Here is a 57,671-nt window from a genome sequence, read left to right on the forward strand (position 1 = left end):
TTGAGGTCGTTGACCACATTGATCAGGTCGTCGTTGTAGGCGCTTTCGCCCATCACGTCGGCCATGGTCAGTTTGACGTTCAGCAGCTCGTAGATTTTCTGGCAGTGGGACAGCGAGATGTCCTTGAACTTGGTCCACAGCGCCAGGCAATCGGCATCGCCAGCCTGCAGCTTGACCACCAGGCCACGGGCGCGGTCGGCGAACTCTTCGGATTCGTCAAAGCGCCCTTTGGCGGCGCGGTAGAAGTTTTCCAGGTCCGACAGCTCGTCGCTGGTGATCGGGTTTTCCTGCAGGTAAGCCATCAACATGCCGAACTGGGTGCCCCAGTCGCCCACGTGGTTCTGCCGGATCACTTCGTCGCCGAGGAATTCCAGCACGCGAGCTACGCCGTCGCCAATGATGGTCGAGCGCAAGTGGCCGACGTGCATCTCTTTGGCCAGGTTCGGTGCCGACAAGTCGACCACGGTGCGCTGTACCGGGCCGGCCTTGCGCACGCCGATGTTGGTGTCGGCCAGCGCGGCGTCCAGGCGGGTCGCCAGCGCATCGGTGTTCTGGAAGAAGTTCAGGAAGCCAGGACCGGCGATTTCGGTCTTGGAGACGTTTTCGTCAGCCGGCAGTGCGGCGATGATTTTTTCCGCCAGGTCGCGCGGCTTCATGCCCGCAGGCTTGGCCAGCATCATGGCGATGTTGCTGGCGAAGTCGCCGTTCTTCTTGTCGCGTGAGTTTTCCACCTGGATCGCCGGCGACAGGCCTTCAGGCAACACACCTTCGTTGACGAGTTGGGTGATGGCTTGTTGGATCAGCTGGCGAATGGTGTCTTTCATGGTCTTCTCTTTCGACCGCAGGCGCGGCGGCGCATCATGCGCTGGTGGAAAAACTGGGCATTATCCGTTGCCGAGGCGGGCTTGCCAACTATAGCGGGCAGGTTATGGATATGCGGTGACAATTAGGGCCCATTCGCGAGCAGGCTCGCTCCCACAGTAGATCCAGTGTGTGCATAAATTCGGCATTCACCATTACCCCCATGTGGGAGCGAGCCTGCTCGCGAAGGCGTCCTTCAGATCAATACAAATCGACGGGATCAACATCCAACGACCAACGTACCGCCCGCCCGCTCGGCATCTGCTCCAGCACTAACAACCAACTGGCAAGCAACCGATGCAACGGCGCACGGGCCGTAGCCTGTAACAATAGCTGCGCACGATAACGCCCGGCTCGACGCTCCATCGGCGCCGGCACCGGACCCAATAGTTCGATGCCGGTCAGGTTTTGTTCAGTCAACAAGCGCTCGGCCTCGCTGCACGCCTCATCAAGAAACGCTTCGGCCTGACCCGGCTTGTGCGCCTCGGCCCGCAGCAATGCCAAATGCGCAAACGGCGGCAGGCCTGCTGCGCGACGTTCGCTCAGGGCCTGCTCGGCAAAGGCGAAGTAACCCTGCTCGGTCAACTGCACCAGCAGTGGATGGTCGGCCAGGTGCGTCTGGATGATCACCTTGCCCGGCTCTTCCGCCCGCCCGGCTCGACCGGCGACCTGGACAATCAGTTGCGCCATGCGCTCACTGGCGCGGAAGTCGCCGGAGAACAGGCCGCCGTCCGCATCCAGGATCGAGACCAGGGTTACCCGTGGAAAGTGGTGGCCCTTGGCGAGCATCTGCGTGCCAACCAGGATGCATGGCTGGCCTTTCTGGATGGTCGCGAACAGCTGGTTCATCGCGTCCTTGCGCGAGGTGCTGTCGCGGTCGACTCGCAGCACCGGAAAGTCCGGGAACAGGATCCCCAGGCGTTCCTCGGCCCGTTCGGTACCGGCCCCCACGGGGCGCAAGTCGACCTTGTTGCACTTGGGGCACTGGCGCGGTACGCGTTCGACATAGCCGCAATGATGGCAGCGCAGCTCGCCGTAGCGCTGGTGCACGGTCATGCGCGCATCGCAGCGTTGGCACTCGGACATCCAGCCGCAGTCGTGACACAGCAGGGTCGGGGCAAAGCCGCGGCGGTTGAGGAAAACCAGCACCTGCTGGCCGGCAGCGAGGGTCTGACCGATGGCTTGTTGCATGGGCCCGGATATACCGCTGTCCAGTGGACGGCTTTTCACATCCAGACGCAGAAATCGTGGTTGCTTGGCGCCGCCGGCGCGCTCGTTCAGCCGTAGCAGGCCATAGCGGCCGGTGTAGGCATTGTGCAGGCTTTCCAGTGAGGGCGTGGCGGAGCCTAGGACGATTGGGATGTTTTCCTGGCGCGCCCTTACCAGTGCCAGATCGCGCGCGTGATAGCGCAAGCCTTCCTGCTGTTTGTAGGAACCGTCGTGTTCTTCGTCGATGATGATCAGCCCCGGGTTTTTCATCGGCGTGAACAGTGCCGAGCGGGTGCCGATAATGATGTCGGCTTCGCCGTCGCGGGCAGCGAGCCAGGCCTCGAGACGTTCGCGATCATTGACCGCCGAGTGAATCAGCGCGATGCGCGCGTTGAAGCGTTGCTCGAAGCGCGCCAGGGTCTGCGGGCCGAGGTTGATTTCCGGGATCAGCACCAGCGCTTGCTTGCCGGCCTGCAGGGTTTCGCGAATCAATTGCAAATAGACTTCGGTCTTGCCGCTGCCGGTAACGCCGGCGAGGAGGAACGCGTGGTAACTGTCGAATCCGGCGCGAATGGCCTCATACGCTGCCCGCTGTTCCGGGTTGAGTGGCAGTTCGGGTTGGGCCAGCCAGTGTTCGTGTCGGACGCCGGGGGCGTGCCTGCGTATTTCGACCTGGACCAGTTCCTTGGCCAGCAATAGATCGAGGCTGTCCTTGCTCAGCATCAGCTTGCTCAGCAACTGATGGGCGACGCCGTGGGGGTGCTGGGCCAGCGTTGCCAGGGCTTCGCGCTGGCGCGGGGCACGGGCGATACGCGGGTCGTCGAGGCTGGCGCCCGGCGCAGCGGACCAGAAGCGCTCCTGGCGCGCCTCGGCCAGTTCGCCCTGGCGCAGCAACACCGGCAGTGCCCAGCTCAAGGTGTCGCCGAGGCTGTGCTGGTAGTACTGCGAGGTCCACAGGCACAGCTTGAACAGTGCCGGCGGCAACGGCGGCGTAGCGTCGAGCAGGGCGAGGGCGGGCTTGAGTTTTTCCGCCGGCACTTCGCTGGTATCGGTGACTTCCACCAGGATTCCGATCATCTCTCGCCGGCCGAACGGCACCCGCAAGCGCATGCCGGGGTGCAACTGCGCACGCAGCACGCCGGCCGGCGCCCGGTAGTCGAACAGTCGGCGCAGGGGCGAAGGCAGGGCGAGGCGCAGAATGGCGTCGGGCACGCGGGGGATTCTCGATAAGCAGGCAATAAAGGGCTTGGCACATAATCTGTGGGAGCGAGCTTGCTCGCGATGACAGCGTGTCAGTCAGCTTTTACATCGTCTGACACACCGCTATCGCGAGAAAGCTCGCTCCCACAGGGATCGCGTATTGGGGCGCGAGCCTAGCAGACGACCGGTTTGAGGGACAGCTTGCGTGATTGGCATTGTCTGGTAGAATCCGCGGCCTAATTACGTGCGGTATTCAACAATAGTGTTGGGTGGCGGCACGCTAGCCCGAGGAAGACACCATGAAAGCTGATATCCATCCAGAATACCCAGCAGTTGCTGTTACCTGCAGCTGCGGCAACAAGTTCGAAACCCGTTCGACTTTCGGCAAAGCCCTGGCGATCGACGTTTGCAACGAATGCCACCCGTTCTACACCGGTAAGCAGAAGACTCTGGACACTGGCGGCCGCGTTCAGCGCTTCGCAGACCGTTTCGGTGCTTTCGGTGCGAAAAAGGCCTAAGGCCGATCAACCTGGGAAAGTGCTACAGCTTTTCCATGCTGATAAAAAAGGCGTCCCCTGCGGACGCCTTTTTTTGTGTCTCTGATTTGGGTCCAACGATCATTTGAAAATAATTGTAGACATTTTTTAGAAAGATTGTGAACAGTCTATCCCTTGTGTTCCGCGGCTCTTGGCCCAAAGTCGTAGGGCCGGGCGCTTGACAGGGGTGACCGGTCAGTCTTGTGGGGATTTTGCCAGGCGCGTATCCTCGCTGACCAGTCTGTCCAACAGTAAAAGCGGAATGCCAAAATGTCTGATCTGAAAACTGCCGCTCTCGAATATCACGCCAATCCTCGTCCAGGAAAGCTGAGTGTCGAGCTCACCAAGGCCACTGCTACCGCCCGCGACCTGTCGCTGGCCTACAGCCCCGGCGTAGCTGAACCAGTACGCGAGATCGCCCGCGATCCTGAGCTGGCCTACAAATACACCGGCAAAGGCAACCTGGTTGCAGTCATTTCCGATGGCACCGCGATTCTGGGCCTGGGTAACCTCGGCCCATTGGCCTCCAAGCCAGTGATGGAAGGTAAAGGCGTGCTGTTCAAGCGCTTCGCCGGCATCGACGTTTTTGACATTGAAGTCGACTCCGAAAGCCCGCAAGCCTTCATCGACACCGTCAAGCGCATCTCCATTACCTTCGGTGGCATCAACCTGGAAGACATCAAGGCACCTGAGTGCTTTGAGATCGAACGTGCCCTGATCGAGCAGTGCGACATTCCGGTGTTCCACGATGACCAGCACGGCACCGCGATCGTGACCGCGGCCGGCATGATCAACGCCCTGGAAATCGCAGGCAAAACCCTCGCCGACGCCAAGATCGTCTGCCTGGGTGCCGGTGCTGCCGCCATCTCCTGCATGAAACTGCTGGTGAGCATGGGCGCCAACATCGAAAACATCTACATGGTTGACCGCACCGGTGTGATCCACTCCGGCCGTGACGACCTGAACCAGTACAAGGCTGTCTTCGCTCACGCGACCGACAAGCGCACCCTGGCAGACGCCCTGCAAGGCGCAGACGTGTTCGTCGGCCTGTCCGGCCCGAACCTGCTGAGCCCGGAAGGCCTGAAGTCCATGGCGGCCAATCCGATCGTGTTCGCTTGCTCGAACCCGGATCCGGAAATCTCCCCGGAGCTGGCACACGCCACCCGTGACGACGTGATCATGGCCACCGGCCGTTCGGACTACCCGAACCAGGTCAACAACGTTCTGGGCTTCCCGTTCATCTTCCGTGGTGCCTTGGACGTTCGCGCCAAGCGCATCAACGAAGAAATGAAAGTGGCTGCGGCCAACGCCCTGCGCGAACTGGCCAAGCTGCCAGTCCCTCAGGAAGTGTGCGACGCCTATGGCGGCATCAAGCTGGAATTCGGTCGTGAGTACATCATTCCGAAACCAATGGACGCCCGCCTGATCACCCTGATCTCCGATGCCGTGGCCAAGGCTGCGATCGAGACCGGCGTGGCTACCCTGCCGTATCCGAAGAACTACCCGCTGAAAAGCGTGGATGATGTGTTCAACGGCTAAGTCGTTGTAGCGCTTCAATACAAAGCCCCGGCTTGTAAGAGTCGGGGCTTTTTTGTGCCTGAAGGTTTTGTGTTGTCTGTCAGGTCATCGCGAGCAGGCTCGCTCCCACAGGGGTACGCATTCCAATGTGGGAGTGAGTCTGCTCGCGATGGCGGTCTGACAGGAAACGCGGATACAAAAAAAGCCCCGCTTTCTGAAGAAGAGCGGGGCTTTTTGTGGGTTCTGCGATCAGAACAAATCGATCGGCGCTCCTTCATCCGCCGGTAGCGGACTGCCGGGCGCATTGCCGTTGCCCAGCTCATTGCCCGTCGGCGGCGTGTCTTCGACCTTGAACAGTTCGAAGTAGGCCCCTGGCGTGCCTGGAGTGGCTGCGCGACCGCTGATCGGATCTACCCGCAGGCTCAGGATGCCTTCCGGCTCTGGCTGGGTGTGTGGCGGCATGTCTTTGAGCGCAGCACCCATGTAGTTCATCCAGATCGGCAGGGCGACGGTGCCGCCAAACTCCTTGCGACCCAGGCTTTCGGGTTGGTCGAAGCCCGTCCAGACGGTGGTGACGTAATCGGCGTTGTAACCGGAGAACCAGGCATCCTTGGACTCGTTGGTGGTACCGGTCTTGCCGGCAATGTCGCCGCGGCCCAGGGCCAGAGCGCGACGGCCGGTACCGAGCTTGATCACGTCCTCCAGCATGCTGTTGAGGATGTAAGTAGTACGTCCATCGACAATGCGTTCAGCCACGGCAGGTGTTTGTGCTGCGGGTTGCTCGCTCAGTGCCTGGCCTGGTGTTGCATTGACCGTGAAGGCTTCGGCGGCGGGTGCGGCGATACCGTCGGTCGCGACAGGGCCTTTTGGAACGCTAGGCGGGTTGGCAACGAACAGCGTGTCGCCGTTGCGGCTGTCGATCTTGTCGATGATGTACGGGGTGATCTTGTAGCCGCCGTTGGCGAAGGTGCTCCAGCCCGTGGCGATTTCCATTGGTGTCAGAGTTGCGGTACCCAGCGCCAGGGACAGGTTGGGTGGCAAATCCTGCTTGTTGAAGCCAAAGCGGGAGATGTAGTCGATGGTTTTGCCAACGCCCATTGCTTGCAGCAGGCGGATCGAGACCAGGTTGCGCGACTTGTAGAGCGCTTCACGCAGGCGGATCGGGCCGAGGAAGGTGTTGGTATCGTTTTTCGGGCGCCAGACCTTGTCCAGGTACTCGTCGACAAACACGATCGGTGCGTCGTTGACCAGGCTGGAGGCGGTGTAGCCATTATCCAGCGCGGCGCTGTAGACGAAAGGCTTGAAGCTCGAACCCGGCTGGCGCTTGGCCTGAAGGGCACGGTTGTAGTTACTCTGCTCAAAGGCAAAACCGCCGACCAGCGAGCGGATGGCGCCGTTTTGCGGATCAAGGGACACCAGCGCGCCCTGAGCTTGCGGGATCTGGCTGAACTTCAGTGAGTTGTCCGCCTGGCGCTGCACGCGAATCAGGTCGCCGACCTGGGCTACGTCCGATGGTTGTTTCGGATTTGGCCCCATGCTGTTGGTGTTCAGGAATGGACGAGCCCATTTCATGCTCTCCCAGCCAACGTGTTCGCTGCCCGTGCGGGTCAGCACCTGCAGGCCACTCTTGTCGACCTGAGTGACGATGGCCGGTTCAAGGCTGCTGATGGTGCGTTGCTTGGTCAGTTCGGTCGCCCACGCCTCGCGCGTCTTGCCCGGCAGGCGAGACTCGGGGCCCCGATAGCCGTGACGCTGGTCATAGGTCATCAAGCCTTCGTGGACGGCGGTGTTGGCCATTTCCTGCAGGTTGCTCGGTACCGTGGTAGTGACACGGAAACCTTCGGTGTACGCATCGCTGCCATAGCGGCCAACCATTTCGGCGCGGGCCATCTCGGCGATGTAGGGCGCGTTCACTTCCGGAGTCGGGACGTGGTAGCTGGCGTTCAGTGGCTCGTTGATGGCGGTGGTGTAGTCGGCTTCGCTGATTTTGCCCAGCTTGTACATGCGCCCCAGGATCCAGTCACGACGCTCCTTGCTACGGGCCGGGTTGGCCAGCGGGTTGAATCGCGAAGGCGCTTTAGGCAGGCCGGCGATCATCGCCATCTGCGCCAGGCTGATGTCGCGAATCGACTTGCCGTAATACACCTGCGCCGCTGCTTCGATGCCGTAGGCGCGGTTGCCCAGATAGATCTTGTTGACGTACAGCTCAAGGATTTCGTCCTTGGTCAGTTGCCGTTCGATCTGCAGGGCCAGGAGGATTTCGGTGGTTTTGCGCGAGAAGCTGCGTTCGCTGGTCAGGAAGAAGTTCTTCGCCACCTGCATGGTGATGGTGCTGCCGCCGGACTGGATATGGCCGCTTTTTACCAGTTGAGTGGCGGCGCGCATCAGGCTGCTGGGATCGACGCCGTAATGATTGGCGAAGTTATCGTCTTCAGCACTTAGTAACGCATTAATGAAATTGGGGGGAATGTCGGCGAAACGGATCGGTGTACGGCGCATTTCGCCGAATTCTGCGATCAACTTGTTGTCGCTGCTATAGACCCGCAAAGGAATCTGCAACTGGATGCTTCTCAGTGCCTCTACGGACGGCAATCCGGGACTAAGGTAAAGAAACGCCCCACTCAGACCAAGAAGCAGTCCGCAGAATACGGCGACGATGGACCAACCGAAAAATTTCAGCAGACGAATCAAGGCTTTTGGACATCCAGGGCAAAGAATGAATTTGGCATCAGGGTTCAGGCTAAGGAGAACGACCCGCGCTTGAGAAAAAAGCGGAAAAAACGCTGGGCATTATAAGCATTTTTCCGTCCAAGGCGTTATTTGCGCTAGCTGTCAAGACGGGTGGATTGAACGCAACACCCGTTATGGAGTCCGTAACTCACGGAAAGTCATAGGGAATTGGTAGTGCTAGGACTCTTCAATAAAAAAGCCAGGTCGCTTCTGGGGATCGATATCAGCTCTACATCGGTGAAGCTGCTGGAGCTGAGCCGCCAGGGCACTGGCTATCGGGTCGAAGCGTACGCGGTCGAGCCGTTGCCCCCCAGTGCGGTCATCGAGAAAAATATCGCCGAGCTCGATGGCGTGGGCCAGGCGCTGACGCGTGTACTGGTCAAGGCTCGGACCAACCTCAAGAGCGTGGCTGTGGCCGTGGCCGGTTCGGCGGTGATCACCAAGACCATCGAAATGGATGCCGGTCTTTCCGACGACGAGATGGAAGACCAGCTGAAGATCGAGGCTGACCAGTACATCCCTTATCCGTTGGACGAGGTCGCCATCGATTTCGAAGTCCAGGGCGCGTCAGCGCGCAATCCTGAGCGGGTCAATGTGTTGCTCGCCGCCTGTCGCAAGGAAAACGTCGAGGTCCGTGAGGCCGCCCTGGCCCTGGCGGGCTTGACTGCGCGTGTTATCGACGTCGAAGCCTATGCCCTGGAGCGATCTTTCAGTTTGCTCAAGATCCAGCAGGGCGGCGCTCAAGGGCGTCTGGTAGCGGTGGTTGATGTCGGAGCAACCATGACCACTCTGAGCGTGCTGCATGACGGGCGGATCATCTACACCCGCGAGCAATTGTTTGGTGGCCGTCAGCTCACGGAGGAAATTCAGCGTCGTTATGGCCTGACCATTGAGCAGGCGGGCCTGGCGAAGAAGCAGGGCGGTTTGCCGGACGATTATGTCAGCGAAGTGTTGCAGCCGTTTCGTGAGGCGCTGGTGCAGCAAGTGTCGCGTTCATTGCAGTTCTTCTTCGCTTCGGGCCAGTACAGCGCGGTGGACCACATCCTGCTGGCCGGCGGCACCGCGTCAGTCCCCGGTCTGGACCGGTTGATCGAGCAGCAGCTGGGCACGCCGACGCAGGTGGCCAATCCGTTTTGCGACATGACCTTGGGCAGCAAGGTCAACGCCGCGGCCCTGGCCAGCGATGCACCGGCGCTTATGATTGCCTGCGGGCTGGCCCTCAGGAGTTTCGACTGATGGCGCGGATCAATCTATTGCCCTGGCGTGAAGAGCGCCGTGAAGAGCGTCGCAGGCGCTTTTTGCTGGTGCTGACGGGTGTGCTGGTGGGGTCGGTAGGCGCATTGTTCATCGCCAACCAGGCCATCAACAGCGCTATCGAGCGGCAGATTGCGCGTAACGACTACATCGGCAAACAGATCGCCGTGGTCGACGAACGGATCAAGCAGATCAGCGATCTCAAGGCTCGTCGTCAACAATTGGTCGAGCGCATGCGCATCATCCAGGATTTGCAGGGCAATCGCCCGATCAGCGGGCGCATTTTTGATCAGCTGGCGCGGACATTGCCCGATGGAGTGTATTTCACCGAAGTCAAAATGGCGGGCAAGACCTTGTCCATCAGTGGTGCGGCGCAATCGAACAGCCGTGTTTCAGACCTGATGCGTAACCTGGATGCATCCGACTGGTTCGACGCGCCCAGCCTGACCGAAGTCAAGGCGGCCACCGCAGGTCAGCTGGACCAGGCCAACGTTTTTCAGTTGACCGTTCGTCAGGCCCAGACTGCGGCCGTGGAGGATGGCCAATGAGTCCGTCCGAATGGTTCGAAGGGCTGCGCAGGATCGACATCAACGATCTGGACACTAATAACATGGGGGCCTGGCCACCCGCGGTCAAAGTCCTGATGGGCATTGTGGTCGCGATCCTGGTGCTGTCGATCGGCTACAACTTTTCCACGAGCAAGCTTGAGAATCAGCTCGATCTCAAGCGCGAGGAGGAGTCGACCCTCAAGGAGCAATTTGCCAGCAAATCCCATATGGCGGCGAATCTGGAGCTCTACACCCAGCAGATGAAGGAGATGGAGAATTCCTTCGGCGTGCTGCTACGACAACTGCCCAGCGACACCGAAGTCCCCGGCTTGCTCGAGGACATCACGCGAACGGGGCTGGTCAGTGGCCTGGAGTTCGAAGAAATCAAGCTGTTGCCGGAGGTCACTCAGCCTTTCTACATCGAGCTGCCGATCCAGATCACGGTCACCGGCGCCTATCACGACCTGGCCGCTTTCGTCAGTGGCGTGGCCGGGTTGCCACGTATCGTCACCCTGCATGATTTCGATTTGGCTCCGGTCAATCCCGACGATGGACCGAAATTACGCATGAGCATCCTGGCCAAGACCTACCGCTACAACGACAAGGGGCTGCATTGATGCGCCCGCTACGTGGTTTTTCGATGGTGGTACTGATGGCCGTATTGGCCGGCTGTGGCGGCGGCGATGATTTCAGCGACCTGGACGCCTACATGAACGAAATGCGCCTGCGGACGCCGGGCAAGATTGAACCAGCGCCGACATTCCGGTCTTACCCGACATTCACCTATAACGCCGCCAACTTGCGCAGCCCGTTTTCCCGGCAGGTCAAAGTCGATCTGGCACACAGTCAGGGGGCGCGCAACGTCAAGCCTGATACCAACCGGGCCAAGCAGTATCTCGAGGGTTTCAATATCGAGCAGTTTGAAATGGTCGGCACCATCTCCAATGCGGCCGGTTCCTTTGCGTTGCTGCGCGGCGCCGGTGGGGTGCACCGGCTGAAGGTCGGTGATTACCTGGGGCGTAACGACGGCAGGATAGTTGCCATCAGTGGCTCGCAAGTCGATGTGGTCGAAATCGTTCCCGACGGCGAAGGTGCCTGGCTGGAGCGGCCGCGGACCCTTCCTTTGAAAGAGCATTCATAGTGGAACTCGAACAATGAACAGGATTTTCTCCACCCTCGGAGTATCGCTATGGATAGCGTTGCTGTCGCCGATGGTACAAGCGGCCAACCTCAAGACGCTGGATGTCGCCGCGTTGCCGGGAGACCGCGTCGAGTTGAAGCTGGTGTTCGACGAGCCACCGCCGACGCCCCGTGGCTACACGACGGAATCTCCGGCCAGGATTGCACTGGACCTGCCCGGTGTCGTCAGTCACCTGGCGAGCAAGACTCGCGAGCTGGGCAGTGGCAATGCCCGCAGCGCGACCGTGGTGGAGGCCAAGGATCGTGCGCGGCTGATCATCAATCTGACCCAGTTGAGCCCTTACGACACTCGGGTCGAAGGCAATAACCTGTTCGTGGTTGTCGGGCAGGGTGGCAAAAGCCCGGCGCCGCGAGCGGCCGCTGCCGCCGTTTCGGTCCCGGCCCCGGCGCGCGCGGCTGCACCAGCAGGCAAGGCCATTCGTGCGGTGGATTTTCAGCGTGGCACGCAGGGGGAAGGCAATGTCGTGATCGACTTGTCGGATCCGTCCATTGCGCCAGATATTCAGGAGCGCGAAGGCAAAATCATTCTCGGTTTCACCAAGACCCGATTACCCGAACCATTGCGCGTGCGCCTGGACGTCAAGGATTTCGCCACGCCGGTGCAGTTCGTCAATGCCAGTGCCACGGACGACAGGGCGACCATCACCATCGAACCCAGCGGTGCCTTCGACTATTCGACCTACCAGACCGACAACAAGCTGACCGTCAGCATCCGCCCGATGACTGTCGACGACCTGCAAAAGCGTAACGCGGACCGCTATGCCTACAGCGGTGAAAAGCTCTCACTGAATTTCCAGGACATCGACGTGCGCTCGGTGCTGCAACTGATCGCCGATTTCACCAACCTGAATCTGGTCGCCAGTGACACGGTGCAGGGGGGCATTACCCTGCGCCTGCAAAATGTACCCTGGGACCAGGCGCTGGACCTGGTGCTGAAAACCAAGGGCCTGGACAAACGCAAGGTGGGTAATGTGCTGCTCGTCGCCCCGGCCGACGAAATTGCCGCCCGTGAACGCCAGGAGCTGGAGTCGCAGAAGCAGATTGCCGACCTGGCGCCATTGCGGCGGGAACTGTTGCAGGTCAATTACGCCAAGGCGGCCGATATCGCCAAACTGTTCCAGTCGGTGACCAGTGCCGAGGCGAAAGCCGACGAACGGGGGTCAATCACCGTCGATGATCGCACCAACAACATCATTGCCTACCAGACCCAGGACCGGCTCGACGAACTGCGGCGAATCGTTGCGCAACTGGATATTCCGGTGCGTCAGGTGATGATCGAGGCACGCATCGTCGAAGCCAATGTCGACTACGACAAGAGCCTCGGCGTGCGCTGGGGTGGCTCGATTCAGAATAAAGGCAACTGGAATGCCTCGGGAGTCGGTAACGGCACCAGCGACGGCGGCAGCTCGCCGTTCGTCGACCTGGGGGCGGTCAACAACACGTCGGGCATTGGCATTGCCTTCATCACGGACAACGTCTTGCTGGACCTTGAATTGACGGCCATGGAAAAGACCGGCAATGGCGAAATCGTCTCGCAACCCAAGGTGGTCACCTCCGACAAGGAAACCGCAAAGATCCTCAAGGGCACCGAGATTCCCTACCAGGAAGCCAGCTCCAGCGGCGCTACTTCGGTCTCGTTCAAGGAGGCTTCGCTGTCGCTGGAGGTGACGCCGCAGATCACGCCGGACAACCGGATCATCATGGAGGTCAAGGTCACCAAGGACGAGCCGGATTACCTGAACAAGGTCCAGGATGTGCCGCCGATCAAGAAAAACGAAGTCAATGCCAAGGTCCTGGTCAACGATGGCGAGACCATCGTCATTGGTGGTGTTTTCTCAAATACTCAGAGCAAGGTTGTAGATAAGGTGCCATTTCTTGGCGATGTGCCGTATCTTGGCCGCCTTTTCCGGCGTGACGTGGTTTCGGAGAAAAAATCCGAGCTGTTGGTGTTTCTCACACCGCGTATCATGAATAACCAGGCGATTGCTGTGAGTCGTTGATTCTGTGCGAAATTTGATACTTGTAGGACCGATGGGGGCTGGAAAAAGCACCATCGGCCGGTTGCTGGCCAAAGAGCTGCGCTTGCCATTCAAAGATTCCGATAAGGAAATTGAATTACGCACGGGCGCCAATATCCCATGGATCTTCGACAAGGAAGGCGAACCGGGCTTTCGTGAGCGTGAGCAGGCAATGATTGCCGAGCTGTGCGATTACGACGGCGTGGTGCTGGCGACCGGCGGTGGTGCAGTCATGCGCGAAGCCAATCGTCGGGCCCTGCGCGCTGGCGGACGGGTGGTCTATCTGCATGCCTCCGTCGAGCAACAGGTCGGCCGCACGTCCCGCGACCGCAATCGGCCATTGTTGCGCACAGCCGATCCGGCCAAGACCCTCAGGGACCTGTTGGCGATCCGCGACCCCCTTTATCGGGAAATCGCCGATCTGGTGGTGGAAACGGATGAACGACCGCCGCGCATGGTCGTGCTCGATATCCTGGAGCGTCTGCAGCAATTGCCGCCCCGTTAAAGCGCCGCGCGAAATGCGCTATCCTCGGCGTCCTGCCATGACCGCTCCAGGTTGTGGCGAACGGCCGACGAACGGCGTCACACCAGCAGTGGCCGTAGACATTCGTTAACTCAAGGCAGGTTGCCTGATTCCATCTTCACTGTGGGGACACATGCAGACACTCAAGGTCGATCTAGGCGAGCGCAGCTACCCGATTCATATTGGCGAAGGTTTGTTGGACCAGCCTGAGCTGCTGGCCCCGCATATTCGCGGACGGCAAGTGGCAATCATTTCCAATGAGACCGTCGCGCCGCTCTATCTCGAACGTCTGACCCGCAGCCTTGCGCAGTTCTCGGTGATTTCCGTGGTGCTGCCCGACGGTGAGGCCTTCAAGACCTGGGAAACCCTGCAGCTGATTTTCGACGGTCTGCTGACCGCGCGGCATGATCGGCGCACCACGGTGATCGCCCTCGGGGGCGGCGTGATTGGCGACATGGCCGGTTTCGCGGCTGCCTGCTACCAGCGCGGTGTCGATTTCATCCAGGTTCCGACCACGCTGCTGTCGCAGGTTGACTCTTCGGTGGGTGGCAAGACCGGGATCAACCATCCGCTGGGCAAGAATATGGTCGGCGCTTTCTATCAGCCGAACGTCGTGCTGATTGACACCGCTTCCCTCAATACTCTGCCGGCCCGTGAGCTGTCTGCCGGCCTGGCCGAAGTCATCAAGTACGGGCTGATCTGCGATGAGCCGTTCCTGACCTGGCTCGAAGACAACGTTGACCGCCTGCGCAATCTGGATCAGCAAGCCCTGACCTATGCCATCGAGCGCTCGTGTGCGGCCAAGGCGGCCGTGGTCGGCGCCGACGAGAAGGAGACCGGTGTACGGGCAACGCTCAACCTGGGTCACACCTTCGGTCACGCCATCGAGACCCACATGGGCTATGGTGTCTGGTTGCATGGTGAAGCGGTCGCTGCTGGCACCGTGATGGCTTTGGAAATGTCCGCGCGCCTGGGCTGGATCAGCGAACAGGAGCGTGACCGCGGCATTCGACTGTTCCAGCGCGCCGGCCTGCCGGTCATCCCGCCTGAGGAAATGACTGAAGCCGATTTTCTCGAACACATGGCAATTGACAAGAAAGTGATCGACGGTCGTTTGCGCCTGGTGCTGCTGCGCCACATGGGCGAAGCGGTGGTGACCGACGATTATCCGAAAGAGGTTCTACAGGCCACGCTGGGAGCGGATTACCGCGCCCTGGCTCAGCTTAAAGGTTAATAAGAACGCGATGACTAGTTTGCATGCCGACGAGGCTTTCCTCGGCCACTACCAGTTGAGTCATGACCCTTTTGCTCCACGGGTCCCTGGCTTCAAGTTTTTCCCTGCCCAGCGCAAGCCGGTGCTGGGGCAGTTGCACCATCTAGCGCGGTACAGCCAGTTGCTATTGGTGGTCACAGGTCCGCATGGCAGTGGCAAGACCCTGCTGCGTCAGGCCCTGGTGGCCAGTACCAACAAGCAGACCGTGCAGAGCGTGGTGGTTTCCGCCCGTGGTGCGGGTGATTCGGCTGGCGTATTGCGCCAGGTCGCCCAGGCACTGGACGTTGCCCAGGCCGAGATCGGTGCAATCCTGAAACAGGTGGTGCAGCTTGCTCTCACGGGGCAGGAAGTCTATCTGCTGGTCGATGACGCCGAGCAGCTCGACGAGTCCGCGCTTGAAGCCTTGATGGCCTTGGGCGCTGGTGCGCCGGAAGGCCGTCCGCATGTGTTTCTGTTCGGCGAATCGTCGATGATCGCTCAGCTTGAGGCTTTGCAACTCGAGGAAGAACGCTTCCACGTCATCGAGCTGCAGCCTTACACCGAAGAGGAAACCCGCGAATACCTGGAGCAGCGGCTCGAAGGCGCCGGCCGGGGTATCGAACTTTTCACTGCAAATCAGATCTCTGATATTCACGAAAGCTCCGAGGGTTGGCCTGGCAACATCAACCAGGTTGCCCGCGATGCAATGATCGAAGCCATGATTGCCAGCCGCTCAGCGGTGAAGCGTCCAAGTATGGGGTTCAATATGCCGAAGAAACACGTATTGGCGATTTCCGCCGTCGTTGTGGTCGCGGTAGCTGCCGCCTGGTTGATGCCGGGTCGCAGCAAGGCACCGACCACGGGTGCGCCTGCCAACGAACAGGCGCAACTGCCGCTCGGCCAGGGCTCAGGTGGTGCTCCGGCCGTCGAATTCGCCGGCAACACGCAGCCTACGCCATTGCCGTTGGTCGGCAATTCACAACCGGTCATGCGGGCTCCATTGGCCGAAGCGGCGGGAGGCATTACCGAGGGCGATGACGGCGTGCCGGTCGAGGGTTCCAGCGCGACGCCGCCGACCGTGACCACCATTGCACCGCCAACGGGCGTTCCAGCCGGTCCTGCGCCAACGCCGACAGCCAAGCCGACGCCTGCGCCGACCCAGGTCGCTACCGCCAAGCCAGCGCCTGCTCCGGTCGCCAAGCCTGCTCCGGCCGCGGTGCCAGCCAAACCAGCCGCCGCGGCCGCCAAGCCGGCCGAGAAACCAGCGACCGTCGCCAAGGCTGCCGGTGGCACCTGGTACGCAGGTCAGGCGCCGGGTAACTACGTGGTGCAGATCCTCGGCACCAGCTCCGAAACGGCCGCGCAAAACTTCGTCAAGGAGCAGGGCGGCGAGTACCGTTATTTCAAGAAAGTCCTCAACGGCAAGCCGCTCTACGTGATCACCTACGGCAACTTTGCCAATCGTGATGCAGCCGTTTCCGCCATCAAGGCCTTGCCAGCGAAGGTTCAGGCTGGTAAACCTTGGCCTCGCACTGTCGCCAGCGTCCAACAGGAACTGGCAACAACTCGCTGAAGATTCGGCGGCCTTACCCAGGCCGCCTCTCCAAGCACCTCAAAATTTCTTCAAGTGCGCGCTGCCTTCCAGGCCGCGTGCCCTGTGGTGTCTGCGTCACAGTAGTCTTTGAGTCGTAGCGGTCAAAATTAAAAAAATTTTGACTAGCACAGCAGATCGCTTTAAACCTTTCACAAATGCGACATAGATTTGCGACATTTCGTCGCCAAATTTGTGAGGCCAAGTGTCGGTGTGTACAATGACCTCCCTTTTGCCCCCGCAAAGCTGGCGTACGTTCGGCGCGGATGGTAAGTGGTTGAATTGAAAAGAAATTTGCCTCGACAAGAGGCAGCCTGGTGAGAAAGTGTCTATGAAAGCAGGTCTGTACCAACCAGATGAATTCAAGGATAACTGCGGTTTCGGCCTGATTGCTCATATGCAGGGCGAGCCCAGTCATACCCTTTTGCAAACGGCCATCGAGGCCCTGACCTGCATGACCCACCGCGGTGGGATTAATGCTGACGGCAAGACCGGTGACGGTTGCGGTCTGCTGATTCAAAAGCCGGACGCGTTCCTGCGAGCCATCGCCCAGGAAACCTTCGGCGTCGAACTGCCGAAGCAATATGCCGTGGGCATGGTTTTTTTCAACCAGGACCCGGTCAAAGCCCAAGCCGCTCGCGAAAACATGAACCGCGAGATCCTGGCTGCCGGCCTGCAGTTGGTCGGCTGGCGCAAAGTGCCGATCGACACCAGCGTCCTCGGCCGCCTGGCCCTTGAGCGCCTGCCACAGATCGAGCAGGTATTCATCGGCGGTGAAGGCCTGAGCGACCAGGACATGGCCGTCAAGCTGTTCACCTCCCGTCGTCGCTCATCGGTGGCCAACGCCGCCGATACCGACCACTACGTCTGCAGCTTTTCGCACAAGACCATTATTTATAAAGGCCTGATGATGCCGGCGGATCTCACCGCCTTCTATCCGGACCTGAGCGATGAGCGCCTGCAAACCTCGATTTGCGTGTTCCACCAGCGCTTCTCCACCAATACCCTGCCTAAATGGCCGCTGGCTCAACCGTTCCGCTTCCTGGCGCACAACGGCGAGATCAACACCATCACCGGCAACCGTAACTGGGCCGTGGCCCGTCGCACCAAGTTCAGCAACGATCTGATGGACCTGGAAGAACTCGGCCCGCTGGTCAACCGCGTCGGTTCCGACTCCTCGAGCATGGACAACATGCTCGAACTGATGGTCACCGGCGGCATCGACCTGTTCCGTGGCGTGCGGATGATCATTCCGCCTGCGTGGCAGAACGTCGAGACCATGGACCCGGACCTGCGCGCGTTCTACGAATACAACTCGATGCACATGGAACCGTGGGACGGCCCGGCCGGCGTGGTCATGACCGATGGTCGCTACGCGGTGTGCCTGCTCGACCGTAACGGTTTGCGTCCGGCGCGTTGGGTTACTACCAAGAACGGTTTCATCACTCTGGCTTCGGAAATCGGTGTCTGGAACTACCAGCCTGAAGACGTGATCGCCAAGGGCCGCGTTGGCCCGGGCCAGATCTTTGCCGTGGACACCGAGACCGGTCAGATCCTCGACACCGACGCTATCGACAACCGCTTGAAGTCCCGTCATCCGTACAAGCAATGGCTGCGCAAGAATGCCCTGCGCATCCAGGCGACCATGGAAGACAACGACCACGGTTCGGCGTTCTACGACGTCGATCAGCTCAAGCAATACATGAAGATGTACCAGGTCACGTTCGAAGAGCGCGATCAGGTGCTGCGTCCGCTCGGCGAGCAGGGCTACGAAGCCGTGGGCTCGATGGGCGACGATACGCCGATGGCCGTGCTGTCCCAGCGCGTGCGTACGCCGTACGACTATTTCCGCCAGCAGTTCGCGCAGGTCACCAACCCGCCGATCGACCCGCTGCGCGAAGCCATCGTCATGTCGCTGGAGATCTGCCTCGGTGCCGAGCGCAACATCTTCCAGGAGTCGCCGGAACACGCTTCGCGCGTGATCCTCAGCTCGCCGGTCATTTCCCCGGCCAAGTGGCGCTCGCTGATGAACCTCGATCGTCCGGGCTTCGAACGCCAGAAAATCGACCTCAACTACGACGAAAGCATCGGTCTGGAAGCGGCGATTCGTAACGTTGCCGATCAGGCTGAAGAAGCCGTTCGCGCCGGTCGTACGCAGATCGTACTGAGTGACCGTCACATTGCCCCGGGCAAGTTGCCGATCCACGCCTCCCTGGCCACCGGCGCGGTACACCATCGCTTGACCGAGAAGGGCCTGCGTTGCGACTCCAACATCCTGGTGGAAACCGCGACCGCGCGCGATCCGCATCACTTCGCCGTGTTGATCGGTTTCGGTGCCTCTGCCGTTTATCCGTTCCTGGCCTATGAAGTGCTGGGCGACCTGATCCGCACCGGTGAGGTGCTGGGCGACCTCTACGAGGTGTTCAAGAACTACCGTAAAGGCATCACCAAAGGCCTGCTGAAGATCCTGTCGAAGATGGGTATCTCGACCATTACTTCGTACCGCGGTGCGCAGTTGTTCGAGGCCATCGGCCTGTCCGAGGAAGTCTGCAACCTGAGCTTCAAGGGCGTACCAAGTCGCATCAAGGGCGCGCGTTTCGTCGACATCGAAGCCGAGCAGAAAGCCCTGGCCACCGAAGCCTGGAGCCCGCGCAAGCCGATCCAGCAAGGTGGCTTGCTGAAGTTCGTCCACGGCGGCGAATATCACGCCTACAACCCGGACGTGGTCAACACCCTGCAAGCCGCGGTCCAGCAGGGCGACTACAGCAAATTCAAGGAATACACGTCGCTGGTGGACAACCGCCCGGTGTCGATGATCCGTGACCTGCTGAAGGTCAAAACCCTCGACACGCCGCTGGACATCAGCGAAATCGAACCACTGGAATCGGTGCTCAAGCGCTTCGACTCCGCCGGTATCTCGCTGGGCGCCCTGTCGCCTGAGGCTCACGAAGCCCTGGCTGAAGCCATGAACCGTCTCGGTGCGCGTTCCAACTCCGGCGAAGGCGGCGAAGACCCGGCGCGCTACGGCACCATCAAGAGCTCGAAAATCAAGCAGGTGGCAACCGGCCGTTTCGGTGTGACCCCGGAATACCTGGTCAACGCCGAAGTGCTGCAGATCAAGGTCGCTCAAGGCGCCAAGCCGGGCGAAGGTGGTCAACTGCCAGGGGGCAAGGTCAATGGTCTGATCGCCAAGCTGCGTTACGCAGTGCCGGGCGTGACCCTGATTTCGCCACCGCCGCACCACGACATCTATTCGATCGAAGACTTGTCGCAGCTGATTTTTGACTTGAAACAGGTCAACCCGAAGGCATTGGTTTCGGTGAAGCTGGTAGCAGAAGCGGGCGTCGGCACTATCGCCGCCGGTGTGGCCAAGGCCTACGCGGACTTGATCACCATCTCCGGCTACGACGGCGGCACCGGTGCATCGCCGCTGACCTCGATCAAATACGCGGGCGCTCCGTGGGAACTCGGCCTGGCCGAAACCCACCAGACCCTGCGCGGCAACGACCTGCGCGGCAAGGTCCGGGTACAGACCGACGGCGGCCTGAAGACCGGCCTCGACGTGATCAAGGCGGCCATCCTCGGCGCTGAAAGCTTCGGCTTCGGCACCGCGCCGATGATCGCCCTGGGCTGCAAATACCTGCGCATCTGCCACCTGAACAACTGCGCCACCGGCGTCGCGACCCAGAACGAGAAGCTGCGCAAGGATCACTACATCGGTACCGTCGACATGGTGGTGAACTTCTTCACCTATGTCGCCGAAGAAACCCGGGAGTGGCTGGCCAAGCTGGGCGTGCGTTCCCTCGAAGAGCTGATCGGTCGTACCGATCTGCTGGAAGTCCTCGAAGGCCAGACCGCCAAGCAGCATCATCTCGACCTGACTCCATTGCTGGGCAGCGACCACGTGCCGGCGGACAAGCCACAGTTTTGCGGCGTGGAGCGTAACCCGCCGTTCGACAAGGGCCTGCTGGCCGAGAAAATGGTCGACATGGCCACCTCGGCGATCAACGACAAGAGCGGCGCCGAATTCGCCATGGATATCTGCAACTGCGACCGTTCCATCGGCGCGCGGATCTCCGGTGACATCGCCCGTAAGCACGGCAACCAGGGCATGGCCAACGCGCCGATCACGTTCCGCTTCAAAGGCACGGCCGGCCAGAGTTTCGGTGTGTGGAACGCCGGTGGCTTGAACATGTACCTGGAAGGCGACGCCAACGACTACGTCGGCAAGGGCATGACCGGCGGCAAGCTGGTGATCGTTCCGCCCAAGGGCAGCATCTACAAGACCCAGGACAGTGCCATCATCGGCAACACCTGCCTGTACGGCGCCACCGGCGGCAAGCTGTTCGCCGCCGGTACCGCGGGTGAGCGTTTCGCCGTGCGTAACTCCGGTGCCCACACCGTCGTGGAAGGCACTGGCGATCACTGCTGTGAGTACATGACCGGTGGTTTCGTCTGCGTCCTGGGCAAGACCGGTTATAACTTCGGCTCTGGCATGACCGGCGGTTTCGCCTACGTGCTCGACCAGGACAACACCTTCGTTGACCGGGTCAACCACGAACTGGTGGAAATCCAGCGGATCAGCGGCGAGGCGATGGAAGCCTACCGTAGCCATTTGCAGCGCGTGCTGAACGAGTACGTCGAGGAAACCGACAGCGAGTGGGGTCGTGAACTCGCCGAGAACCTCGACGATTACGTGCGTCGTTTCTGGCTGGTCAAGCCCAAGGCTGCCAACCTGAAATCGTTGCTTTCCAGCACCCGTGCCAACCCGCAGTGATATGCGCCTGAAGAGTTTGATGAGGTTTTAAAATGGCTGAACGTCTGAATAATGACTTCCAGTTCATCGAGGTCGGGCGCAAGGATCCGAAGAAGAAACTGTTGCGTCAACGCAAGAAAGAGTTCGTGGAAATCTACGAACCGTTCAAACCCCAGCAGTCGGCCGACCAGGCCCACCGCTGCCTGGGTTGCGGTAACCCGTATTGCGAATGGAAGTGCCCGGTGCACAACTTCATTCCCAACTGGCTGAAGCTGGTGGCCGAGGGCAACATCCTCGCCGCCGCCGAGCTGTCGCACCAGACCAACACCCTGCCGGAAGTTTGCGGCCGGGTGTGCCCGCAGGACCGTCTGTGCGAGGGTGCCTGCACCCTTAACGACGGCTTCGGCGCGGTGACCATCGGTTCGGTGGAGAAGTACATCACTGACACCGCGTTCGCCATGGGCTGGCGCCCGGACATGTCCAAGGTCAAGCCGACCGGCAAGCGTGTCGCGATCATCGGTGCGGGCCCGGCGGGCCTGGGCTGTGCCGACGTGCTGGTACGCGGTGGCGTGACTCCGGTGGTGTTCGACAAGAACCCGGAAATCGGCGGCCTGCTGACCTTCGGCATCCCCGAGTTCAAGCTGGAAAAGACCGTGCTGAGCAATCGCCGCGAAGTCTTCAGCGGCATGGGCATCCAGTTCCGCCTCAACACCGAGGTGGGCAAGGACGTGACCATGGAACAACTGCTCGAAGAATATGATGCGGTATTCATGGGCATGGGCACCTACACCTACATGAAGGGCGGCTTCGCCGGTGAAGACCTGCCGGGCGTGTACGACGCGCTGGACTTCCTGATCGCCAACGTCAACCGCAACCTGGGCTTTGAAAAGTCGCCGGAAGATTTCGTCGACATGAAAGGCAAGAAGGTCGTGGTACTCGGCGGCGGCGACACGGCGATGGACTGCAACCGTACCTCGATCCGCCAGGGTGCCAAATCGGTGACCTGTGCCTATCGTCGTGACGAAGCGAACATGCCGGGCTCGCGCAAAGAGGTGAAGAACGCCAAGGAAGAAGGCGTGAAATTCCTCTACAACCGCCAGCCGATTGCCATCGTTGGCGAAGACAAGGTTGAAGGCGTGAAAGTGGTCGAAACCCGTCTCGGCGAACCGGACGCCCGTGGCCGTCGCAGCCCCGAGCCGATCCCGGGCTCCGAAGAGATCATCCCGGCCGACGCCGTGGTCATCGCCTTCGGTTTCCGTCCGAGTCCGGCACCGTGGTTCGAGCAGTTTGAAATCCAGACCGACAGCCAGGGCCGCGTCGTGGCACCGGAACAAGGCCAGTACAAGCACCAGACCAGCAACCCGAAAATCTTCGCCGGTGGCGACATGGTTCGCGGCTCTGACCTGGTGGTGACGGCGATCTTCGAAGGCCGTAATGCGGCTGAAGGGATCCTGGATTACCTGGGCGTCTAAACGCGATCCCGAGCTGAAATGCAGTAAACCTGTGGGAGCGAGCCTGCTCGCGAAAGCGGACTGTCAGCCAACATCTTTGTTGGATTTGCCGGCCTCTTCGCGAGCAGGCTCGCTCCCACAGTTGTTTCTGTGTGCTGCTGAAATCAGTGTATTCATTGCGACAAATTGACCCGATAGACAAAAGGCTGACCTGCAACCGTGCCTTTTGCGCCGCGCTCTGAGAAAATGCCCGCACTTTTTTTCCGGATGCCGACATGACTGCCCTGAAGAACGACCGTTTCCTGCGCGCCCTGCTCAAGCAACCCGTAGACGTCACCCCTGTGTGGATGATGCGTCAGGCCGGTCGCTACCTGCCTGAATACCGCGCCAGCCGTGCCAAGGCCGGTGATTTCATGAGCCTGTGCATGAACCCGGCGTTCGCTTGTGAAGTCACGATGCAGCCGTTGGACCGCTATCCACAGCTGGACGCGGCGATCCTCTTCTCCGACATCCTGACCATCCCCGACGCCATGGGCCAAGGCCTGTACTTCGAAACCGGCGAAGGCCCGCGGTTCAGGAAAGTCGTCAGCACCCTGGCCGACATCGAAGCCCTGCCGATTCCTGATCCGCAGAAAGACCTGGGTTACGTGATGGACGCGGTCAGCACCATTCGCCGTGAATTGAACGGCCGCGTACCACTGATCGGCTTCGCCGGCAGCCCATGGACACTGGCCACCTACATGGTCGAAGGCGGCTCGTCGAAAGACTACCGCAAGACCAAAACCATGCTCTACGACAACCCGCAAGCCTTGCACCTGCTGCTCGACAAACTCGCGCAGACGGTCACCAGCTACCTCAACGGCCAGATCATGGCCGGTGCGCAAGCGGTACAGATCTTCGACAGCTGGGGCGGCAGCCTCTCGGCGGCGGCGTACCAGGAATTCTCCCTGGCCTACATGCGCAAAATCGTCAGCGGCCTGATCCGCGAGCACGAAGGCCGCAAGGTTCCGGTCATCCTGTTTACCAAGAATGGTGGCCTGTGGCTGGAAAGCATTGCCGACGCTGGCGCTGATGCCCTCGGCCTGGACTGGACTTGCGACATCGGCAGCGCCCGCGCCCGTGTTGGCGACAAGGTTGCCTTGCAAGGCAACATGGACCCGACCGTGCTCTACGCCAAACCGGAAGCCATTCGCGCTGAAGTCGGGCGTATTCTGACCAGCTACGGCAAAGGCAGCGGCCACGTGTTCAACCTCGGCCATGGCATCACCCCGGAAGTCGATCCGGAGCACGCCGGCGCCTTCCTGCGCGCGGTGCATGAGTTGTCGGCGCAGTATCACGAATAACTGCTTTTAAGTTGTTTAAAGCCCGTCCGGCCTGGCGCCTGACGGGTTTTTTTATACTTTTAGTTTCCTTATCCAGTTCAAGTGTTGGCTCTTGTAAGATTTTTGTCATTCTGCGTCAGATAAAGGGCTAGACGGAATAATCCTGCAGTAAGTAGAGATTTTCCCTACATATAAAGTTCTTTCATCCAAGTAAATTTACCGGCCCGTGCTCCCATCCCCGTGGTGAGCAAAATTGCAATTAATGGCGTCTGCAATACACGCCTTTATTTTCGATAAGCAGTCTGGAATTTATTGGATGAAAAATACTTACTACAAGGGAAGTGCGTTGGGCGCCTGCACTTCTTCAATGATCCTGTTATCAGCAATGGTGGTGTCACAAAGTGTTTCCGCGCATGGCTATCTGGAAGTGCCGCCTTCGCGCGCACTGCTTTGTCAGAAAGGGGTGAACACCAACTGTGGCGCTGCGCAATACGAACCGCAAAGTGTGGGCGAAACCTTCAAGGGATTCCCCGCAGGCAGCGGCGGAGCTCCATTGCAGGGACCGATCGACGGCAAGATCCCCAGTGGTGCTCATCCGAGCTTTTCTGCCATGGACGCCCAGTCGGCAACCCGATGGAGCCTGACTGAAATCCGGGATCGCAATATCGATTTCCAATGGCGCTACACTCAGGCCCATCCAGCCACCAAGCATGAGTACTTCATCACTCGCAACGGTTGGAATCCTAACGAACCTCTCAAGCGCGCCTCGTTCGAAAGCACTCCGTTCTGTTCCGTCGACGGGGGGCATCAACTGCCGGTCTCCGGCGCCAAGCACAACTGCACCATCCCTGAAGACAAATCCGGGCAGCACGTAATCCTGGGTATCTGGACCGTTGGTGACACTGATGCTGCGTTCTATAACGCGGCCGATGTAAACATTCTTGCCGAGCCGGCGTTGCCGGGTGGCTGGTCTTCGGTAGGCAGCATTTCCGCGGCGACCCAGTTGCTGGTCGGCGACAAGGTCAAGGCTCGCGCATTCTCGGCCAATGGTGAGAGCCCGGAATACAGCGTGGAAGTTTCCATCGATAACGCTGAGGAAGGCTCGCCGAACAACTGGTCGTTCAAGCTGGCAGAGAAAATCAACAACACTCACACGGTCATCCGCGCGGGTATTCGTGACGAAAATGGCAACATCGAACCGATCCGTGGCACCAACACCTTGTACGCGCAAAAAGAAAGCGGCGTAACCCGTTACGAAGTGCAACTGAACATGCAGGAAGATGCAGCGGCTCGCCTGTCGGTCGCCTCGATGCACGAGCAGTATGTTCTGGAAAAAGGCCAGGCCAAGGTCGATTTCAGCATTCTCTCCAATCGCAAAATGAACGTTGAAGCCACTCTGTTCGACCAGAACAACAAGCCGGTCGGTTCCACCTCGGCGCAGGTGGACAGTGGCTCCGCTGGACTGGCCATCGATGTGCGCAGCAATCCTGGTGCGCATACCCTGACATTGGTCGGCACCACTCTGGATGGCCGGACCACTCGCCAAGACACCCAATCGGTCAACGTGACCGGTGAAGGTGCCGGCGCCGACTACGACTTCGTGTTCCCGCAAGGCCTCAGCGAGTACACCGCTGGTACCAAGGTACTGCAGCCGAAGACCAATGAAGTCTTTGAGTGCAAGCCATTCCCGGAGTCTGGTTATTGCAAACAGTACAGCCCGACTGCCAATGGTTTTGAACCTGGCATCGGTGCGCATTGGCACATGGCCTGGAACAAACTCTAAGTTCCTCGCAGTACTTCAGGTGACCTGTGAAGGTTGCCTGAAGGTTCTCTTTTTTATCGAGTTGCATATCTCGTGAAGCATTCGTGGAAGGTGATGAGCCGTTTTGGCCTGCTGGTCATGCCGGTGGGTTATGCAGTGCTGCTGATCTGGCAGGAGTGGCACTTCCGCGAACGCCTCGCCTCGCCGCTGCCGGTGGTGGTGCCAACCTCTGTTCCCGTCCATGTACCGCTGGATGCTACTGCGGTGGCGTCAGTGCTGGGCCTGACCCAAGGAACCTCGTTGCTTGCCAGTGCCGAGCCGCTGACCTTGCAGGCCAGTTTTGTCCTGAGCAGTGGTTTGTCCAAAGCGTTGCTCGCCGATGCTCAAGGCCCGCGTATGTACCAGGTGGGCGAACGTTTGCCTGGTGGTAGCGTGCTGCGTCGCGTCGAGGCCAATCAAGTGGTGCTATGGAACAAGGGGCGGGAAGAGCGATTAACGCTGCAACCGTCTGCTGTGCGTTTCCTGCGCAGACTTGAATCGCCAGGCGACACACAGGCTCCCGCTGTTTCTACGCGTTATCTACGCCCGGTTTCCGGGCCGTCAGAGTGATCAACTTCATGAACAGTTTCATTGGCGCGCAGGCCTTGCGCTCCATGCTTTTCCTTATCGGGTTGGCGAGTCTGGCATTGCCGGGCGCGTTGCAGGCTGCGCAAGAAAAGTGGCAGTTGGCGATGAACAACGCTGAGCTGCGCGACATCGTTGAAGAAATCTCCGGCATTCTGGGGACCACCGTGGTGCTTGATCCCAGGGTCTCCGGACGCATCACGGTGATGTCTCAGCAAGCCCTTGATCGCGAAGGCGTCCGCCGCTTGTTCTACGCGGTGCTAGACGCCCACAACTTCACGGTGATCGATGAGGGTGACCGGATCCTGATCACGCCAGTGACCGAAGCCAAAACTCGCGCCGGCACCAGCCCTGCAAAAAACGCGACGCCCTCGCAATTTGTCACCCGGGTGATCGAGCTGAACAATAGCAGTGCCGCCGACATCGCCGGGCTGGTCCGGCCATTGGTCTCGGCCAACGGCTATGTCGGGCCGTCCATGTCGGCCAATGCGGTGGTGGTCACGGAGACGGCAGCCAATGCGCAACGCATCGTCCAGGTCATCCGCCAGCTGGACTCCGGACAAAGCAATAAGCACGCCGTGGTGCAGTTGCGCCACGCCCGGGCCAGTGACGTGGCCCCTGTCATGGAAGCTTCCCTGGGCAAGCGCACTGCCGAGAGCGCGATCCAGGTATTGGCCGACAGCAGAACCAATCGCCTGATCCTGATTGGCCCGTCAGCCGTTCGCCAACGCTTGGCCGAGCTGGCGCGCGGTCTCGATATTCCTGCCACGGCGACTCCGGACAACGCCCGGGTGATCCGTTTGCGTCACAGCGACGCCAAGCAGTTGGCCGAGATTCTGGAAAGCATGGGCCAAGGCCGAAAAGCGGCTCCAGCCCTTGGCAACAGCAAAGACGCAGCGCCAGGCACTGCCTTCATGATCAAGGCCGACGAAAGCCAGAACGCGCTGGTGCTGATCGCCGAGCCGGAACAGGTCAGGACCATCGAAAGCATTGTGCGTCAGTTGGACCAGCCGCGCGCCCAGGTGCTGATCCATGCCGCCATTGTCGAGATTTCCGGGGACATCGCTGAAGCGGTCGGCGTGCAATGGGGCATTAGCACGGGAGATGCGAAAGGCTTCATCAACTTCCCCGGCACCGATATCCCGATTGTCGGCGGCCTGGATTTCGACGAGAAAAAGTCCGCACCCGAAGGCGCGCTGTTGCGCCTGGGCAGTGATCGCTTTGGCGCATTGATTTCCGCCTTGGCCAGCAACACCCACAGCAACCTGCTCTCTACGCCAAGCCTGTTGACGCTGGACAATCAGGAAGCGCACATCATCGTCGGCCAGAACGTCCCGTTCAAGACCGGCTCCTACGCCACGAACAGCAACGGTGCGGACAATCCGTTCACCACAGTCGAGCGCAAGGACGTGGGCATCAGCCTGAAGATCAAGCCTTACATCAACGAAGGCTCGACGCTGCGGCTGGAGGTCGAACAGGAAGTGTCGGACATCGCGCCCTCGGTATCGGGCATCGACTCTTCGGACCTGATCACCAACAAGCGCGCCCTCAAGAGCACCATCCTGGCCGATGATGGTGAAATCATCGTCATTGGCGGGTTGATCAGAGACAGCGTCAGAACCCAGAAAAGCGGGGTGCCATTACTGCGGGATATTCCTTATCTGGGCGCATTGTTTCGCTGGAACCGGGACACCCAGAGCAAAAGCAATCTCATGGTGTTCTTGCGGCCCACGATCGTGCGCAGTAAGGAAGACCTGAGCGGCATCAGCCAGCAGCGTTACAACGCGCTGCGTGATTTGAGCCAGTCGGGGGCGCGGGATAACAACTCGTTGCTGCTGCCGGCTGATTCGCGTCAGCTGTTCGAACCGGTTTCCGATGCACCCGTGTTCGACCTGCGCAAGCCGGCGCCGCATACGCCATGACCCGTTCGATCGATGGTTGCCAACCACTGCCCTTCGGTTTTGCCCGTCGTTTCGGCGTGCTGCTGGAGTGCGAAGGCGGCGAGTCGAGTCTTGCAGTGCGTGCCGATACGCCGCTCACCGCCCTGGCGGAAGCTCGCCGGGCATGCGCTCGCGAGCTGCCCCTGCGGGTGCTGGAACCCGAGATTTTTGCGACACGCCTGGCAGCCGCCTATCGCGAAGGCCAGAGCGCTGCGGAGCAGGTTGCCCAAGGGCTGGACGAAGAGCTGGATCTGCTCAGCCTGGTGGACAAGGTGCCGCAAACCGCCGATTTGCTGGAGCAGCAGGGCGATGCGCCGATCATCCGTTTGATCAATGCATTACTCAGCGAGGCCATGCGCGAGCACGCCTCGGATGTGCATCTGGAAACCTTCGAACAGTACCTGTCGGTGCGCATGCGGGTCGACGGGCAATTGCGTGAAATGCTCCGGCCCCGACGTGAATTGGCGACGCTGCTGGTGTCGCGCATCAAGGTCATGGCGCGCCTGGATATCGCTGAAAAACGCGTGCCCCAGGATGGTCGGATGGCCTTGCGCCTGGCCGGGCATGAAGTCGATGTGCGGGTCTCGACCCTGCCCTCGGCACACGGCGAACGGGTGGTACTGCGCTTGCTCGACAAGCAGGCCGGGCGTCTGGAGTTGTCGCGCCTGGGCATGCCGGAGGACATCCTCCGGGACCTGCGCCACCTGCTGGGCAAACCGCACGGCATTCTGCTGGTGACCGGGCCCACCGGCTCAGGCAAGACCACCAGCCTGTACGCCGCGCTCAATAGTCTGAACGACCAGACCCGCAATATCCTCACGGTCGAAGATCCCATCGAATACCACCTGCCGGGCGTGGGGCAGATGCCGGTCAACCCGAAAGTGGACATGACCTTTGCCCGGGGGTTGCGAGCGATCCTGCGCCAGGATCCGGACGTGGTGATGGTCGGCGAAATCCGTGACCGCGAGACCGCTGAAATTGCTGTCCAGGCTTCCCTGACCGGCCACCTGGTGCTCTCGACGCTGCACACCAACAGTGCGGTCGGTGCGGTGACGCGCCTGGTGGACATGGGTGTCGATGCCTACCTGTTGGCATCGTCGCTGGTGGGTGTTCTGGCCCAGAGACTACTGCGCACGTTATGCCCTCATTGCAAGGCGCCCTATAGCGCGGATGCGACTGCTTGCCAGCGTCTGGGGCTTGGCGCCGCACCGTTGCAGCTGTTCCGGGCCGTGGGGTGTGATCAGTGTCAGCACGGTTATCGCGGGCGTGTCGGCATCTATGAACTGATCAGCGTAACACCGGCAGTGGCAGCGCTGATTCACCAGGGGGCCAGTGAACAGGCCTTGGCCAACGAGGCACGCCAGACGTCGCGCAGTCTGTTCCAGGACGGCCGCCAACGGGTTCTGGACGGGCTGACCAGTCTCGACGAGTTGCTGCGTGTGACTCGGGAGGACTAGGTTATGCCGACATTCGATTACCGGGCCGATAACGTTCAGGGCCGTCGTTGCAAGGGGCGGTTGGAGGCCGACAACCCCCGTCACGCGCGGCAACTGTTGCGTGAGCGCGGGTTGTGGCCGCGCGACGTGAAGGAAATCCGAGTCGGTGGTGGCGCAAACAAGCCCGGCAGCGCAGGGCGATTGAGTGCCGCCGACCTGGCACTGATGACGCTGCAGTTGTCCACGCTGGTTCAGGCCGGTTTGCCCTTGGAGGAGGCCCTTGAGGCAGTGGCGAAACAGAGTGCCAAGCGCCGGGTTGCCAGTTTGCTGTCAGCGGTCAGGAGCCGGGTCATGGAAGGTCATGCCTTGGCCGCTGCGTTGGCGCAGTTTCCCAAGGCGTTCCCGGAACTGTTCCGCGCCACCGTGGCCGCCGGCGAACGTTCCGGCCATCTGGGCCATGTGCTGGAGCAATTGGCCGCGTATACCCAGGCTCGCCAGGCCTCACGGCAAAAAATCCAGATGGCGCTGGTGTACCCCTTGATCCTGATGTTGGTCAGCGTGGTCATCGTCGGCTTTCTGCTCGGTTACGTGGTGCCGGACGTGGTGAAGATTTTCGTCGACAGCGGCCAACCGTTGCCGTGGTTGACTCGGGCGTTGATCGCTACCAGTGACGGGTTGCGCAACCATGGCCTGCTGTTGATCGTCGCGCTGGCACTGCTGATCGCCCTTTGGCGCTGGAGCTTGAGTCAACGGGACTGGCGCCTGCGCTGGCATCGCCTGGCGTTGAAGTTGCCGGTTTTTGGCGACGTGCTTCGAGCGATGGAAGCCGCACGATTTGCCAGCACCCTGGCCATCCTCGGCAAAAGCGCCGTGCCCCTGGTCGACGCACTGGAAATTGCCGCTGCCGTGATCGGCAACCTGACCATCCGTGCGCGGATGACCGATGTCGCCCGCTCGGTGCGCGAAGGTGGAACCCTGACCCATGGCCTGGAACTGAGCGGCGACATCCCGCCGATGATGCTGCACATGATCGCCAGTGGCGAGCGTGCGGGCGAACTCGATCGCATGCTGGCCCGCGCCGCCGAACAACAGGAAAGCAGCCTGGCGGCGCGTATTGCCCTGGTGGTGAGCCTGTTCGAGCCGGCCATGCTCGTGTTGATGGGCGGCGTCGTGCTGCTGATCGTCCTGGCCATTCTGCTTCCGATTCTCAGCCTCAACCAATTGGTGAATTGACCCATGAACGCTTTACGTCACAGAACTTCCCAGCACGGTTTTACCCTGATCGAGATCATGGTGGTGGTGGTCATCATCGGCATCCTGGGGGCAATCGTGGTGCCGCAGTTCATGAGCCGTCCCGACCAGGCCAAAGTCACCGCCGCCAAAGTCGACCTTCAGGCCATCGCCACCGCCCTGGAAATGTATCGCCTCGACAACTTCCACTATCCCTCCACGCAACAAGGGCTGGAGGCCTTGAGCAATCGGCCTTCCGGGATGCCGGCAGCGCGGAGCTGGAACCCTCAGGGTTACCTGAAAAGCTTGCCCGTTGATCCGTGGGGCACGCCCTATCAGTACCTCAATCCCGGCGTTAAATCGGTCGATGGCGGCTTCGACTTGTATTCCCTCGGGTCCGATGGCGTAGCGGGTGGCGAAGGACACGCGGCGGAAATCGGCAATTGGGGTGGTTGAAGCATGCCGCGCCGTTGTCGGGGATTTACCTTGCTGGAAATGATGATTGTGATCGTCTTGATCGGCGTGCTGGTGGGCATGGTGAGCCTTGCCAGTGGCGTTAACCCGGCACAGCAAGCCAGGCAGGAAGCGGGCGCCCTGGCTGGCGTCATTCGCCAGCTGCGGGAACAGGCAGTGCTCGAGGGGCGGGAGTACGGTCTGCGGCTGAGCGTCGAAGGGTACCGGGCAATGCGCCTCGATGAGTCTGGCTGGGAGCCGTTGGCAGCCTTCTATCAATGGACCGAGAGCTTGCGACTGAGCCTTGAGCAGGAGGGGTATTCCATGAGACTGGGCGCTGACGCCGGCCCTCCGCAGATTCTGCTGTACAGCAGCGATGAAACCAGCAGCTTCACACTGACGTTCGCTGGCAAAGACAGGATCTGGGCGACCCTGACCAGCGATGGCATCGGTGCGGTCATGCTCGATGACTGAGCCGTCGTTCATGCCTCGCATGGGTGGATTCACCTTGCTTGAAGTCATGGTGGCCCTGGCGATTTTCGCGACCCTGGCGACGGCGGTGCTGTCCGCCAGCCAATACGTGGTCAGGCAGTCAGGCGCCGCCGAAGAGCGCCTTCTTGCGGCCTGGGTGGCGGACAACCAGCTGAGCGAGTTGCGCTTGCAATCGTCCCCCCTAATTGCACAGCCACAACGGGTGGTGAGCATGGGGGATCGCGACTGGTTTGTGCGTCAATCCGTCGGTGTGGCGAGCAATCCGCATGGGGTGCCGGTCGAAGTCGAGGTCGGCCTTGCCGGTCGGGACCAGACACTGTTCCGCGCCTCCGGCTGGATGGCCAAACGTCATGAATGAGCAAAGCGGATTCACCCTGCTGGAACTGGTCATTGCCATTGCGATTTTCGCCTTGCTGGGGCTGGCCAGCTGGACGCTGTTCGACGGTGTGGTGCGCGTGCAGCAGGGCACCCTGAGCCACGAACGAGAACTCAGGAATCTGCAACGCGCCGTGGCAGTGATTGAGCGCGACCTGCTGCACATTGCGCAACAGCCTGTCGTGCCTGACCCGTCGCAGTTGCAGCTGTTGCGCAGCAATTGGCGTAATCCGCTGGACTTGCCGCGCAGTGAACGACAGCTGCTGACTTATCGACTCGACAACGGCGTGCTATGGCGCGACAGCCGGGCAGAAGGGGCTCAAAGCGTGCAGCGGCAAAAACTGCTCGACGATGTTCGAGACGTGCGATGGCGTCTGTACGACAGTCAGGTCGGTTGGCGTGGTGATTGGCCGTCCGGGCAGAACCTGAAGGCGCCCCTGGCGGTGGAAATGCAACTGTCGGCAGGGCGTTTCGAGGCGATCCGCCGGGTGCTGTTATTGCCGGGGGCACTGCCATGAGGGCAGGTCAACGTGGCGTTGCATTGATCAGTGTGTTGCTGGTCATGAGCCTGACGCTGTTAATCATCGGCGGCATGCTGCGCAGCCATCGCGCGTTATTGCAAAGCACTGGGCAACAGTTACAGCAGCTGCACCTGCGGCAACTCGGTGTAGCCGGGGAAGCCTGGGGCCTGGGAGTGCTCAAGGCCCAGGAAAAAGACAGCGAGCCGATTGCTGATCCGTCCAGCGCTTTCGCCATTGAAGACGCGCAGATACGCGTCGATATTGAAGACCTGGCCGGGCGTTTCAACCTCAACGCCCTGTTGATTCAGGGCCAGATCGATCAAGTCACGCTCAATCGCTGGACGCGTTTGCTGACGCTGCTCGAACTGCTGCCGTTGCAACTGGAGCAAGTGGGGGCGCTGCGCGAGCTCAGCCAGCTACGACTGCTTCCCGGTGTCGACGCTGAGCTGTTGCGTCGCCTGGCGCCCTGGGTCGCACTGTTACCGGTAGAGGCTGCGACGAACATCAACACGGCGCCGGCGCTGGTATTGCGCACGCTCGACGGTGTCGAGCGCACAACGGCCGAAGCCTTGGTACGCCAGCGTTCCGCAGCAGGCTGGCCAAGCGTTCAAGCCTTTACTCAGGACCCGCTGTTATCCGGCTTGGGCTTGAGCAGCCATGGCCTGGGCGTTGACAGCCGCTGGTACCGGATCACCGTTCAAGTGACCCAGGGGCAGGGTCATCTGCGGCTGGCCACCGATGTCGAACGCGACCCAAAGACGCGTCAGTTGAACATCCTGCAACGGCGTGTTCTACCCTCGAACGCAAGCGAGATACAGCAATGAAAACCTGGCTTTACCTGACAGCCGAAGGCTTGGCCCTGCCCACGCTCGCCTGGCCTTGTTGCCTATGGACTTCGACCGGCAAACGGCAGCGCTTGCCCTTGGATCAAGCGGCACAGGCACTTGCTGGGCAAGCGGTCGATGTGCTGTTGCCTATGGAACTGTGCAGTTGGTTGCTCAGCGATCCATGGCCGTCCAGGCGCCAGCCTGATGCCCAGGCCATCGCCTTCGCCGTCGAAGAGCAGCTGAGCGAAGCTCTGGAAAGGCTGCACCTAAGCACGGGTGCGCGCGATTCACGAGGTCGCTTTCCGGTGATGGTGATCGACCGCGAACGATTTGCCGCGGTGCTCGCGCTGATGGCCGAAGCGGGTATTGAAGTGCGATCTGTGTTTGTCGATGCCGATGTGTTGCCTCGTGACCATACGCTCGGTATCTGGTGGTTTGGCCGCTGGTTGCTCGGTGGCGGCTTGCCTGCTCGCCTGACCTTGTCGGATGACGGTTTGGTGGCGCTCAAGCCAGGCTTGCCCATGGACATTCAGTGGCGCGACGAGCGTCAGGACTTCACTGATATCGATCAGTGGCTGACCTCGGTGCATGGACAGGCAATCAATCTGTTGCACGGTGATTTCGCTGCGCCGCGAAAGCGTCTGCCCTGGCGTCTCGGCGGGCTGGTCGTGCTGGCGCTGTTACTGCTCGACTGGGGCGCCAGCGCCGCACGGATCGGCTTTCTCGAAAGCCAGACCCGTCAGCTCTACAGCCGCAACGAACAGCAATTCAAGGCGCTTTACCCGGACCAGACCCGCATCGTTGATCTGGCGTTACAACTCAAGGCGTTGCAAAGCCAAAATGCGGCCCCCCAGGACGGCCATATCGCCGGGCTGGTCAAACTCGTCGAGCAAGTCATCGGCGCCAGCAATGTCGATGTCCAGCGCATGGAGTTTCGCGAAAGCGATGGTTGGAAAGTCCGGCTGACCGCCAATAGTTTTACCGAACTGGAGTTACTGCGTGAACGTGGCCGTCAGCAAGGTTTGCCTGTGCGACTCGACAGCGCGAGCAAGGAAGGCGATCGGGTGCAGGCGACCCTGAGCCTGGAGCAAGGCGCATGAAGCAGAGCAGGTTGATGACTTGGCCGGCGCTGCTGCAGCGCTGGCAACGTCTGTCGCCGCGCGAACGACGGTTGTTGCTGATGATGGGCGCGTTTGTCTTTGGCGTCGCGGCATTCAGCCTGGTCTGGCAACCGACGCAGCAGCGTCTTGCGACGGCCGAGCGTCAGTATCATCAGCAACTGGCACTGGCGGCGCAACTGCAACTGGCGCGTCCACGCAGCGCGCGCGAGCCCATCATTCAGCCGCTGTCGCTACACGTCAGCGAAAGCGCCACCAAGGCGGGACTCGAACTGCATCAGGTCAACACCGACGGCGATCAGTTGCGCCTGAGTCTGCGCGGTGACGCCAAGGCATTGCTGGCATGGCTGGACCGCATCGAACGCAATGGCACTGTGCTGCAATCCTTGACCCTGGAAAAACGCAACGCGGTGCTGGAGGCGCGGATGGTACTCAGATAGTCGCGCCGGCTCCCGGCAGTGGCGGCAATTTCGCCAGCTTCAAGGCGACCAGTAATGCCACGACCAGCAATGCGCCGATGAACACGCCGATCCCGTTCCAGCCACCCAAGTGCCAGAACACGCCGCCCGCCGTACCGGCAATGCTCCCCCCGGCGTAATAGCTGAACAGGTACAAGGACGATGCCTGACCCTTGGCCTTGGTGGCACGGCGGCCGATCCAGCTGCTGGCGACTGAGTGGGCACCGAAGAAGCCGAACGTGAACACCAGCATGCCGATGATGACCAGCGGCAATGGCGTAAACATCGTCAGGGCGAGACCGCCGATCATCAGCGCGATGGTGCTCCAGAGCACTTTGCGGCGGCCGATTTTGTCGGCCAGCGAGCCGATTTTCGCCGAGCTGTAGATACCCGAGAGGTACACCACCGAGAGTAGTCCGACAAAGGCCTGTTCCATGTGATACGGCTCGGCCAGCAGGCGGTAGCCGATGTAGTTGAACAAGGTGACGAATGCACCCATCAGCACGAAGGCTTCGAGGAACAGCAGCGGCAGGCCGGCGTCGCGAAAGTGCATGGTGAAACCGTCGACCAGGCTGCGCGGGTGCAGCGAGCGGGGGCGGAAGTTGCGCGATTCGGGGAGGATTTTCCAGAACACCGCTGCCGCAATCAGCGCCAGACCGCCGATTACCAGCATTGCTGTGTGCCAGCTGACGAAGTCGATCAGCACCCCGGTGATCAAGCGTCCGCTCATCCCGCCGATGGCGTTGCCGCCGATGTACAAACCCATGGCGAGGCCGATGTGCTGCGGGTGAATCTCTTCGCTCAAATAGGTCATCGCCACCGCCGCCAGGCCGCTCAACGACAATCCAATCAGCGCGCGCATCGCCAGGACACCGTGCCAGCTCGGCATCATCGCGCTGGCCATGGTGCACAGCGCGGCGGCGAACAGCGCCGCCACCATCACCGGTTTACGTCCGACACGGTCGGAGATCGGGCCGGTGATCAGCAGGCCGATGGCAAGCATGCCCGTGGCCACTGACAGGATCAGACTGCTCTGTGCCGCGTTGATGGAATATTCGTGGGACAACAGCGGCATCATCGGTTGCACGCAGTAAAGTAGGGCGAAGGTGGCGAAGCCGCCGCAGAACAGCGCCAGCACTGTGCGCATGAAGGCTGGCGTGCCTTTTTCGATGTAGATCTCTTTCAGCTCGACAGCCACATCGTCCAGTGCTGCGGGAGGAACTTCATGGGTAAGTGGAGCGACAGCAGTTTTCACGGTGGACCTCGGAGGAGCGCAGCCGGTCAGGCAATGAAAAAAGCATATAGCTGGCTAATGATTCAATCCAATATATTGTTCGACCTGTTTGATAGCTTTAACGACCTAATGGGGTTTTCATGGAATTGCGTCATCTACGCTACTTCATCGCCGTTGCCGAAGAACTGCATTTCGGCCGCGCCGCACAGGTGCTGGGCATCTCGCAACCGCCGCTGAGCCAGCAGATTCAGGCGCTGGAGCAGGAGGTCGGCGCGCGCTTGTTCGAGCGTACCAATCGTCGGGTCGAGCTGAGCGAGGCCGGTCGATTGTTTCTGGAAGAGGCGCGCCTAGTGTTGGCGCAGGTCGACAAAGCGGCGGATGTTGCGCGACGGGCACAGCTGGGCGAGTTGGGCGAACTGAAAATCGGCTTCACCTCGTCGGCACCATTCAACTCGACCATTCCCCAGGCGATTTTTTCTTTTCGCCAGCGTTTTCCGGCAGTGCATTTGAACCTGCGGGAAATGAGCAGCACCCAGGTGGCCGATGCGCTGGTGGATGAGTCGATCGAGGTCGGCATCATGCGCCCGCTCGGGCTGCCGGACTGTCTTAGTGTCGTCGAGTTGATGCGTGAGCCGCTGGTCGCCGTGCTCAGCTCCAAGCACCCATTAGTAGAGGGCAGCGAGGAAGGCTTGTTTCTGTCAGCCCTGGCCCTCGAGCCCTTCGTATTTTTCCCGCGCAGCTACGGCAGTGGCCTGTACGCGCAATTACTCAGCCTGGCCCGTGACGTCGGCTTCAGCCCGCACTTCGCCCAAGAGGCCGGCGAGGCGATGACCATTATCGGTTTGGTGGCTGCGGGGCTGGGCGTGTCGGTGCTGCCGGCGTCTTATCAGCGGATGCGCATTGACGGCGTGGTCTATCGACCGCTGCTCGATCCGGCTGCGGTGTCGGCGGTGTGGCTGGTGCAGCGCAAGGATCAGAAATCGCCGATGGCGCGGGCGTTTGTGGAGTTGTTGACGAGGAAGGTCGAGCCCTTAGAGGTATGACTGCTACGCAGCCAATCGCGAGCAAGCTCGCTCCCACAGGTTTCAGCGGTGTGAACACGATCGTGGCAGCGCCGGGAAACCCTGTGGGAGCGAGCTTGCTCGCGATGGCGTCCGAGAGAACACCAAAAAGACCAGCTGTATGGAGCAAGATGTATCAGTCCTGCGGGAAGCTTCACCACCCGCTGTGGGACATTTCCGAAATCCCTCGCAACGGCTACAGCGCCTTGCGGCGTTACCTACAACTACTCCAGAATCCGCCGGCTTGTGCGCTTTGAGGCCCACCGCTAACTTGATTCGCATCACTGATTGTCAGTGATCGGGTTTAGTAGCCCGTAGTTTCGTGAAGCGTATTAGCGCTCCTGAAAGGCAGGTATCTCCGTACCTGCTCTTGACGGCCGCTGTGCGCAGGGCGCCTTCGGGTGCGCCGGTTCACGTAACCCGGTCTACTAACCTGCGTACAGCTGCCACCCTTTTGATCAGTAGCGATTCGGTGTGGCTCCCACTTTCAGGACGCTGAATCATGACCCATACGCCAAATCCACCGGACACCGATCCGGACGCGCTACACCAACCCAGCACCCTCTTTCTCATCGCCCCTGATATCGACAATCACACCCTGCTGGAATACGCCTGCGTGTCGCTGGCATCAGCCAATGTCATGGCAAGTGACTTCGCCAGAGACCTGAGGGGATCGCAGGGCCACGTACTGTTGGGGATTCAGCAATCGATCATGCTGGGGGAACTGGCGGTGAATCGGGTGTTGGATAACCTCGATCCACCTTGATCATGTTGTTCGCAGGGTAATTTCGGACAATACTGACGGCGTTCCCGAAAGGGGCTTGTGAGACTCTGAGGATCCTGGGTAACCAGCCATCACAGAGCCAGGCAGGTAAAGGGCGATGACAAGCCGACCTGTCTGTCATGGGGCGCCGAAAGGCGCCCTTTGTCGTTGTACGCCTTACGCCCAGCGCTTGAAAATCAGTGACGTATTAACCCCGCCAAACGCAAAGTTGTTGTTCATCACGTATTGGTTGCTCATCTGCCGAAACTCGCCACGCAGGTAATCCAGCTTGCCGCAATGCGGGTCGACTTCATCAAGGTTCAGGGTGTGTGCATACAGATCGCTGTTCATCATTTCGATGCTGAACCAGGACTCCAGCGCGCCACAGGCCCCAAGGGTGTGGCCGAGGAAGCTCTTTTGTGAACTGATCGGCATGTGTTCGCCGAACAGGCTGCTGGTGGCCAGGGTTTCGGCGATGTCGCCCTGTTCGGTGGCCGTGCCATGACCGTTGACGTAGCCGATGTCGGCAGGGCTCAGACCCGCGTCTTCCAGGGCCAGCTCCATGGCCCGGCGCATGGTGACTTGCTCCGGGCGGGTGGTGTGCTGGCCGTCGGCATTGCTGCCGAATCCGACGAGTTCGGCATGGATACGGGCACCCCGCGCCAGGGCGTGTTCCAGTTCTTCGAGCACCAGCATGCCGCCGCCTTCACCGATCACCAGGCCGTCGCGTCGTTTGTCGTAGGGGCGCGGGGTGGTGTGCGGGGCATTGTTTTTCAGGCTGGTGGCGTAGAGCGCGTCGAAGACCATGGCTTCGGTCGGGCACAGTTCCTCGGCACCGCCGGCGAGCATCAGCGGCAGGCGGCCGAACTTGATGGCTTCGTAGGCATAGCCGATGCCCTGGCTGCCGCTGGTGCAGGCGCTGGAGGTGGGGATCAGGCGCCCGGTGAGGCCGAAGAAAATGCTGATGTTGGCCGCCGTGGTGTGCGGCATCATGCGCACGTAGGAATTGGCGTTCAGGCCTTCGGCCACCGAGTTGAGCAGCATGTTGCCGAACGCCTTGATCTCGTCGGTGCTGCCGGTGGAGGAGCCGCAGGCAACACCCATGCGCCCGTCCTTGATCGATTCGTCACCGAGCAATCCGGCGTCGGCCAGCGCCTGTTCCGCCGCGCCGACGGCCAGCCGTGAAACGCGGCCCATGCTGCGCAGTTGTTTACGCGTCCAGTGGCTCGGCACCTTGAAGTCATCGATGGGTCCGGCCAGGCGCGTATTGAGTTCGGTGAAGCGGTCCCATTCGTCCATTCGTCGGATGCCGCTGCGGTTGGCCGCGAAATGGCTGGCGATGGTTTCCCAATCGCTGCCCAGCGAGGTGATGCCGGCCATGCCGGTGACGACAACGCGTTTCATCAGCACAGGCCTCCATTGACGGCCAGAACCTGCCGGGTGATGTACGAGGCTTCCGCCGACATCAGGAAATTCACCGCGCCGGCCACCTCTTCAGGGGTGCCCATGCGCTGTGCGGGGATCATTTTCATCAGTTCTTCCACCGGCACGTTTTCATCGAGCATGGCTGTGTCGATCAGGCCGGGTGCGACACAGTTGACGGTGATCTTGCGCTTGCCCAACTCGATCGCCAACGCTTTCGCCGCGCCGATCAACCCGGCCTTCGAGGCACTGTAGTTGACCTGGCCGCGATTGCCGATCAAGCCGGACACCGAGGTGATGCAGACAATCCGCCCGGCGGCGCGCCGACGAATCATCGGCATCGTCAGCGGGTGCAGCACGTTGTAAAAACCGTCGAGGTTGGTGCGCATCACCACATCCCAATCATCCTCGCTCAGCGCCGGAAAAGCACCGTCACGCGTCAGTCCGGCATTGAGCACCACGCCGTAATAGGCGCCATGGGTTTCGACGTCGGCCTCAAGAATGGCTTTGCAACCGGCGCGGTCGGACACATCGAATTGCAGAATGCGCGCAGTGCGACCCAGCGCTTCGATTTCGCCTTGCACGGCTTGGGCGTCCGCCAGGCCACTGCGGCAATGCAGCACGATGTCATGCCCGGCCTGGGCCAGGCGCAGGGCGATGGCGCGGCCGATGCCACGGCTGGAACCGGTGACCAGTACGAATTCAGTCATGACTGGACTCCTTCGGATTCATCAAGATATTGAGCCGCCTGAGGCGGGCGATACACGTTCAGTCGGGCACTGGCGTGAATGCCGGGTGCGTTGATGTGGCATTCGAACACGCCCATGCCGTTGTCATCTTCCAGCGAACGGATGCCATGCAGGGTCAGCTCGGTGCCGGCGGGGAAACGGTCGACGTTGCATTCGAACTTGCGAGAACCGAGCAAAAAGCCCAGCTCCACGGCATCGCCACGCTGGCGCGCATGGCAACCGGCGAAGGCCGCGACGCTCTGGGCCATCAGTTCAATCCCGACCCAGGCCGGCAGGCTGCCATCGGGGAGGTTGAACAGCCCGTCGGGCTTGACCTTGAGGCGGGTATGAATCTGCTCTTCATCGAATGCCAGGATCTGATCGATGAGAATCATGTCGCCAGCATGGGGCAGCAGTTCGGCGAGCGGCCAGTCAATCATGGGGCGTCTCCGATAATCAGGCTGACGTTGTTGCCACCGAAGGCGAAGGAATTGCTCATCAGGTAGCGAGGTCCAGTGGACGCCAGGCGATCGGCGGGAGTCACCCATTTCAGGGCGGGCAGTTCGGGATCGGGCTGGCCGTCCCAGACATGTGGCGCCAGGCTGTGCTCGCGGTTGTCGTCACTCAGGCTCAACCAGCAGAACGCGGCTTCCAGCGCGCCGGCTGCGCCAAGGGTATGACCGGTCATGGGTTTGGTCGAAGAACAGGGGACGCCGGCCGGGAACAATGCTGCCACCGCGTGGCTTTCCATGGCGTCGTTGTGTTGGGTGGCGGTGCCATGCAGGTTCAGGTAGGCGATCTGCTCAGGTTCCAGTCTGGCCCGGCTCAACGCCTTGCACATCGCCTGTTGGGCGCCGCGGCCGGTGGGTTCCGGCGCGGAAATGTGGTGCGCATCGGAACTGGCGCCACTGCCAAGCAGGGCAATCGGCTGGCTATCGCCAGGCTGTTTGCTCATCAGGAACAGCACAGCGGCTTCGCCGATATTGATGCCATTGCGGTTTACCGAAAACGGATTGCAGCGTTGCCCGGACACCGCTTCGAGTGCCGAGAACCCGTTGAGGGTCAGCTTGCACAAGGTGTCGACACCCCCGCACAGCACCACGTCGCACACGCCCAGATCGAGCAGGCGCTGGGCACTCATCAATGCGCGTGCGCTGGAGGTGCAGGCGGTGGAAATCACATAGGCCGGGCCGCTCAATTGCAGCCAGTCGGCGAGAAAATTCGCCGGTGCGCCGAGTTCCTGTTGCTGGTAGTCGTATTCGGCCGGGAACTGCTGTTCGCGCACGTAGCGGGCCAGGCCCTGGCTGGCTTCGTCGATGCCCGAAGTACTGGTGCCCAGCACGATACCGATGCGGTCGCGGCCATAGGCCTGGATGGCCTGATCGATGTCGCCGCGAATTTGCAGCACGGCCTCCATCAGCAGTTGATTGTTGCGGCTGCGTTGGCAGGTCAGCTCTGCAGGAATCGGCACGAGTTCGCCTGGGACTGCGCCCACTGGCAACGACCGTTCCGGCACCCAACCGGCCTCGCTGCGCATGCCGGAGCAATCGCCGGCGAACAGGTTGCGCGCGACTTCGTGCTTGTCGCGGCCCAGGGCGCAGATGACCCCGAGGGCATTGAGGTAAGCCGTCATGGTATGTCACCGCTCAGGGGCGTGATTTGATATTTCGGGCCTTTGGGCAGGTTCAATTCAAAGCTCAATGGTTGTGAGTAACGGACATCCCAGCGCTCTGGCAGCGAGCGTTGCGCCCCGTGTTGCCACGCCTCTGGGTAGTTGCCAGGCAGCTCATCCCTGGGTGTCAGCGCAAACAGCAACGCGGCGAACAGCTCCCGGGCTTCCGGGTTAGGCGGCAACAGGCCATCGGCCTGCCAATGGCCATCGATCAGTTTCTGACGGGCCTGCGGAATACCCAGCAAGTCCATCATCGACCAGCGTATGGCAGGGCCTTCACGCTGGATGACCAGTACCCAATCCAGCCGTTGTTCGGCTTGCAGGCGCTTGATGTGCAATTGCAGCGGCAACGCCACGCTCGGGGTTTGCTCGGGCAGCGGCGCCTGACTGGCGCAGGCGCTGAGCAACAGGATGCAACCGAGCAGCAGGAAACGCATCATCAGGCACACCCTTCAACGGGCTTGCGCAGCACGTTGCTCAAGTCGCTCATGTTGCATCCCTTGCACAGAGTTCTGACAACATCCGCAGTCGACGTTTCGGTTCGGCGACGAATGGATTGCGCTCGTCCCAGGCATAACCGGCGAGGATCGAGCTGATCATGCGGCGGATTTCCGCAGTGCCACCACGGTAGTAAATCACGTCCTGGAAAGTCCCGGCGTACCAGCCCTCGACGTAGCAGCGGAACGTATCGACCCCGCGCTTGAGTGGTTCGGCGAATTCACGCTGCCAGTCAACGGACTCGCCTTGCAGCTGGCGGTGCAGCACCGCGGCGGCCATGCTCGCCGAGCGCATGGCGATGGTCACGCCGGAGGAAAATACCGGGTCGAGGAATTCCGCCGCATTGCCCAGCAACGCAAAACCAGGCCCGTGCAGGGTTTTCACATTGGCCGAGTAACCGCCGATGGTGCGTGCGGGCGTGTCCCACACCGCGTTCTCCAGTACCCCGGCCAGGCTGGGGGTCTCGGCAATGAAGCCGCGCAGGCAATCGTCGAGGTTGTCGCTGCGGCCCACGAAGTGTTCCGCCGCGGCCACCACGCCGACCGAGCAGCGGCCATTGCTGAACGGAATGGTCCAGAACCAGACGTCACGCTGGACAGGATGGGTGGTGATGAGGATCTTGGTGCGATCGAAGTTCGGGTGGTCGATATGGTCTTCGACATGGGTGAACACCGCCTGGCGTACCGGGAAATTCGACGGTGCTTCAAGGTCGAGCAAGCGCGGGAGGACGCGGCCGTAACCGCTGGCGTCGAGCATGAAGTCAGCCTCGATGCGGTACTCGCTGCCGTCTTCGCGCCGAACGCCGAGCAGCGGGGTACCCTGATCGATATAGACGCTGACGATCGTCTCGCCATAGCGGATTTCCACACCTTGCAGCGCGGCCTGGTCAGCCAGCAGTTTGTCGAAATCGGCGCGCTGGACCTGAAAAGTCGTCGGCTTGCCCTGAGTGAATGTGTCGCCGAAATCGAACTCGCTATAGCGTTCGCCCCAGGCGAACGCGGCCCCGGTTTTCAACTGGAAACCCGCCGCATTGACGGCGTCGAGCATGCCCGCTTCCTCAACGAAATCCAGGCAGTGGGACAACAGGCTTTCGCCGATGGAAAACCGCGGGAAATGCTGGCGCTCGATCACCAGTACGTCATGCCCTTTGCGCTTGAGCAATGCGGCGGCGATGGCGCCCGACGGACCTGCGCCGATGACCACGATCTGACGACGTTGCATTTCAACGATTGGCATGGGGGCTCCTTGCCGGGGCGGCAGCTATCAATGGGATCCGGTGCATGCCGGCCAGTGCCGGCAGCAGGGTCGCGACCAGACCCATCAGCATCAACGCAAAGTACAGCGCCGGGCTGATGAGCTGTTGTTGCAGCAGCAGGTTGAGAAAGACGATCTCGCTCAAGCCGCGAATATTCAGCAGCACGCTTTCCCGCCAGCGGCTGGCGCCCTGGAACGAGGCGCCGGCCCAGCCAAGGCCGAGCCAGTTGCCCAGCAGCTTGCTGGCAATCGGCAACAGCAGCAGGGCCGCCAGCTGCGTCCAGCCGAGGCTGTCCATCGCGCTGTGCACGTTGATCTGCACGATACCGAACGTGAGTATCAGTGGAATGGCGATGTACGTCTGCAAGCGGCTCATCCAGATCGCCGGCAACGGCAGGACCAGCGGCGCCTTGAGCGCCGTCATGATCAGTACATAGCCGATGCCGAAAATCAGGGCATTGAGCTTGTAGTGTTCGGCGACCACCAGCAACGCGAAAAAGCCCAGGCTGTACAGCCACGTTTGACGCAGGCCCAGTAACCGCAGGAGCACGGGCAGGCACGCGCCGGCCAAGGGTAGCAGCAGGCTGCTCAGGTGCAGGCTGCCCTGGGCGAAGGCGAACAGGGTCCAGCAAGCCAGGTCGATGATGATCGCGGTCTGCACCAGTCGCCGGGTGGCAGCGTGCGGGTAAGCGATGTGCCGCAGGTACAGGTACAACACCGGAATCGCGGTAATGGCGAACAGCAGGCCGACCGCCAGCGAACTTATCCAGGGTTGCGGCGGCAGCAGCCAGATGGCCGTGGCCAGGCCGCAGGCGAACGGAACGCAGAAACTCGGCAGGGCGATTTTCAGGCTCTGGCGGTCCAGTTGCAGATCGATCACATCGCTGAGGATGTAGCCCAGCAGCAGCGCGAAACTCAGGCTGTAGAGATGCTTCAGCCAGGCCGGTGACACCAGCGCCGCGCCGCTCAGTTGCCATTGGGGTTCGATCCAGAAATACATCAGGAGGGGCAAGCCGAGGGTCGCCAGCAACAACTGGCTGACGATTGGAATCAGGCCGAAATGGCGACCGACCCGGGTCGCTACGGCGAACAGTACCAGAGCCATCGCCCAAAACAGCGCAATCATCATGTTGTCGGTTCCGTGAGGCTGGCGGCATGCACCTGGCGACCGGCCCACGGCGCGAGCAGGAAGCTGAAGATCAGGCCCAGGCTCACTGACAGGCCGAAGTTGCTCACCGCGGGTGTGCTCGACACCGCCAGCAGGCCGAACGACAGCCAGGTGGTCAGTGCGGCCAGCAAGGTACCCAGCAGGCTCACGGCGGCGCCGCCGACCTGTTCGCGCATGAGGATGGCGTAGTCGACGCTGATCGCTGTCACCAGCAGCAGGCCGAACAGACTGAACAGGGTCAGCGGCTGCCCCAGCCAGCCGAGACTGGCCAGGCTGCACAATGCCGCCAGCAATGGCAGGGACACAATGCGCAGCGCGCCGCCAAGACCGAACGGCAGGATAAGCACCAGCACGATCAGCACGCAGGAGGCGAGTTTCAGTTCTGCGGCACTGATCTGGGTGGCGGCGAACACGCTGTTCAACTCACCCAGTCGATCCACCAGTTGCACGCCTGGCAAATCCTCGGCCTGGACCCGCAACAGGGCAGGATTGTTCAGGCCCTGCAAGCTGACCATCGCCGCCACGCCGTCAGCGGTCGGCCCCAGCCACAACAGGCGATAAGGCTCGGCCAACGGACCGGCCAGCGCGCTGTCGATGTCTTCGACGGGCAGTGCCTGCAATTGGCTCAACTCTGCTTGCAGCGCCTGCGCCGGTACGCCGACATCGAGCAACGGCTGCCAGAACGCGGGCAAGCTGCTCAACGCGTCGCGCACCTTGCGCTGTTCGCTGGGCGGGCTGACCAGTTGATTGAGCGACAGGTAGCCCTGGAGTTTCTCCAGGTTGACCAACTGATCCAGGCGGTCACTCAGGGCGCTCTGGCGTTCGAGCAATTGCTGTTGGTCGGCCGCCTGCACCAGGAAGAACTGGCTGGTGGGTTGATAGCCAGTGATTCGCGCAATGGTCTGCGCTTCGTCAGTCAACTGCTGCGGGGCGCCCACCCACTGGCGGATGTCGTTCCGGGTCTCGAGTTGCACCAGGCCGCCGACACAAAAAGCGATCAGCAGCGCCAGCAATACGGGCGTGCTCAAATGCCTGAGCAGCGCTTCGCGGCGACCCAGTAAAAATTCGCAAACCCGCAACGGCCATAGCGCCGGGCGCAGCTCGGCACCCTTGAGCAGCGCCGGCAGCAGGCACACGGCGGACAGATAGGCGCCCAGCAGACCCGCCGCCGAGAACACGGCAATCTGGGTCAGCGCCGGGAATGGCGTCCAGGCCAGGGCCAGGTAGCCTATGACGCTGGTGACCAGGCTCAGGGTCAGGCCCGGCAAGGTCAGGCGTAGCGCCGGCCAGCTGTGCCAGGGTTTCAGGCTCCAGCTCTTTGACAGGTAATGCAGCGGGTAATCGACGGCGACACCGATCAGGCTCGAACCCAACACCAGCGTCATCACATGCATGTGCCCGAACAGCGCCACGCAGGCCACCGCGCCGAACAGCATGCCCACCAGCACCGGAACAAACGCCAGCAGGACACGCCAGCGACGGAAGGCCAGCAACAGCAACAACAGGATCCCGACGGTGGCACCGCCACCGACCCAGGTCATCTCGCGAGAAGCCTGGCGCTGGCCGTTGGCTGCGTACAACAAACCACTCGCGGCGAGCAGTTGCACATCGGCCCGGGCGGCCTCCTCACGGCTGTGCTGGAGCAGGTCGGCCACCTGCAGCGGCAGGTTCATGTCGAAAGCATTGCCGGTAGTCCGCGCCCGCAACAGCACCCAGTGCTTGCCATCCGCCTCGGCGATCAAGGCGCCACTGCCAAGGTCCAGTTGCACGGCACCGTGCTGTGGCTGGCTGTTCTGGATGCGCCCGGTCAGGCCCAGCCAGTCATCCTGGCTCGGCACCAGGCTGAAACCGGTGAAAGGGTCAAACAGCGCTTGCACCCGTTGCTGGATAAAGGCATCGGGGTGCTCGATCAACTGCTCGCGATCTTCTGCCGCGAGCATGGCCAGTCGGCCTTGCAGCAGTTGCGTGCGCAGGGCCGGCAGGTCGGCCTGCAGGTTCCATTGGACCTTTTCGAACAGGCCGCTGGCTTGCCACTGATCCGCCATTGTCTGCGCCATGACAATGGCTTGTTGGCGATCTGAGTGGCCCACCAGCACCAGCATTTCGCGGTTCAGCGGTTCCTGCATGCGCTGTTCGGCGCGCAGTTCCAGCGCATCCGGCGCGGTGCCGGGCACTAGTTCCATCAGGTTGGCCGACAGCGGAGCACCGTCGCGCCATTGCCAGCCGGCGAGCGCCAGCACTGCCAGCAGCAGGATCAGGAACAGCCACGGCAGCCTGCGTTCACTCGGCAAAATCATGCTGCTCCGTGTCGCTCAAGGGTTGCGCGCTGGTGCTGTCCTGCATACGCAACAGCGTGCTGTCGCCCTGGGTTTCCAGCAACTCGATGCTGTGGACCAGTTCGCCGCCCGTGATGTTGATCTGGTTGAACACCTGCTTGAGCAGCATCGAGCGCGGCGTCAACTTCAGTGTCCAGTTCTGTGCATCGCCACTGAGTGACAGCTCGAAATCCCGTTGCAGTCCGCTGCTGTCGCCTTGCAGAACGGCCAGGAACAAGCGGTTCTGCTCGGCACCGGCACCCTTGCCCGGCAACATCTGCCAGCCGCTGGCATCACGCCGGGCAATGCCGGTGGTGGTGATGCGGTAATCCTGTTGCAACGGCGTTTTCAGCAGCCACAACAAACCGTGATTTTTCGCCAGGACGAAGCTGCCCTTGCTGGTCAGTGGCTGGGGCAGGGCACGCAGGCGTTTTTCCTGGATGAAATGGCCGTGGATGACCTCGGGCCTGGCCAGTTGCTCGCTGAGCTGTTGCAGATCGAAGGCATTGGCCAGCCCTGGAATGCCCAGTAACACGCAGAACACTGTAGGAGCGAGCATGCTCGCGAAAAACCTGAGAGCGCCACGGGGTGTCAGGCGCCCAGCGTCATCGTTAACGACCATCGCGAGCAAGTCGGGTCGCCGCATCGCCGCTCCCACATGACAGGAAATCATGGCAGGGCCCTCTCTACGGCGTCGGTGAACACCTTTGGCGAGGCCAACTGCATTTCGCGATTGCTCATGTCGACGGCGACCTGTACGGAAACGGCACGGGTCAGGCGTTCGCCGGTCTCCAGGTCACTGATCAGGTAATTGATCTTCAACCGGTTCTCCCATTCCACCAGATTGGCGCGCACGTTGAGCTTCTGGCCGAACTCTGCACCGCGTACGTAGCGCAATTGCAGGTCGATCACCGGCCACGCATAGCCCGACTCGGACATCGCTGTGTAGTTGTGGCCGATCTTGTCCAGCAAGGCGCAGCGGGCGATTTCCAGGTATTTGACGTAATGGCCGTGCCAGACGACGTTCATCCTGTCGACGTCGAAGAACGGCACGAGGATTTGCGTATCGGTGTGAAGCACTCCCTTGCTACGCATGCAGCCTCCAGTGTCGTGCGGCGATACGTTGCAGGCACAGGCGCAATTCGCCTTCCAGCGCGCGGTCTTCAATGACCGGCGGGAAATCCTTGGCCAATGCTTCATGCATGGCCGCCAGAGCCGGTGGCAGCGGTCGCGCATCCTCGGCCTGAGCGCGCAGCCAGACGCCCTGGTTGGCCGCCAGCAAGGTGGCGGCGGCGACCTGTTCGGTCAGTTCCAGCACGCGGATCGCATCACGAGCGGCGATGGTGCCCATGCTCACCTTGTCCTGGTTGTGGCACTCGGTGGAACGCGAGAAAACGCTGGCGGGCATGGTGTTTTTCAGCGCTTCGGCGGTCCAGGCGCTCGTACCGATCTGCACGGCCTTGAAGCCGTGGTTGAGCATGGCGCGGTCGGCCGTGGCGCCGGACAGGTTGCTGGGCAAACCGTGGTTGTAGCGCTCATCCACCAACAGCGCGAGTTGTCGATCCAGCAGGTCGGCGACGTTGGCCACGAGGTTTTTCAGGCTGTCCATGGCGAACGCGATGTGCCCGCCGTAGAAGTGCCCGCCATGCAGCACGCGTTCGGCCTCGGCATCGATGATCGGGTTGTCGTTGGCGCTGTTGAGTTCGATTTCAATGAACGAGCGCAGCCAGTTCAGGCTGTCGGCCAGCACACCGAGGACATGCGGGGCGCAACGCAGCGAGTAGCGGTCCTGCAGGCGATGCAGCGGCGCGGTCGGCGCTTCGATGGCCAGATCCTTGCGCAGCCACGCGGCGACCTGCATCTGCCCCGGGTGCGGTTTGGCGGCGAACAGACGCTCGTCGAAATGCTCCGGGTTGCCTTGCAGCGCAACCACGTTCAGCGCGGTGATGCGCGTGGCCAGTTGCAGCAGGTAATCGGCGCGGGCGTACGCCAGGCAGGCGAGCCCGGTCATCACGGCGGTGCCGTTCATCAGCGCCAGGGCTTCCTTGGGCCGCAGCACCAGTGGCTGCCAGCCGAGTTCGCGGTGCACATCGGCGGCTTGCCGGCGCTCGCCGCGATACATCACTTCACGCTCGCCGGACAGTGTGGCGGCGACGTACGACAGCGGGGTCAGATCACCGCTGGCGCCGACCGAACCTTCCTCCGGAATCAGAGGCAGGATGTCGTGTTCAAGGAATGCTTGCAGGCGTTCCAGCAGCTCCACGCGCACCCCGGACACACCCTGGCATAGCGACTGCAAACGTGCCGCCAGCACCGCGCGGGTGGCCTGCGCGTCAAGCAGCTTGCCCAGGCCGCAGCCGTGGAAGGTGTACAGATGACGCGGCAATGCCTCGACATGATGCAGCGGCACCGCGACCACACAGGAATCGCCATAGCCGGTGGTCACGCCGTAGATCACGCCTTCCTTGTCGAGCAGGGAATCAAGGAACTGCGCGCCTTTGGCGATGCGCTGGCGGAACTTTAGGTCGCCCTGCAACTGCGTCGGCGCCTGGCGGTTGGCCAGGGCCAGCACATCGTCGATGCGCAAAGGGCGTTCGCCGAAGATTACAGGCTCAAGCGTTGGCGTCGTCATCGGTCTTCCAGAAAGGGTAAAAGTTGAACCATTGTCGAGGCGCTTCGAGGCAATAGTGACTCAGGCGCTCGGCATAGCGGGAGGCCCACTGATGAATGACCTGTTCACGGTCATTGCGTTTCCAGGTGATCGCGTCAGCGAAGGGTTCGAGGGTCAGTCGATAATCGCCATCGGGTTTCTTCAGGCACAGCAGCAGGTTGACCGGGCATTTCAGCAGCCCGGCCAGCAGCCACGGCCCTTGCGGGAATTTTGCCGGGTGACCCAAGAAGTCCACGGTCACGCTACGCCCGCCGTGCAGCGGCACGCGATCGCCGGCAATCGCCAGCCATTCGCCGCGTTCCAGGCGTTCGTGCAGTTGCAGCATGATCACCGGGTCCAGTTCACTGACCTGAATCAGTCGCAGGTTGGTCGCCCCGGCTTCGCCCAGCAAACGGTTGAACCGCTCGGCGTGCTTGGTGTGCACCAGCACGTTCATGGTGACCCTTTCGCCGATCTCCGCCAGTGCGCGGCAGACTTCGAGGTTGCCCAGGTGTGCACCCACCAGCATTTGCCCGCGCGTGCCGCGTAACTGGTTGCGCAGCAGCGCCGGGTCGATGATTTCGATCTGCTCGATGCTCAGCTTGCCGTTCCACACGTCGAGCTTGTCGAGCAGGGAGTCGGCGAAGGCCATGAACTGGCCAAACACCCGCCAATGGCTCGGGCGCAGGTCGTCGCGACCGCTCCAGTCGGCGAGCCGTTGCTGGTACTGCCAGGCGCTATGACGGGCGCTGCGGCCGAACAGGAAAAAGTACAACACGATGCCGTAAAGCAGTGGGCTCAGCAGTCGACGACCGAGCAATTTGGCAGCGACCGCGGTGAATTTCATCAGCCAGAAGCTGCCGCGCTCTTCGCGGTCGGCCCAGTGTTGCTTGTCGGCGTTCATGTTCGCCACCGTCGCCAGAGGATCACCGGCGAGCGCAGCAGCATGCCGAAGAACAACCGGGTGTGCATGCTCGTAATCAGCACGTTGTCGTGGAACATGCGGAAATGCGAAACACCGTCCAGCGGGTAACGGACTCTGGTTTGCAGCCATTGCATCGGCTGTCCGCGCCAGGCCAGGCGGACCAGGATGTCCGAGTCGAAGTCCATGCGCTTGCCGATCTTCGCCGATTCGATCAACGCCAGCACCGGGGGCAAGGGATAGAGGCGATAGCCGCACATGGAATCGCGAATCTGCAGCGACAGGGTGTTGATCCAGACCATGACGTGGGTCAGGTAGCGGGCGTACAAACGGCCCTTCGGCACGCTGTCGTCAAATAGCGGATAGCCGCAGATCACGGCTTCGGGATGGGCGCGCGAGAGCTCGACAAAACGTTGCACATCCTGCAGGTCGTGCTGGCCGTCGGCGTCCACCTGCAAGGCGTGGCTGAAACCCAGGCGCGATGCTTCGCGAAAACCGGTCATCACCGCACCGCCTTTGCCCTGGTTGGCGGCGAGGCGGATCAGATGCACGTTGTCGCGCAGTGCCAATTGATCGAGCACTTTGGCACAGGCCGGGCTGCTGGCGTCGTCCACCAGGATGCACGGCAGGTGGTTGGCGAGCAGCGCATCGACCACGGTAGTGATCGCGGTTTCGTGGTTGTAGACCGGGATGACGGCGCAGGGGTTATACATTTTGGGGAACGCCCGAAAAACCGTGGTGCCTGCATCGCGAGCAAGCTCGCTCCCACACTGGATTTTCGCCAGACACAAACCACCTGTGGGAGCGAGCTTGCTCGCGATTGAGTGCGCAGCACTCACCAAACTTATGCATTTTTCGTCTCCAGCAAAATTCGCCCGCTGGAACAGGTGGCGGTTTCATTGCGGTAGGCGAAATACAGTTTGCCGCGGGTCGGGTCGAAGCGTAGGTGCAGCTGGACTTCGTCGCCGGGACGCACCAGTTGCTGGAACTTCAGCACTTCCATGCCGGCGAATTTCTCCGGCAGGTTCATCAGTTGCTGGCCCAGGTGCAGCGCCCACTCCACCTGTACCACACCGGGCAACACCGGAGCCGTGGGAAAATGCCCGCTGAAATAGGCAAGGTCCGGCGGCACGGCCAGTTGCAGGCTCCACTCACCGTTGGCTTCGACCTGTTCCAGCACCTGCGGCGCCTTGGGGCGCGGTGCCAGCAGCAGGGCTTCGACGTCGGCCTGGGGCAGTTTGCTCTGGGCGTTCAGCGGCAATTGTTGCAGCAGGCGCCAACGTCTGGGCAAGGCCAGGGCTTCACAATGCAGGCTCAGGTGTTGACGCAGTTGTTCCGTGAGTGTGCGTCGACCCTGATTGCGCAGCACGTGCAAGCCCGCGTCAGTCAGGACCAACAATGCGCCCAACGAGGCGCGGTTTTCCTGGACCACACCCAGGCGCGCTTCGGCAACCCAGTCGTGGGCCGTCAGCGCCTGCTCCAGCATCGGCAGCGAGATCCGTTTCTCTTCCAGCTTGACGATCCGGTCCAGTCGTCCGAGCAGTTCGAACCGGCCGTCAGCCTCGATTCGAGCGGCATCGGCCGTATGCTCGATATGACCGTCGGGCAGGTAGGGCGAGGCGATGAGCAAAGCACCCTCGTTGTCCTGGCTCAACTGAACGTCAGCAAAAGGCTGCCACAGTGACTGACCCTGGCGCCAGGCTATGCCGCCCGTTTCCGAACTGCCGAAAATTTCCGTCGGCCATTGATGCAGGCGTTGCTGCAGGCGCTGCGCGGCCTCGGAGGGCAACGCGCCACCGGAAGAAAATACCCGCCGCACCACGCTCAGCGCCGGCCAGTCGAGGTTGTCGCCCATGCGCTTGAGCAGGGCCGGGCTGGCCACCCAGGCGAAGGCCGGGTGCTCCCGGCTGGCACGCTGCAAGTCTTCCGGGAAGGCCAGTTGTCTGCGAACGAACGGGCGCCCCGCGCACAGAGGCCACAGCACCCGGAACAGCAGGCCATAGATGTGCTGGGTGGCGACGCTGCCAATGATGCAAGCCGAACCCAGGTCGGCACCCCACAGTTGTTCCAGGGCCTGGACTTCATTGACCAGTTGGCGCAGGTTTTTTTCGATGCGCTTGGGTTCGCCGCTGGAGCCGGAAGTGCACAGGCTCAGCGAGCAACCCTCAAGGTCGAGGGCGGCGGCGCCAAGGGGGGCATCCTGGTAATCGCCCAAGTGGGCATCGTCGGGCTGATCGGTGAGCCATAAGTCCACTTCGCCGGACCAACGCTGGCGGGTCTGCGGTTGCAAGTCGGCCGGCAGCAACACGCTGACCCCGGCACGCCAGGCGCCCAACACGGCAATCGCCAGGTCGGCGGCGTCTTCAAGGTGCACGGCAATGCGTCGCACCCCCCGGGTTTGCAGGCCGGCGGCCAGGCGCAGGGCCTGCTCGCGCAATTGTGCGTGATCGAGCTGCGGTTCGGCCGTCACGGCACGCTCCGGCTCGGCCTTGAGCAGCAGATGCTCAAGTTTTATCCAGTTCATGGGCGGCCTCGTACCCGTTGTCGTATTAGCCATTCAATGGCAAACATCAGGCCTATCAATCCGTAGGAGATCAGGCCGGTGTACAGCATCCACCAGCTCAGCGGCGCCCACAGTGTCAGGGCTGCAGCGCAGATCCCGTTGCACAGGAAAAATACGCACCAGGCGATGGTCACCTGGCGGGTGTAGCGGATGGCCTGGACCGGCAAATGCGCTTCGCGCAGGCGGGCCAGGCGTTCGACCATCGGCGGGCCGTACTTAAGGCTCAGTCCGAACAGCCCCAGCATGAACCCGCTGATCAATACCGGATACCAACGCAGCAGCAGCGGACTGTCGAACAGCGCCAGCAACAGGCAGAACAGGATGGCCACGCCAGCCATCCACGAACTACCTGGCCGTCGCTTCCCGGTCAGCGCGCGGGCCAGCCACAGGCTGCCCAGCAGCAGTCCGAACTGCCACGGGGCGAAATGCTCCATGCCGAAATACACCGCAAAAGGGTATAGCAAGCCCGCCAGCAGCAGGCAGAGGCCGATCAGTCGACTCATGCGGCCGGTTGAACCAGACGGTAGACCGCCTCGACCACGTCGCTGACAGTACGCACCGACTTGAATTCTTCGGCCGCGATTTTCTTGCCGGTCTGGCGCTTGATGTGATCGATCAGGTCGACCGCGTCGATGCTATCGATTTCCAGATCCTGGTACAGGTTGGATTCGAGGCTCACCCGTTCGGGGTCCAGTTCGAACAGCTCGACCAAGGCTTCGCGCAGGGTGTTGAAAATGTCGTCACGAGTTTGCATGGTCCGGTCTCAAGCTGCCTGTTTTGCAGTGACGAAGGCCGCAAGGCTCGCCACGTTACTGAAGTGATTGCGCGTGTCCTTGGCATCGGCATCGATCTTGATGCCGTATTTTTTCTGGATGGCCAGGCCGAGTTCCAGGGCGTCCACTGAGTCCAGGCCCAAGCCTTCGCCGAACAGGGTCTGATCGTCGCCGATATCCTCGGCGCTAATGTCTTCGAGGCCAAGGGCGTCAATGATCAGATCTTTTATTTCACGGTTCAGATCGCTCATCTTCGGCGAGCTCCTTAATAAAGTAAGAGTGTAAATAATCGTTGAGCTTGCGCGAGGCCTGAGGGGGCGGGCCTAGCGCTGCGAAGGCCTGGGGGTCTATATCGGCTCCGACGCGGAAACTGAAGTGTACGCGGCGCTTGGGGATCCGATACCAGGGCTCGGCCTTGGTCAGTGTGGTCGGGCTGACCCTGATCACCACGGGGGTGAGGATTTTCGCACCGCGCACGGCAATTGCCGCTCCTCCCCGATGAAAGGCGGGCGCCTGGCCCGGTTGGGTGCGCGTGCCCTCGGGAAAGATGATCAGGGTCTGGCCTTGTTTCAGCGCATCGGCGGCGGCATCGAGCATGTCCATGCTGCCGTCGTTGCTGATGTATTCGGTGCGACGCAGGGGGGTGCGGGTGAACGGGTTATCCCAAAGGCTTTGCTTGACCACGCAGTTGGCGTGGCGCACCAGCCCGATCAGAAACACCACATCGATCAGCGATGGGTGGTTGGCAATGATCATCTGGCCCGGCCGCCCGAGTTTTTCCGCCCCTTGAATCTCGTAGGTCAGCACGCCGGTGCGGGCCATGAAGCGGACGAAAAGCCAGAAACAGCGGCTGACAGTTTGACGCGCCCGCAACCGGTGGGTCTGGGCATCACCCGGCAGGCAGGCCAGCAGCGGGAAAATCACCAGGCGCAGGCACAGGCCACCCAACCCGAACAGGGCAAAGCTCGCGGCAGTGGCCAGCAGGCGCCAATAATAGGCATCGCGGTTTTTTTCAGTCACAGGCTGCGTTGCCAGGTCCATACACGATTTTTCCAGGCATGTTGGCAGGTGGTTTGCGGGCCCAGCAGCGTGCACAACAGATTCAACGCGTGCGGCCAGCGAGCTTTGGACAACGCATCCGTGACGCTGTTCAGGGACAACTGCCAGTCATTGCCCGGGGTAATCAGCAGGCCGACGGCATAAGGGAAGGGCACATCGTCGATCCACGCCGAATAGGCCTGCGGCGGTTGCTCTTCGGTGACCACCAGCAATACCGCGGGCGCGCCTTCAGCCAGCAGGGCCGCAGCCTCCAGCATGCCGTGTTCAAGGCCGTCGCCAGCGGCAGCCAGGGCGGTCATTTCGCTGGTTTCACCGCGCATGATCGACCACAGGCCGATGATCGCGTTATGCACCGACAGGCTGAACTGGGTTGGGGATAGCGGTTGGTCAACGGCCAGGTCGCTTAGAATGTCGAAGGTGCGCGGGGTTTCGCCGTGACGGGAAACAAAGACCAATGGCAAGTCCTGACGACCTTCGGCCAATGGCCAGCCGACACTGAATGCCATTCGCGCCAGACGGCTGAGCCGTCGACGCTGCATGGCTGGCAGGAACGAGACATCGGGTGCGGCATCGCTGGCCGGCAACATCAACGGTTGACGGCACCAGGCCTGCCAGTCATCCACGCTTTCAAGCCCCGGGGCCCAAGCGCGCCACTGGGCAATGTTGAAATTGATCACAGACATTCAATCCCGCCCTTGCAGGCTTCCTGACGCGGTGAGTGGCGCAATGGCACGGCACACCCTGCGTGGCGCTTGGGCGCCGAGTGGTGCGCATTATCCCGGTGCGACGAACGTGTAGCAAATACTGGTTACGTTTTGCTCAGTGAGATGTATCGGTCGGTACGCAAAAACTGAACGTTTGGCAATTATTCGCGTTTTTTCATCGGCCGTCTGTCGGCTTTGGCCTGGGTTCACCGAGACTCCTGCGGCTTTTTCGGCAAGAAAAGGCTGATGACTGTGTAGTCCCTGTGACTGCGAGGTAGCGAAGCCATGCCGTGCACCACTACACTCGGTCATTCTTTGATACACGGAGGTTTTGCAATGCGGCGCGTGGTGTTCAATCAGAAAGGTGGTGTGGGCAAATCCAGTATTGCCTGCAATCTGGCGGCGGTCAGCGCCAGCGAGGGCTATCGCACTCTGTTGGTCGATCTCGATGCCCAGGCCAACTCCACTCAGTACCTGACGGGACTCACCGGTGACGATATCCCGATGGGTATTGCCGATTTCTTCAAGCAGACCTTGTCCTCCGGGCCTTTCTCCCGGAAAAACCAGGTGGACATCTACGAAACGCCGTTCGACAACCTCCACGTCATCACCGCCACGGCCGAGCTGGCGGACTTGCAGCCCAAACTTGAGGCCAAGCACAAGATCAACAAGCTACGCAAATTGCTCGAAGAGCTTGATGAAGATTACGACCGGATCTATCTGGATACGCCTCCGGCACTGAATTTTTATGCGATTTCTGCGTTGATTGCCGCTGATCGTGTGTTAATCCCTTTTGATTGCGACAGTTTTTCACGGCAAGCGCTTTACGGTGTGCTGGCCGAAATAGAAGAACTGAAAGATGACCACAACGAAGGCCTGGAAGTCGAAGGCATCGTGGTCAACCAGTTCCAGGCTCGCGCCAGCCTGCCTCAGCAGATCCTCGACGAATTGATCGCCGAAGGCCTGCCGGTGCTGCCGGTGTACCTGGGCAGCTCGGTGCGCATGCGTGAATCCCATCAGGCGAACACGCCGCTGATCCATCTCGACCCGCGGCACAAGCTGACGCAGCAGTTTGTTGAGTTGCACAACCTGCTTGAAAACACCTGAAGATCAAAAGATCGCAGCCTGCGGCAGCTCCTACACAGGCTGCGATCTTTTAAATCCCTTGGCTACGCAACCAGCTCATTAGCTGCGGTAGCGGGAACGCGCCGCTCTGACGCGCCACTTCCCGGCCGTTCTTGAACAGAATCAAGCTCGGAATCGAGCGAATCCCCAGCTGCGCCGACAATTGCTGGTTAGCCTCGCTGTCCAGCTTGGCCAGTCGACACTTGCCCGCCAACTGCCCCGCCGCCTGCTCGAATACCGGCGCAAACGACTTGCACGGCCCGCACCAGTCTGCCCATACATCCACCAAAAGCGGCAGATCGCCCTTGATCTGACTGGCGTAATCGCCTTGCTTGAGTTCGAAAGGCTTGTTCAGCAGGACCTCGGCCTTGCAGCGTCCGCATTTGGGATGGTCGCTGAGGCGCTCGGCGGGGATGCGGTTGAGGCCGTTGCAGTGGGGGCAGGGGATGAGGAGTGGGTCGGTCATGATTTGATCCTGTTGAGAAGCTCACTGCTATTTGGAGACGTTTGCTCATATTTTCAATCGTCCGGTTGAGCGCAGCGTATCTAGGCTAA

At 61.1% G+C, this 57,671-nt stretch carries 52 protein-coding genes (1 of these 52 cut by a window edge); 28 read left to right on the forward strand and 24 right to left on the reverse strand.

Annotation, left to right across the window (positions count from 1 at the left end; genetic code table 11):
- Positions 1-824 carry the start of an arginine--tRNA ligase gene (gene argS, locus ACA054_RS01885; RefSeq protein WP_497687936.1) on the reverse strand. It extends 913 nt beyond the left edge of the window, so only the first 824 of its 1,737 coding nucleotides appear in the window; its start codon is at positions 822-824; its stop codon lies beyond the left edge, outside the window.
- A 238-nt stretch (positions 825-1,062) separates the two neighbouring features.
- A complete protein-coding gene (locus tag ACA054_RS01890; protein WP_497687937.1) occupies positions 1,063-3,282 on the reverse strand; it encodes a primosomal protein N' in 2,220 nt (739 codons plus the stop codon).
- Positions 3,283-3,569: 287 nt separating this feature from the next.
- On the opposite strand from ACA054_RS01890, the gene rpmE reads away from it, so the two are divergent.
- Together rpmE and ACA054_RS01900 are read left to right on the forward strand one after the other, a co-directional pair.
- Positions 3,570-3,788, forward strand: coding sequence for a 50S ribosomal protein L31 (rpmE, locus tag ACA054_RS01895; protein ID WP_008047849.1), 219 nt, complete (start codon positions 3,570-3,572; stop codon positions 3,786-3,788).
- A gap of 288 nt (positions 3,789-4,076) precedes the next feature.
- Positions 4,077-5,345 (forward strand): malic enzyme-like NAD(P)-binding protein, encoded by a 1,269-nt coding sequence (locus ACA054_RS01900; protein WP_497637577.1) that lies wholly within the window; start codon positions 4,077-4,079, stop codon positions 5,343-5,345.
- 228 nt (positions 5,346-5,573) lie between these two features.
- On the opposite strand, the gene ACA054_RS01905 is transcribed toward ACA054_RS01900, so the two are convergent.
- Positions 5,574-8,012 (reverse strand): penicillin-binding protein 1A, encoded by a 2,439-nt coding sequence (locus tag ACA054_RS01905; RefSeq protein ID WP_497690232.1) that lies wholly within the window; start codon positions 8,010-8,012, stop codon positions 5,574-5,576.
- 216 nt (positions 8,013-8,228) lie between these two features.
- Between ACA054_RS01905 and ACA054_RS01910 the strand changes: the two genes are divergently transcribed.
- The 23 genes from ACA054_RS01910 (at position 8,229) to ACA054_RS02020 (ending at position 35,187) form a co-directional block, all read left to right on the forward strand.
- On the forward strand, positions 8,229-9,290 hold the full coding sequence (locus ACA054_RS01910; RefSeq protein ID WP_497687938.1) for a pilus assembly protein PilM: 1,062 nt from the start codon (positions 8,229-8,231) through the stop codon (positions 9,288-9,290).
- Positions 9,290-9,856: a PilN domain-containing protein gene (locus tag ACA054_RS01915; protein WP_497687939.1), complete on the forward strand. Its 567-nt coding sequence runs from the start codon at positions 9,290-9,292 to the stop codon at positions 9,854-9,856. Before ACA054_RS01910 ends, ACA054_RS01915 begins: the two co-directional genes overlap by 1 nt.
- A complete protein-coding gene (locus tag ACA054_RS01920; protein WP_497687940.1) occupies positions 9,853-10,473 on the forward strand; it encodes a type IV pilus inner membrane component PilO in 621 nt (206 codons plus the stop codon). The genes ACA054_RS01915 and ACA054_RS01920 overlap by 4 nt, the downstream gene beginning before the upstream one ends.
- Positions 10,473-10,997 (forward strand): pilus assembly protein PilP, encoded by a 525-nt coding sequence (locus tag ACA054_RS01925; protein WP_497687941.1) that lies wholly within the window; start codon positions 10,473-10,475, stop codon positions 10,995-10,997. Before ACA054_RS01920 ends, ACA054_RS01925 begins: the two co-directional genes overlap by 1 nt.
- A 13-nt stretch (positions 10,998-11,010) precedes the next feature.
- Positions 11,011-13,056 carry a type IV pilus secretin PilQ gene (locus ACA054_RS01930; RefSeq protein WP_497687942.1) on the forward strand — a complete coding sequence of 682 codons (2,046 nt, stop codon included), beginning with the start codon at positions 11,011-11,013 and terminating at the stop codon, positions 13,054-13,056.
- 4 nt (positions 13,057-13,060) lie between these two features.
- On the forward strand, positions 13,061-13,579 hold the full coding sequence (gene aroK / locus ACA054_RS01935; RefSeq protein WP_032831512.1) for a shikimate kinase AroK: 519 nt from the start codon (positions 13,061-13,063) through the stop codon (positions 13,577-13,579).
- A 151-nt stretch (positions 13,580-13,730) separates the two neighbouring features.
- Entirely contained in the window at positions 13,731-14,831 is a 1,101-nt protein-coding gene (gene aroB / locus ACA054_RS01940) for a 3-dehydroquinate synthase (protein WP_459730823.1), read from the forward strand.
- A 10-nt stretch (positions 14,832-14,841) separates the two neighbouring features.
- A complete protein-coding gene (locus ACA054_RS01945; RefSeq protein WP_497687943.1) occupies positions 14,842-16,422 on the forward strand; it encodes an AAA family ATPase in 1,581 nt (526 codons plus the stop codon).
- A 349-nt stretch (positions 16,423-16,771) separates the two neighbouring features.
- Positions 16,772-21,217, forward strand: a complete 4,446-nt coding sequence (gene gltB / locus ACA054_RS01950) for a glutamate synthase large subunit (protein ID WP_497687944.1) — start codon at positions 16,772-16,774, stop codon at positions 21,215-21,217.
- Positions 21,218-21,249: 32 nt separating this feature from the next.
- The gene (locus tag ACA054_RS01955; protein ID WP_497637586.1) at positions 21,250-22,668 is read left to right on the forward strand and encodes an FAD-dependent oxidoreductase; all 1,419 of its coding nucleotides are present in this window, start codon (positions 21,250-21,252) and stop codon (positions 22,666-22,668) included.
- Positions 22,669-22,922: 254 nt separating this feature from the next.
- Positions 22,923-23,990: a uroporphyrinogen decarboxylase gene (gene hemE / locus ACA054_RS01960; RefSeq protein WP_497687945.1), complete on the forward strand. Its 1,068-nt coding sequence runs from the start codon at positions 22,923-22,925 to the stop codon at positions 23,988-23,990.
- Positions 23,991-24,285: 295 nt separating this feature from the next.
- Positions 24,286-25,752, forward strand: a complete 1,467-nt coding sequence (gene gbpA, locus ACA054_RS01965; RefSeq protein WP_497687946.1) for an N-acetylglucosamine-binding protein GbpA — start codon at positions 24,286-24,288, stop codon at positions 25,750-25,752.
- A gap of 93 nt (positions 25,753-25,845) precedes the next feature.
- Positions 25,846-26,340, forward strand: a complete 495-nt coding sequence (locus ACA054_RS01970; protein ID WP_497687947.1) for a type II secretion system protein N — start codon at positions 25,846-25,848, stop codon at positions 26,338-26,340.
- Positions 26,341-26,348: 8 nt separating this feature from the next.
- The gene (gene gspD, locus ACA054_RS01975) at positions 26,349-28,277 is read left to right on the forward strand and encodes a type II secretion system secretin GspD (protein WP_497687948.1); all 1,929 of its coding nucleotides are present in this window, start codon (positions 26,349-26,351) and stop codon (positions 28,275-28,277) included.
- Positions 28,274-29,752: a type II secretion system ATPase GspE gene (gspE, locus tag ACA054_RS01980; protein WP_497687949.1), complete on the forward strand. Its 1,479-nt coding sequence runs from the start codon at positions 28,274-28,276 to the stop codon at positions 29,750-29,752. The genes gspD and gspE overlap by 4 nt, the downstream gene beginning before the upstream one ends.
- A gap of 3 nt (positions 29,753-29,755) precedes the next feature.
- A complete protein-coding gene (gene gspF, locus ACA054_RS01985; protein ID WP_497687950.1) occupies positions 29,756-30,964 on the forward strand; it encodes a type II secretion system inner membrane protein GspF in 1,209 nt (402 codons plus the stop codon).
- Between the two features lie 3 nt (positions 30,965-30,967).
- Positions 30,968-31,417 carry a type II secretion system major pseudopilin GspG gene (gene gspG, locus ACA054_RS01990; RefSeq protein ID WP_497687951.1) on the forward strand — a complete coding sequence of 150 codons (450 nt, stop codon included), beginning with the start codon at positions 30,968-30,970 and terminating at the stop codon, positions 31,415-31,417.
- A 3-nt stretch (positions 31,418-31,420) separates the two neighbouring features.
- Positions 31,421-31,888, forward strand: coding sequence for a type II secretion system minor pseudopilin GspH (gene gspH / locus ACA054_RS01995; protein WP_497687952.1), 468 nt, complete (start codon positions 31,421-31,423; stop codon positions 31,886-31,888).
- Positions 31,881-32,264 (forward strand): type II secretion system minor pseudopilin GspI, encoded by a 384-nt coding sequence (gene gspI / locus ACA054_RS02000; protein ID WP_497687953.1) that lies wholly within the window; start codon positions 31,881-31,883, stop codon positions 32,262-32,264. Before gspH ends, gspI begins: the two co-directional genes overlap by 8 nt.
- Entirely contained in the window at positions 32,257-32,799 is a 543-nt protein-coding gene (locus ACA054_RS02005; RefSeq protein WP_497687954.1) for a type II secretion system protein GspJ, read from the forward strand. The genes gspI and ACA054_RS02005 overlap by 8 nt, the downstream gene beginning before the upstream one ends.
- Positions 32,796-33,626, forward strand: a complete 831-nt coding sequence (locus ACA054_RS02010; protein ID WP_497687955.1) for a type II secretion system minor pseudopilin — start codon at positions 32,796-32,798, stop codon at positions 33,624-33,626. The genes ACA054_RS02005 and ACA054_RS02010 overlap by 4 nt, the downstream gene beginning before the upstream one ends.
- Positions 33,623-34,729 carry a type II secretion system protein GspL gene (gspL, locus tag ACA054_RS02015; protein WP_497687956.1) on the forward strand — a complete coding sequence of 369 codons (1,107 nt, stop codon included), beginning with the start codon at positions 33,623-33,625 and terminating at the stop codon, positions 34,727-34,729. Before ACA054_RS02010 ends, gspL begins: the two co-directional genes overlap by 4 nt.
- Positions 34,726-35,187: a type II secretion system protein M gene (locus ACA054_RS02020; RefSeq protein ID WP_497687957.1), complete on the forward strand. Its 462-nt coding sequence runs from the start codon at positions 34,726-34,728 to the stop codon at positions 35,185-35,187. The genes gspL and ACA054_RS02020 overlap by 4 nt, the downstream gene beginning before the upstream one ends.
- On the opposite strand, the gene ACA054_RS02025 is transcribed toward ACA054_RS02020, so the two are convergent.
- Positions 35,180-36,412 carry an MFS transporter gene (locus ACA054_RS02025; protein WP_497690233.1) on the reverse strand — a complete coding sequence of 411 codons (1,233 nt, stop codon included), beginning with the start codon at positions 36,410-36,412 and terminating at the stop codon, positions 35,180-35,182. The genes ACA054_RS02020 and ACA054_RS02025 overlap by 8 nt on opposite strands.
- Before the next feature lie 167 nt (positions 36,413-36,579).
- On the opposite strand from ACA054_RS02025, the gene ACA054_RS02030 reads away from it, so the two are divergent.
- A complete protein-coding gene (locus tag ACA054_RS02030; RefSeq protein ID WP_497687958.1) occupies positions 36,580-37,482 on the forward strand; it encodes a LysR family transcriptional regulator in 903 nt (300 codons plus the stop codon).
- Positions 37,483-38,002: 520 nt separating this feature from the next.
- Positions 38,003-38,266, forward strand: coding sequence for a DUF6124 family protein (locus ACA054_RS02035; protein ID WP_497687959.1), 264 nt, complete (start codon positions 38,003-38,005; stop codon positions 38,264-38,266).
- A gap of 174 nt (positions 38,267-38,440) precedes the next feature.
- On the opposite strand, the gene ACA054_RS02040 is transcribed toward ACA054_RS02035, so the two are convergent.
- The 19 genes from ACA054_RS02040 to ACA054_RS02130 all read right to left on the reverse strand — a co-directional run bounded on the left by ACA054_RS02040 (position 38,441) and on the right by ACA054_RS02130 (position 55,970).
- Positions 38,441-39,667, reverse strand: coding sequence for a beta-ketoacyl-ACP synthase (locus ACA054_RS02040; RefSeq protein WP_497687960.1), 1,227 nt, complete (start codon positions 39,665-39,667; stop codon positions 38,441-38,443).
- Positions 39,667-40,395 (reverse strand): 3-ketoacyl-ACP reductase FabG2, encoded by a 729-nt coding sequence (locus ACA054_RS02045; protein ID WP_497687961.1) that lies wholly within the window; start codon positions 40,393-40,395, stop codon positions 39,667-39,669. The genes ACA054_RS02040 and ACA054_RS02045 overlap by 1 nt, the downstream gene beginning before the upstream one ends.
- Complete coding sequence (locus ACA054_RS02050; RefSeq protein WP_497687962.1) at positions 40,392-40,853, reverse strand: hotdog family protein; 462 nt, start codon at positions 40,851-40,853, stop codon at positions 40,392-40,394. The genes ACA054_RS02045 and ACA054_RS02050 overlap by 4 nt, the downstream gene beginning before the upstream one ends.
- A complete protein-coding gene (locus ACA054_RS02055) occupies positions 40,850-42,046 on the reverse strand; it encodes a beta-ketoacyl-[acyl-carrier-protein] synthase family protein (RefSeq protein WP_497687963.1) in 1,197 nt (398 codons plus the stop codon). The genes ACA054_RS02050 and ACA054_RS02055 overlap by 4 nt, the downstream gene beginning before the upstream one ends.
- Positions 42,043-42,525, reverse strand: a complete 483-nt coding sequence (locus ACA054_RS02060; RefSeq protein ID WP_497687964.1) for a hypothetical protein — start codon at positions 42,523-42,525, stop codon at positions 42,043-42,045. The genes ACA054_RS02055 and ACA054_RS02060 overlap by 4 nt, the downstream gene beginning before the upstream one ends.
- Positions 42,526-42,571: 46 nt before the next feature.
- Positions 42,572-43,819 (reverse strand): NAD(P)/FAD-dependent oxidoreductase, encoded by a 1,248-nt coding sequence (locus ACA054_RS02065; RefSeq protein ID WP_497687965.1) that lies wholly within the window; start codon positions 43,817-43,819, stop codon positions 42,572-42,574.
- Positions 43,806-44,966: a cation:proton antiporter gene (locus ACA054_RS02070; RefSeq protein ID WP_497687966.1), complete on the reverse strand. Its 1,161-nt coding sequence runs from the start codon at positions 44,964-44,966 to the stop codon at positions 43,806-43,808. Before ACA054_RS02070 ends, ACA054_RS02065 begins: the two co-directional genes overlap by 14 nt.
- The gene (locus ACA054_RS02075) at positions 44,963-47,302 is read right to left on the reverse strand and encodes an MMPL family transporter (RefSeq protein WP_497687967.1); all 2,340 of its coding nucleotides are present in this window, start codon (positions 47,300-47,302) and stop codon (positions 44,963-44,965) included. Before ACA054_RS02075 ends, ACA054_RS02070 begins: the two co-directional genes overlap by 4 nt.
- Positions 47,286-47,993 carry an outer membrane lipoprotein carrier protein LolA gene (locus ACA054_RS02080; RefSeq protein ID WP_497687968.1) on the reverse strand — a complete coding sequence of 236 codons (708 nt, stop codon included), beginning with the start codon at positions 47,991-47,993 and terminating at the stop codon, positions 47,286-47,288. The genes ACA054_RS02075 and ACA054_RS02080 overlap by 17 nt, the downstream gene beginning before the upstream one ends.
- Positions 47,990-48,415 carry an acyl-CoA thioesterase gene (locus ACA054_RS02085; protein WP_497687969.1) on the reverse strand — a complete coding sequence of 142 codons (426 nt, stop codon included), beginning with the start codon at positions 48,413-48,415 and terminating at the stop codon, positions 47,990-47,992. The genes ACA054_RS02080 and ACA054_RS02085 overlap by 4 nt, the downstream gene beginning before the upstream one ends.
- Complete coding sequence (locus ACA054_RS02090) at positions 48,408-49,952, reverse strand: HAL/PAL/TAL family ammonia-lyase (protein ID WP_497687970.1); 1,545 nt, start codon at positions 49,950-49,952, stop codon at positions 48,408-48,410. Before ACA054_RS02090 ends, ACA054_RS02085 begins: the two co-directional genes overlap by 8 nt.
- The gene (locus tag ACA054_RS02095) at positions 49,933-50,874 is read right to left on the reverse strand and encodes a lysophospholipid acyltransferase family protein (protein ID WP_497687971.1); all 942 of its coding nucleotides are present in this window, start codon (positions 50,872-50,874) and stop codon (positions 49,933-49,935) included. The genes ACA054_RS02090 and ACA054_RS02095 overlap by 20 nt, the downstream gene beginning before the upstream one ends.
- The gene (locus tag ACA054_RS02100) at positions 50,871-51,605 is read right to left on the reverse strand and encodes a glycosyltransferase family 2 protein (protein WP_497687972.1); all 735 of its coding nucleotides are present in this window, start codon (positions 51,603-51,605) and stop codon (positions 50,871-50,873) included. The genes ACA054_RS02095 and ACA054_RS02100 overlap by 4 nt, the downstream gene beginning before the upstream one ends.
- A 131-nt stretch (positions 51,606-51,736) precedes the next feature.
- Positions 51,737-53,416, reverse strand: coding sequence for an ApeI family dehydratase (locus ACA054_RS02105; RefSeq protein WP_497687973.1), 1,680 nt, complete (start codon positions 53,414-53,416; stop codon positions 51,737-51,739).
- Positions 53,413-53,958 carry a COG4648 family protein gene (locus tag ACA054_RS02110; RefSeq protein WP_497687974.1) on the reverse strand — a complete coding sequence of 182 codons (546 nt, stop codon included), beginning with the start codon at positions 53,956-53,958 and terminating at the stop codon, positions 53,413-53,415. The genes ACA054_RS02105 and ACA054_RS02110 overlap by 4 nt, the downstream gene beginning before the upstream one ends.
- The gene (locus ACA054_RS02115) at positions 53,955-54,209 is read right to left on the reverse strand and encodes an acyl carrier protein (RefSeq protein ID WP_497637618.1); all 255 of its coding nucleotides are present in this window, start codon (positions 54,207-54,209) and stop codon (positions 53,955-53,957) included. Before ACA054_RS02115 ends, ACA054_RS02110 begins: the two co-directional genes overlap by 4 nt.
- Positions 54,210-54,218: 9 nt before the next feature.
- On the reverse strand, positions 54,219-54,479 hold the full coding sequence (locus ACA054_RS02120; protein ID WP_497687975.1) for a phosphopantetheine-binding protein: 261 nt from the start codon (positions 54,477-54,479) through the stop codon (positions 54,219-54,221).
- Positions 54,460-55,269 carry a lysophospholipid acyltransferase family protein gene (locus ACA054_RS02125; RefSeq protein WP_497687976.1) on the reverse strand — a complete coding sequence of 270 codons (810 nt, stop codon included), beginning with the start codon at positions 55,267-55,269 and terminating at the stop codon, positions 54,460-54,462. The genes ACA054_RS02120 and ACA054_RS02125 overlap by 20 nt, the downstream gene beginning before the upstream one ends.
- Complete coding sequence (locus ACA054_RS02130) at positions 55,245-55,970, reverse strand: beta-ketoacyl synthase chain length factor (protein ID WP_497687977.1); 726 nt, start codon at positions 55,968-55,970, stop codon at positions 55,245-55,247. Before ACA054_RS02130 ends, ACA054_RS02125 begins: the two co-directional genes overlap by 25 nt.
- 357 nt (positions 55,971-56,327) lie before the next feature.
- On the opposite strand from ACA054_RS02130, the gene ACA054_RS02135 reads away from it, so the two are divergent.
- On the forward strand, positions 56,328-57,098 hold the full coding sequence (locus tag ACA054_RS02135; RefSeq protein ID WP_497687978.1) for a ParA family protein: 771 nt from the start codon (positions 56,328-56,330) through the stop codon (positions 57,096-57,098).
- A 49-nt stretch (positions 57,099-57,147) separates the two neighbouring features.
- Here ACA054_RS02135 and trxC read toward each other — a convergent pair whose 3' ends face one another.
- The gene (trxC, locus tag ACA054_RS02140; protein ID WP_497687979.1) at positions 57,148-57,582 is read right to left on the reverse strand and encodes a thioredoxin TrxC; all 435 of its coding nucleotides are present in this window, start codon (positions 57,580-57,582) and stop codon (positions 57,148-57,150) included.
- Positions 57,583-57,671: the final 89 nt, after the last annotated feature.

The sequence above is a fragment of the Pseudomonas sp. LBUM1653 genome (assembly GCF_059716115.1).

Coding starts and splice junctions, on each gene's coding strand:
- ACA054_RS02080 (WP_497687968.1), bottom strand. CDS start 47,993: ATGATTTCCTGTCATGTGGGAGCGGCGATGCGGCGACCCGACTTGCTC.
- gspH (WP_497687952.1), top strand. CDS start 31,421: ATGCCGCGCCGTTGTCGGGGATTTACCTTGCTGGAAATGATGATTGTG.
- ACA054_RS01900 (WP_497637577.1), top strand. CDS start 4,077: ATGTCTGATCTGAAAACTGCCGCTCTCGAATATCACGCCAATCCTCGT.
- ACA054_RS02100 (WP_497687972.1), bottom strand. CDS start 51,605: ATGTATAACCCCTGCGCCGTCATCCCGGTCTACAACCACGAAACCGCG.
- ACA054_RS02035 (WP_497687959.1), top strand. CDS start 38,003: ATGACCCATACGCCAAATCCACCGGACACCGATCCGGACGCGCTACAC.
- ACA054_RS02105 (WP_497687973.1), bottom strand. CDS start 53,416: ATGAACTGGATAAAACTTGAGCATCTGCTGCTCAAGGCCGAGCCGGAG.
- ACA054_RS02010 (WP_497687955.1), top strand. CDS start 32,796: ATGAGGGCAGGTCAACGTGGCGTTGCATTGATCAGTGTGTTGCTGGTC.
- ACA054_RS02005 (WP_497687954.1), top strand. CDS start 32,257: ATGAATGAGCAAAGCGGATTCACCCTGCTGGAACTGGTCATTGCCATT.
- ACA054_RS01915 (WP_497687939.1), top strand. CDS start 9,290: ATGGCGCGGATCAATCTATTGCCCTGGCGTGAAGAGCGCCGTGAAGAG.
- ACA054_RS01970 (WP_497687947.1), top strand. CDS start 25,846: ATGAGCCGTTTTGGCCTGCTGGTCATGCCGGTGGGTTATGCAGTGCTG.
- ACA054_RS01945 (WP_497687943.1), top strand. CDS start 14,842: ATGACTAGTTTGCATGCCGACGAGGCTTTCCTCGGCCACTACCAGTTG.
- gspE (WP_497687949.1), top strand. CDS start 28,274: ATGACCCGTTCGATCGATGGTTGCCAACCACTGCCCTTCGGTTTTGCC.
- ACA054_RS02030 (WP_497687958.1), top strand. CDS start 36,580: ATGGAATTGCGTCATCTACGCTACTTCATCGCCGTTGCCGAAGAACTG.
- ACA054_RS02120 (WP_497687975.1), bottom strand. CDS start 54,479: ATGAGCGATCTGAACCGTGAAATAAAAGATCTGATCATTGACGCCCTT.
- ACA054_RS02135 (WP_497687978.1), top strand. CDS start 56,328: ATGCGGCGCGTGGTGTTCAATCAGAAAGGTGGTGTGGGCAAATCCAGT.
- aroB (WP_459730823.1), top strand. CDS start 13,731: ATGCAGACACTCAAGGTCGATCTAGGCGAGCGCAGCTACCCGATTCAT.
- gspL (WP_497687956.1), top strand. CDS start 33,623: ATGAAAACCTGGCTTTACCTGACAGCCGAAGGCTTGGCCCTGCCCACG.
- ACA054_RS02085 (WP_497687969.1), bottom strand. CDS start 48,415: ATGCGTAGCAAGGGAGTGCTTCACACCGATACGCAAATCCTCGTGCCG.
- ACA054_RS02040 (WP_497687960.1), bottom strand. CDS start 39,667: ATGAAACGCGTTGTCGTCACCGGCATGGCCGGCATCACCTCGCTGGGC.
- ACA054_RS02020 (WP_497687957.1), top strand. CDS start 34,726: ATGAAGCAGAGCAGGTTGATGACTTGGCCGGCGCTGCTGCAGCGCTGG.
- ACA054_RS02095 (WP_497687971.1), bottom strand. CDS start 50,874: ATGAACGCCGACAAGCAACACTGGGCCGACCGCGAAGAGCGCGGCAGC.
- ACA054_RS01955 (WP_497637586.1), top strand. CDS start 21,250: ATGGCTGAACGTCTGAATAATGACTTCCAGTTCATCGAGGTCGGGCGC.
- ACA054_RS02115 (WP_497637618.1), bottom strand. CDS start 54,209: ATGCAAACTCGTGACGACATTTTCAACACCCTGCGCGAAGCCTTGGTC.
- gspI (WP_497687953.1), top strand. CDS start 31,881: ATGACTGAGCCGTCGTTCATGCCTCGCATGGGTGGATTCACCTTGCTT.
- gspG (WP_497687951.1), top strand. CDS start 30,968: ATGAACGCTTTACGTCACAGAACTTCCCAGCACGGTTTTACCCTGATC.
- ACA054_RS02090 (WP_497687970.1), bottom strand. CDS start 49,952: ATGACGACGCCAACGCTTGAGCCTGTAATCTTCGGCGAACGCCCTTTG.
- ACA054_RS02065 (WP_497687965.1), bottom strand. CDS start 43,819: ATGCCAATCGTTGAAATGCAACGTCGTCAGATCGTGGTCATCGGCGCA.
- trxC (WP_497687979.1), bottom strand. CDS start 57,582: ATGACCGACCCACTCCTCATCCCCTGCCCCCACTGCAACGGCCTCAAC.
- ACA054_RS01930 (WP_497687942.1), top strand. CDS start 11,011: ATGAACAGGATTTTCTCCACCCTCGGAGTATCGCTATGGATAGCGTTG.
- gbpA (WP_497687946.1), top strand. CDS start 24,286: ATGAAAAATACTTACTACAAGGGAAGTGCGTTGGGCGCCTGCACTTCT.
- gltB (WP_497687944.1), top strand. CDS start 16,772: ATGAAAGCAGGTCTGTACCAACCAGATGAATTCAAGGATAACTGCGGT.
- hemE (WP_497687945.1), top strand. CDS start 22,923: ATGACTGCCCTGAAGAACGACCGTTTCCTGCGCGCCCTGCTCAAGCAA.
- ACA054_RS01920 (WP_497687940.1), top strand. CDS start 9,853: ATGAGTCCGTCCGAATGGTTCGAAGGGCTGCGCAGGATCGACATCAAC.
- rpmE (WP_008047849.1), top strand. CDS start 3,570: ATGAAAGCTGATATCCATCCAGAATACCCAGCAGTTGCTGTTACCTGC.
- ACA054_RS02125 (WP_497687976.1), bottom strand. CDS start 55,269: ATGGACCTGGCAACGCAGCCTGTGACTGAAAAAAACCGCGATGCCTAT.
- ACA054_RS02075 (WP_497687967.1), bottom strand. CDS start 47,302: ATGATTTTGCCGAGTGAACGCAGGCTGCCGTGGCTGTTCCTGATCCTG.
- ACA054_RS02050 (WP_497687962.1), bottom strand. CDS start 40,853: ATGATTGACTGGCCGCTCGCCGAACTGCTGCCCCATGCTGGCGACATG.
- ACA054_RS02055 (WP_497687963.1), bottom strand. CDS start 42,046: ATGACGGCTTACCTCAATGCCCTCGGGGTCATCTGCGCCCTGGGCCGC.
- ACA054_RS02130 (WP_497687977.1), bottom strand. CDS start 55,970: ATGTCTGTGATCAATTTCAACATTGCCCAGTGGCGCGCTTGGGCCCCG.
- gspD (WP_497687948.1), top strand. CDS start 26,349: ATGAACAGTTTCATTGGCGCGCAGGCCTTGCGCTCCATGCTTTTCCTT.
- ACA054_RS02045 (WP_497687961.1), bottom strand. CDS start 40,395: ATGACTGAATTCGTACTGGTCACCGGTTCCAGCCGTGGCATCGGCCGC.
- ACA054_RS02070 (WP_497687966.1), bottom strand. CDS start 44,966: ATGATGATTGCGCTGTTTTGGGCGATGGCTCTGGTACTGTTCGCCGTA.
- ACA054_RS02110 (WP_497687974.1), bottom strand. CDS start 53,958: ATGAGTCGACTGATCGGCCTCTGCCTGCTGCTGGCGGGCTTGCTATAC.
- gspF (WP_497687950.1), top strand. CDS start 29,756: ATGCCGACATTCGATTACCGGGCCGATAACGTTCAGGGCCGTCGTTGC.
- ACA054_RS02060 (WP_497687964.1), bottom strand. CDS start 42,525: ATGATGCGTTTCCTGCTGCTCGGTTGCATCCTGTTGCTCAGCGCCTGC.
- ACA054_RS01925 (WP_497687941.1), top strand. CDS start 10,473: ATGCGCCCGCTACGTGGTTTTTCGATGGTGGTACTGATGGCCGTATTG.